We start from the raw sequence: 57,671 nt of genomic DNA on the forward strand, positions 1-57,671 counted from the left end.
GAATTATATCGATTTACGCCACCTACACTTGATATACGATCATTTATTACCCAGGTATCAGATATGGATGGTGATGGGAATATGGATGTATTTTTTGGGTATCGGTTAACAGATAATTCTAATTTGATTAGCTACGTTGGTGATGTTAATGGTGACAGGAACAGTAAATTAATAGAAGGCTTGTCATTTTTCACCTCAGAATCATTACATTTTTATGACTGGGATAATGATGGACTTCCAGAAGTTTGGAAAATGAGCACTAGTGGTAAGGTGTCACTATATGAAGTGACAGAAACTTCTGAAAGTTATCAATACACTCTATCAGAAGATGAATTTAAAGGAATGGGGCTGGATGCCTTAAAAGGACAACGGGTATTTTCCTTTGCACAATGGGATAATATAGTTGGATTAGACCTTTTGATTGCAGATAGAAATGGCAATTTTAATTTTTATAGCGATGTTACCCGCGATAATGCTCAAAGCGAAGAGTTGACCGGCACTGTTAAAGGTATATATTCAATATCTCAGGTAGGAGCTGATAAAACTGTCCTTGTAATTGGAACTAAAGAAGGTGGATTGATATTCCAAAAAGTAGATTTACCATTCCTGGGAGGAGGAAATCAAGAAGATGGTCTATCCCTTAATATTTACCCAGTACCGACAAATGAATCTGTAACAGTGAGTTTTGCAGAGAATCATTCTATAAAAATCTTTAGTTTAAATGGAAAGCTTATATATGAGGATAAATCTTTTAAAAAAGAGCGAATATTAGATTTTAGTCTTTTATCAACAAGCGGAATCTTTCTTATCAGGGCATTTACAGAAGAGGGCAGGGAAGTGACAGGCAAAATGATAAACCTGAAGTAAATGCAAAATAATAATATTACGGTCAAATACGATATTCTGGACGATCCAATGGATATGATTGATAATATTGGCCAATCATCAAATTACGATTTGAATTTAGATAATTATTCTGGTAATGAACTTTCAGTCCATTTGGTGACCTTGTTGAATAAAGCAGAAATTGTAAGCGTAATTATTGAAAATAAAAAGGCATCAAAATCCGTTGAACAAGACCTGTTTAAATTTGTCAGGCTTCTGAAAAACCATCGGAATAAAATTGATAAGATAGAATATTCAAGGCTCTCAGAAAAGTCTGAAGCCTTGATAAAAAAGATTTGTCAGAAGATAATTAAAAAGGATTATTAATCATCTTCTATTTTTACATGCCCCCAGTTTTCTCCACTTCTTATTCTATTCAGTTGAGTATGAGTTATACCAAATTGTTTTGCAATCATTTTTAATCTGGTATTCCCTCTTTTAAGCATTTTTTTGATTCGCAAAACTTCAGTTTCAGAAAGTTTTGCATAAGGGCGATGATTTTTTATAACCTTTCTAAATGTTGGGTTTTCCCTTTGGTGCATACCAGTTTCTTCTCGGGTTGCCCATTTGAGATTACTTAAATAATTGTTTTCTTTATTATAATCCAGGTGAATAACATTTATGCGAGTCGGATCATCATTTGGAATGAAGTGTTCAGCTACAAGCTTATGGATATATTTGGATATAAGTTTACCTGAATCTCTCTTTACCGTAATCGTACGATAGCCTTTGATTCTGGAGCCTTTGATAATAGCTCCCTCTTTTTTGTTTTGTAAGATTTTACGCGGCCATAATTGGAAATTTCATAATGTTCATCCGGATGGATGTCATCAAAGGTTAGTTTTTTCCATTCCTCATTCCAATAATCCTTTTCAGCAGTTCCCATTTTTCTTATTAATTACACACACATAAATAATGATCACATAGTTATGCGAACAAAAATTGTTCCAACAATTAAGTAGCAAAATCAACTAAGGGCTAAAACTTCAGGCTTAAAAAATGAAATTAACTATCTGTTTCAGACTCCTTATTTACTTCAACTCTATCATTAATAACTTCGCAGGGATAATCAAAAAGGCAGTTATCTTTAATAGCTCTTTCAACTTTACCCGGAACCATTTTTTCCCATCCGGGTTCTCCTTTTTTGATCATCTCTAAAACGTGATCATTTTCTGAATACTCTTGTAAATCCTCTCTTATAGAATTTATGGCTTCTAATTTATTGTTTTCTACCAAATAATTAAATAGGCCAGTAAGGTTTTTGGGCACTTTAAAGTTTTCTAAAGTGTAAATCTCCTCATTATCCTTTTTTATCGCGGGATAAACATATAATTTGACATTGTTCCCAAACAATCTACCAAACGATTCCAGAATTCCACCATCCAGATCTTCGTAGTAACTTTCATCGAATACACGTTCAAGGTTATAGATTCCGAGGGTAATTCCAATTTTTCTTTTTTTGTTAAGTTTGGACAACCTTGAAACCAGCCTGAAATACTTTTGATAATTTGATATCAATACTGTTGTTCCGAGGCTACATAATATATCTACCCGGTCTAGAAAATCTTTATCATCTATTGTTCCGTCAGAAGTAAGGTCATTCAGAGTCAGTTCGGCAACAGTTATCAATTTGTCCTGATCAACATCGGGCTCTTTGACAAATTGAGTTCTTCCCTTTATGAACATATCAATATTTACATATGTAACTGGTCTGAACCGGCCTCTCAGAACGTGAATATTCTTTTTGTAAAGCGTTTCAGATGGCTGCATTGTTTTACCATCAGGGCCGAACATAGCAAGTTCTGACAATCCGATTTTTACAAGCTTTAAACTCATTAACCTGTTGTCGACATTCCTAAAATCCGGCCCTGTGATTTTAAACATGTCAATTTCAACCCTCTCTCTGGAAAGCCCCTCTACCAGTGATTCGAGAAATTTTTCAGGATCGTGTTCGACAGCAACATAGAGGCAAGAATAAATCAGGTTTACACCTATAGTTCCAAGTGCTTGTTGCTGACGTTGAAGATCATGGTCATTAAGTCTTACATGGATAATACAATCATTAGGCTCACTTTCTGGAGAAAGCTGGAACCTAAAACCTATCCAACCATGTCCTTCGTTTGTTTTTTTATAATTAAGTGTTTCTACTGTATTTGCAAAAGCGAAAAATTTGGTGTTCGGTACTCTTTGAGTAAGTCTTTTTGCAAGAAGTCCGTACTCTTTATTGAGCATTTGCATCAATCTGGCTTCACAAACATACCTCTTACATTTACCATAAATAGCGTCACTAAATTGCATATCGTAAGCCGACATGGTTTTAGCTACCGTTCCACTAGACCCACCGGCTTTAAAAAATTGCGCTGCAACTTCCTGACCTGCTCCTATTTCAGCAAATGAACCGTAAACATAGGGGTCCAGGTTTATTTTTAAAGCTTTTTCTTTAGTAGTTAATTTTCTATACTCACTCATCGGTTAGCTCTATATGGGTCAATTAATGTTTATTTCAAAATTATCAGCGTCCAGTTGTGCAGGAAATTTTTCTCTGAATTTCATTAGGTCATTTCCTGAAAGTGTGGTTTCATGAATCATTTCCTCACCATCGTTATACCAGGTAGTTCTTCCTTTGGGATCTAACACCATTGAACTTCCTGAATAAGGGATATTATTTCCATCGTCTCCTACTCGATTAACGCCAATACAATAAGACAAGTTTTCAATTGCACGGGCTTTTAATAGGGATTCCCATGCATTTACTCTCACCTGAGGCCAGTTAGCAACATAGATCAAAAGATCATAGACCAGTTCGTTTTGGTTATTAAGGTTTCTACTCCAGACAGGAAATCGAAGATCATAACATATCATCGGGCAAATTCTCCAGCCTTTATATTCAACTATTAAACGTTCGCTTCCTGCCGAAAAACGGTCATTTTCTTTTGCCATTGTAAAAAGATGTCGCTTATCATAATATTCAGTTTTACCATCAGGGTAAACCCATAATAAGCGATTAAAAATATCCTTACCTTCTTTACATATAATACTACCTGTTATACAAGCTTTTGTTTGAGAAGCAATTTGTTTCATCCATTTATGAGTCGGACCGTTTAAAGTTTCAGCAAGGTGAATAGCTTCCATACTGAATCCTGTTGTAAACATCTCCGGAAGAATGATGACATCGGTCCCGTTTTTGATTTGCCAGACTTTTTCCTCGAACATAGCCCTGTTTGCATCAGGCTGATGCCAATAAAGTTTGGATTGTATGACCGTTATTCGAAGGTCGTGCATGCCTTCAGTGAGTTTTTTCTCTCTGGATTTTTATATTATGCAAACCTACAATATTCTTTATGAATTTAGGGCAGGGAGGTAATAAATTTGTGTGTATTATATTTCATTTTCCTGAATCTCCTTTTTTCTTTCCTCATCCTGAAGAATATCTTTTATTTCATGGATTGCATCATCTAGGTTATTCGCTGATTTTTTTAAGTTAAAAACCAATTCGCTTTCTTTCTCAGAGAGATTTGTTCTGAGAATAAGATCTATTAATCCTAAAATGCTTGCCACCGGAGCACGTAATTTATGCGCATTATAAAAAGCATACTTAGCCAGAGTGTGGTTTTTTTCTCTAATTTCCTGAATTCTTTCGTTGATCTTCTGTTCGAGATCAGAATTCACCATGGTTTGCATTTCATTGAGAGAACGCAATTCTTCAGCCTGAACTTCGATTTCTTCATTCTGAATTTGAATCTCCTGATTCTTTTGGTTGAGCTGCTTATTGTATTTTTTGATTTTATTGTGATTGAGGAACAGTTTTATTAGAGCAAGCAATAGAATCAATCCAATGCCTCCTATTATCCAAATTAGAGTGGTTTGAGTTTTGTTTGTTTCTTGAGCTAGTTGATTTTGCTTTTTTAACATTTCATTTTCCTGCTCCCTTTTCTCACTTTCGTATTTTGTAGTTAATTCATTGATCTGATTGGCTTTTTGCAGATTAAAAAGCTTGTTATTTACTTCTGCTAATTTTTTTTGATACAACAATGCTGAGTCAAACTGATCGTAAGACTCATAAAATTGAGACAGTTTATTATAAACATCTCTTTGAAGGTCTAATGCATTTATTTTTATTGCCGGCTCCAGTGATTCATAATAAGAATCTATTGCCTGAGGTTTAAAAAGAGACAGATATATATCGCCTTGAAGTAAATAAGAGGAGCTTAGGCCTCTTGTATCATCGATCTTGCTTCTAAGTTCAATTGCTTTATTTACATTTTTAAGGCCTTCTTCAAGATCTTCCTGATGAAAGTTTGCCCTTGCCAGATTATGATACCCGTATGCTAATTTTCTGAGTGATTCATTATCTGTTTTATCAATGCTAATTAATTTTTTAAAGTAGTGTTTAGCAGAATCATATTTTCCTAATTCAATAAGTGTTTCTCCAAGATTGTTTAGTAAAATTAGTGGTGGATTAGCATTATCAATTTTACTATATGAATTATATGCTTTGTCAAGAAATTTAGCAGCATTGTCGGGGTTATCTTGTTTCCTGAAAATTTCACCTATGTTATTATAATTAGTTGCTATCCCTCTAAGATCATTTATTGATTCATAAATGTCGATCGCATTGTAATAATTTTTAAGTGCAACATCATAAATTCCAACAGACCAGTATGAACTACCGATAATACTATAGCTTCTGGCAAGTCCTTTTTTATAATTTGAAGCTTTTGCAATCGCATTAGCTGACAGAGCCATTTCTCTCCCTAGTTCCGGATTAGAAATAACAGTTGAAAAGGCAACATTGTTGATACTGTCAACCTGATCAGCGATATCCTCGTTATTTTCTTTTTTGCATTTAATAGAAAATCTTCCTGGGAGAAAACTGATTGGTTGAAGACTATTAAAATTAAAATTATTCTCAAAAATGCAGGCATAGGCCAAATTATGTTCAAAAAATAGAATAAAATCTACAAATAATTTAAAGGACGAGCAAATAAATGACAAGAATTGTCATTTAACCCGGGTACATAGAATATAGGATTTGGAGTTCTTATGATCTCTATATGCAATCAACCACTGAGTTCCTCCTGCTTTCAATTTCATTTTTTTCAACACTTCTTCCGGACTCACAGGAATATTTTTCGTAATGACATTAACTTTTTTACCCTCGATAAGCTTTGATATTTCTTTCAGGCCGCTGAAATTCCCGGATTCTATTTTAAATATTCTCCCTGAAAAATCTTTAATTAATTCGCTTGAAGTATAAAAATTAGTATTCTGAGCGACCTTTTTTAAATCATAACCCTTTGATAATTTATTTTCTACACCGGCTTTTAAAAAAACCGGATGAGGTTCGTAAAGAAAATTTGATGCAGGGCCGATATTATCAATTTTCTCTTTGAGGTCAGACAGGTTATACCGTTTTATCAGTTTACCTGAAGTACCAAGTATAGAACAAACAATAGCCGGATCATTCATAGAACTTTCAAAGTCTACCAAAACGATCACCTCTTTAACTTCTCGTTCTACCGAAACGACATGGATTTCTGTCGTATCAGGAAATGCATTTATACAACTGGTAATATCAATCATAGGTGAACCTTTGATCAATAACTTCCTGGTAATATTTTTTAAAGTAGGATAGAGGTCAATAAGGTTTGGTAAAAGGTCCTCCCATAGAACAACTTTTTTATTTTTTTCAGATCTCCTACTCGGATCAACAAATATTAGATCAAAAGTTTCAGAATTTCCAGACAAAAACTCTTCTGCTTTCTCACACAAATAGGTTCTGTTTTTATTGTCAATAGATGAAATATTTGATCTGACCAACTCTAAAAGGTCACAATTGGGATCAATGTAGATTGCAGAATCAAAATTATTACCGAGGTAATAAAAATCAATTCCAAAACCACCGGTTAAATCTACCATATTATTTCCTTTACTAACAAGGCTGGCCTTATACTTTGCAGTTAGTTCAGAACTACATTGTTCAAGAGATAACTTAGGAGGGTATTTTACATTATAACTAGTGAAAAATTCCGGAAGCTTTGATTTGGCCACTTGAAGTCCTTTAAGCTGAGTGCTTAATTCTGCTGATGATAATCCTTGAAAAGGAGAAGACTTCAATGCAAAAAGTGCAGGATCTGTATTAAGGTTATCCCTTAAATAATCCTGCACTTTCTTATCTGTAATTTTGTTCATATTACTTAACAAGACCTGAAGAAACCAGGTATTCTGCTATTTGAACTGCATTAGTAGCAGCACCTTTTCTAAGATTATCAGCAACTACCCATAGGTTAAGCGATTTTTCCTGAGTTTCATCTCTTCTCAACCTGCCTACTAAAACATCATCTTTTTTATGTGCATCAATCGGCATAGGGTAAACATTATTGGACGGATCATCTTTAATTACAACTCCCTGAGTTTCCGAAAGTATAGTTTTTACTTCTTCCAGATCGAACTCATTTGCAAATTCAATATTTACAGATTCAGAGTGACCACCCATTACAGGAAGTCTTACTGCTGTAGCTGTAACTTTAACTGACTCGTCTCCAAGAATTTTTTGGTTTCATTAACCATCTTCATTTCTTCTTTGGTATATCCATTGTCCATGAAGACGTCTATGTGAGGTAAAGCATTCATGTCAATTCTATGTGGATATACTTTTTCGACATCCTTGCCTTCTCTTTCTCCCATTAATTGGTCAACAGCAGCCTTACCTGTACCGGTAACACTTTGATAAGTTGATACCACAACACGTTTGATGTTATATTTTTTGTGTAGGGGAGCTAGTACCAGTACCATCTGTATTGTGGAGCAATTTGGATTAGCAATTATCCTGGTTTCACTAGTTAATTCATTAGCGTTAATTTCAGGTACTACTAGCTTTTTGTCAGGGTCCATTCTCCAAGCTGATGAATTGTCGATTACAAAAGTACCAACTTCAGCAAATTTTGGAGCATACTCTAATGATGGTCCACTGCCGGCTGAAAAAATCGCAATATCAGGTTTCTTTTCAATAGCATCTTCGATGGTCATAACCTTGATCGGTTTACCAGCATATTCAATTTCTTTACCTGCAGACCTGGCAGATGCTGCTAGTATCATTTCATCAAATTTGAAGTTTCTTTCTTCGAGAACAGCTAGCATTTCTGTTCCGACAAGACCGGTTGCGCCAACGATTGCTATTTTCATTGTATTAATTTTTATTTTTGAACTGCAAAATTACACTTCGTAATTAAATTTTGTCTAATAATTACCTATATTTCGGATAGGATATCAACTTTTGAAATAGTATTAATTTATAGTAGCTGATTTACGAAATCGGTAAATTTTTATCAACCAAAACACCTTTTACAAAATAATGAAACGGATAATTCTTATTGTCTGCTTTCTGCCAAATATTGTTTTTTGTCAGATAGTGGATGAATTTAACGCTATTAAATTTAATGAAGATCAACAATGGCATGGGGACACCAATTTTTTTAAAACAGAAGAAGGGCATCTGATTTCCAATTTTTCTACAGAAAAAAATTCCAGTTTTCTTTACCACAAATTGAATGATCTAAAAAACCCTTTATTGTACGATTTTCATTTGGAAATGGCCTTTTCGCCCTCTTCATCAAATGCATTGCAAATACTTTTAGCAGGTGAGCTTGAAAAGCAAAATATAATTAATGGAATAGCTCTTCAGATTGGAGAAACAGGTTCTAATGATGGATTGAATGTAATTAAGTATAAAGACGGTATAAAATCTAAAGTCACGACTTTCTCTGAAGGTCAATTTTCAAATTCACCTTCTAAAAGGCTTTTAATTACATACAATGGAGTTTCATCATGGCAGATAAAAGAAAAAACTGATCAGGGTGAAATCGTGATTGGAAGTTTTGATTATTTACCCGAATTCGTTTCAGGAATTTCAGGTTTGTTTTTCAATTATACTTCTACCCGAGTTGATAAATTTAGATTTGATTATTGGAGAGTCAAAAAGATTTCAGAAGAAGAAAGTGGCCCGGTAATGATCGATCATATTGCTACCAAAGATGGAATAACTTTATACTTTTCGAAAAAAATCAAATGCGATGATATCGAAACTGAACTTTTGATTAATGGAGTATCTGCAGAGAGTAATTATTCATGTAATGATAGTATTCTTGAAGTAACATCTTTGGCCTGGGAGCAGAAATTCAAGAATTATGAATTAAAAATTAGCAATATCTCTGATTTTAACGGAAATAGTACCGGGCTAATTAGAATTTCCGGTTCACATGTAAGTGATAATCGTAATACTTTATTAATCACTGAGGTTTTACCGGACCCGGATAGAAATTCTAATTACACAGAAGAGTTTATTGAAATTTATAATTCAGGGGATCAGAATATTTCTCTTGGAGAGTTTTCGATATGTGATCTTTCTAAATGTATCAACTTGCCGGATATAGTAATAGGCACCAATGAGGTGATTGTTTTTACAGGTAAAGAAGGGGTGTATCCCGAATCTATAATTATTACCGGATTACCATCCTTAAACAACACTGGTGACCAGGTTTTTCTCAAGTATGGAGAAAATACTGTTGATTCATTTAGTTATTCGGATAATACTTTTCGTTCACTGGATTTAACTAGTTCCGGTACTTCACTTAAGAGAAGGTTTCAAAATTTCATATGTGACGGCGATCTAAATATCTCCGGCGGAGATCCGGGTCCGGGAAATGTAAAACTTGAATCCGGACCCGAAAAATTAGCAGATCTAAAAATAACATTCTCCGATTATAATAAAATACTCAAGGTAAAATCGGATGCATTAACTGATATTTCTAATCTCAAGATATCTATTGAAAACCAGAATACACAGTTCCAAATTACAGATGAAATCAGACTGGGGAATTATAAAATAAATCATTTTAAGATAGAGGATCATTTAAATCATAATCAGCAATATAAAATTAAATTATCAGGTCAGAAAAACTGTATAACAGGTAAAATTGATTCTGTTTTATTTGAAAGTATTAACACCATGGATGATCCGGAAAAGGAATGCCTTAAAGTTTCCGAATTTATGTTTGATCCAGAAACCGGGAAAGGAGATTTCATCGAGATATATAATGAATGTGGAGGTATAATAGAAATCTCAAAGTATAAATTCATTTTCATGGACCACAATCAAATAGTCGATGATACTATCAATATTGAAGAAAAGTTTGATGAATATCATTTAGCAGGTAAAAGTGTTGGTTTGATTTATTCAGAGGATAGTGATTTTGAAGAAAATTACTTTGTAGAAGGAAGTCCATTGTTAATAGAGCTCAAAAATTTTATTAATCTAAGAAATTCAGGAGGGTATTTTGAGATTTTCAGGGAAATACCTGGAGAAGAATTTAAAAAAGAAATTGAGCGATCGGGTTATTTTGAAGGTTGGCATTCATACTGGATGGATGATACTGAAGGAGTTTCTCTGGAACGATTCAATTTTGAAGGAGATCCTGCATTTGAATCAGTATGGAAAAGTGCTTCAGAATTAAATAATTATTCGACTCCTGGCATTATATCAGGATCAGGTGAAATGGCGTATAATGAAGAAATTAGCTTTCAACCGAAGGTAATAATTCCTGGCGACCCGTATTATGGTGAACAAATGATTCACCTTAAAACTGATAATTCGGGAAGGATAGTAACTGTTGAATTATTTAGTTTATCAGGAAAGCTTATAAAGACCTTTTGCCTGGATTGCTATGTTTCTGATTCTCTCACGTTGAGGTGGGAAGGGATTCAAGATTCAGGGCAGGTTATTAAACCTGGGCATTATATTTTAAGAGTTACTTACATTGATAGCAATGGAAACGATGATTTGATTATTAGACCATTAGCTGTGGGCCTATAGCAACACTTTATGTTTAAACTTCGTTTAAATTAATAGGAGGATGCTTGTAATGGAAGATATTTTAACAAAGTCAATTGCACATCTGAGGCAAAAAGGCAAGCGTGTAGAAGAAATAAGAAAATATTTAAGAGAGCGATATAAAATTAACATCGATCTTGAGAGTATACGATTACGAATTAAACAATTGTCACAGCTAAACGCATAATATACCAAAAAGGAGGGTTGCGACCCTCCTTTTTAATTACTCCGTTTCTTCATCTTCGTAGATATAAACGTGTGGTTCATCTTTTTTATTGATGTATCCTCTAAACATAGATTTAGAATTAAACGGCATAGCTATGTTTCCTTTTCGGTCAAGAGCAATTATCCCCCTGAACCATTCATCTCAACAAGCTTTTCCATTATTACTTCATCAGCAGCATCAGCAAGAGGCTGGTCGAGATATTTCATTCTTACGGCAATATCATAGGCAACCACATTCCTGATGAAGTACTCTCCATGCCCTGTAGAACTAACACCACAGGTAGAATTATCGGCATATGTTCCTGCTCCGATGATGGGGCTATCGCCAATACGGCCATATTTTTTATTGGTCATCCCTCCGGTTGATGTGCCTGCAGAAATATTTCCATATTTATCAAGGGCTACTGCACCAACTGTTCCAAATTTTCGATTTAAAAAATCAGAATAGTTTATTGAAAGTTTGTCTTTCATGTTCCCCATTTCTTTTTTTCTGGCATTTTCCAGACTTTTCATTCTTCTTTCAGTGATGAAATATCCTGGATCGACCATTTCAAGTCCCTGGTTGCGGATAAAATTTTCAGCACCTTCTCCAGCCATCATTACATGTTCGCTCATTTCCATTACTGCATAAGCAGCAGCTATAGGAGATTTAATTCTGGATACTCCAGCTACCGCTCCAGCGTTTAGATCTCTTCCTCTCATTATTGATGCATCAAGTTCAGGTTTCCCTTTTGCGTTTAACACAGCACCTATTCCTGCATTAAACAATGGAGATTGTTCCAAAATCTGAATTGCTGCTATTATTGCTTCTTCACTTGTACCGTCATTCATGAGAACAGAATATCCGGTATTAAGTGCTTCCCGGAGTTTTTTGTTGTAGTTTTTTCTTATGTCACCTTTCAGGTAATTCGGGTCTACAAAACCTGCTCCACCATGTATGATAATTGTAATAGGCCCAGGTAATGTATCCTTTTCAATCTCAATGGGTTGCATGGATGCAGAAGAAGTGTCAGAAGTCTCTTCCTGGTAGCTTTCAGTCTTGTTATTGCAGGAAATAATAAAAAAGACTGATAATAGAAAAATAAAATATCGCTTCATTATTAAAACTTTAGTTTTTTAATTAACGTTTTGAAGTGTAAAAGATAGTGAATTACTAAACAGGCAAAAAATATTGTTATTAATATTAAATAAATCAAATTTTTATTTTAGCAATTACTAAGTATTTTTGCCACTTTTAAAACCATAACCGCCACGAAAATGAGTACTGAAGAAAGAACGCGTTACTCAACGGAGGAATTAAATGAATTCGAAGAGTTGATCCAGGAGAAGCTGGACAAAGCAAAAAAAGAACTGGAAATGTTAAAGGGATCCTTGAGTAGAAAGGATGATCAGGGCACGGATAATACTTCCGGAAATGTAAAGGTTCTTGAAGATGGGGCTGATACAATTGAAAAAGAACAGTTAAGTCAGCTGGCTGCAAGACAGCAAAAGTTCATCAACAACCTTGAAAATGCAATGATCAGGATTAAAAATGGTACCTATGGTATTTGTTCCGTTACTGGTAAGCTTATCAGCAAGGACAGACTAAGAGCGGTTCCGCATACTACCCTTTCGATAGAAGCCAAATTGCAGCAAAACAAATAAGATTTGGATGTTTTAGCGAAACATATTGAAGCATTAATATTTTGTTCTCCTCAGCCAATTAAGGTTGAGGAGATTTTAAAATGTCTTACAGAGATGTTTGATGCTGATGTTCCTGAAGAACATATAACTGAAGCTATTGATAAGCTGAGTCAGAAATATCAGGATGATGAATATGCTTTCGAGATTATTAAATCTGGTGGAGGGTACCAGTTTTTAACCAAACCTGCTTACCAGGCAAGCATCGGAATTTTATTAAAACAAAAATCAAAAAGGCGACTTTCAACTTCTGCTTTGGAAACATTAAGTATAATAGCTTATAAACAACCAATTACTAAATCAGAAGTTGAACAAATAAGAGGTGTAAACTGTGATTATGCAGTTAATAAGCTTCTGGAAAAAGAACTTGTTATTATAAAAGGTAAAGCTGATACAATAGGGAAACCACTGCTTTACGGCACTTCTGAAAATTTCATGGATTATTTTGGCATTAATAGTTTAAGTGAACTACCGACGCCAAAAGATTTTGCAGAGGAGGATAACACAATTGGTAAAGAAAATGATCCTGATTTTAACCCATCCGCATTAAAGGATCATTCCTCAGAAAATGACAACCCTGAGGAGGAAGATGATAAGAACGATTAGTTCGAAATAAATAAATAACACTTATGAAAGGCAAGAAACGAGGTTTCCGCGTGAATAAGCGCAAGCCGGAGGCGCCAAAATACGATTTTGACCATATAAAGAAGGTTGAAAAAGATAAAGGTAAGGCGCCCGGGCCAATGAGATTGAATAAATATCTGGCACATGCCGGTATATGTTCAAGGCGTGAAGCTGATACTCTGATCGAACAGGGATTGGTAAAGGTAAATGGGAAAAAGCTCACCGAAATGGGCTATAAAGTTCAAATCGGTGATACGGTAGAATATAAAGGCAAAATAGTAAAGCCAGAAAAGCTGATCTATATACTTTTAAATAAACCAAAATCATTTATTACCACCACCAAAGATCCTGAAGACCGCAAAACTGTGATGGATCTCGTGTCTAATGCATGTGAAGAAAGGATTTTTCCAGTAGGGAGACTTGATAGAAATACTACCGGCCTTCTGCTTCTTACAAATGATGGTGACCTCGCTGATAAACTAATGCACCCATCTAATAACATTAAAAAAGTTTACCAGGTCACATTAGATAAGCCTATTTCAGAAGATGATTTTAATTCAATAAAATCTGGCGTAGAACTCGAGGATGGTTCAGCACATGTAGATGGTCTTTCTGTGTTAAGTCCGGATGCGATGACATTAGGCATTGAAATTCACATTGGCCGTAACAGAATTGTCAGAAGAATTTTTGAGCACCTGGGTTATGAAGTAGTGAAATTAGACAGGACTTTATATGCTGGATTAACTAAAAAAGATCTTCCACGAGGGAAGTGGAGGTTTTTAAATCAAAAAGAAGTTGCCAGATTAAAGATTATGAAACTTAAATAATGAGTGAAAGGAATAATCTTTTTCCGGTTTTTTTAAAAGCAGAAGAGTTAAAAATTCTTCTTGTAGGGGGAGGGAATGTAGGACTCGAAAAGCTCGAAGCTATTCTTAAAAACTCACCCAACGCAAAAATTAAAATTGTAGCAGAAGAATTCCGAAGAAAGGAGATTGGTGATTTGGCTCGGGACAATGGTAATCTTCAACTATATGAAAGAGCATTTACAGAGGAGGATCTTGATAGTGTTGATTTGGTTATGTTAGCCACTGACAGTAGAGATCTTCATATTCAAATCAGGGCTTTAGCGAAAAAGCGTTCTTTGTTAGTTAATGTGGCAGACACTCCGGATCTGTGTGATTTTTATTTAGGTTCTACAGTTACCAAAGGCAGCCTTAAAATCGGTATATCTACGAATGGAAAATCACCAACACTTAGTAAGAGGATGAGGCAGTATCTGGAAGAAACTATACCAGATGATATAGATAATTTGATTGTAAAGCTTGTTGAAATCAGAAAGCAATTAAAAGGAGATTTTGACTTTAAAGTAAATCAATTGAATGAAATAACCGCTTCATGGTTAAAAAAGAATAAAGAGGATCAATAGACAGGGAATTTGGGGATAAGGATTTTAAAAGTGCTACCATGTTTGGTTGTTGAATCCACTTTAACCTCGCCTCTTAATTTTTTAACAGCAACATTAACGATAAAAAGACCCAGACCGGTACCAGTTGATTCGTTAGTTCCTCTGAAGAACATATCAAAAATGTTATCTCTGATGGCCTTATCTATTCCTGTTCCATTATCTTCAATAGACAATATCCAATGGTATTTATTATCATCCAGCAAAATGTTAATATACATTTCTTCTCTGGAAGGTTTATGGTAGGTTATTGCATTTGAAAGCAGGTTTTTTAATATAATTTTAAGGAATAAAGGATCTGTATTGATTTCCTGATTAGTCGTATTTGCTTTTATTCTTACCGTTATTTCACGGTCGTTCTTGCTGAATTCTAACTCATTAAGAATTCCTTCAGAAAGAAACTTTGGAAACTTGAAACGTTTAGGTACCGGTTTGTATTTCTTGATTTGGCTAAAGGCTGAAATATCATCAATTATGAATTGTAATCTGTCAGCACTCAGATCAATCTTGTCAAAATATAACCTGACTTCATCAATATTTTTTTCTTGTTTAGCAAGGTAAATCAGACCTTTTAGGGTAGTAATTGGAGAACGAATATCATGAGAAGTACGATAAAGAAACTGATCGAGCTCTTGTCCGGTCTGCATGTATTTAACAGATTCCCTTTCCAGTAACCAAAGAAAAAACCCAGTTCCCATGAGAGAAATTGTAACGGAATCAAAATAACCATATGTTGAGTAAAAGATATCGTAGGTTTGATATCCTGAAAAGTCTAATAAAAGAAGAATGAAATAGAAAAATTGTAAAATCCCGTGTCCTCCCAACCCAAATACAATTATATATGAGCTTATTTTTTTATCTCTTTTTCTAACCGGCCTGATGTATTGCGCATAATAAACGAAGATGATAGCTATCAGGATGGATTGGATCATGAAATGAAAGAAATATGAATGCTCAATATCATATTTAAATAGAAGAGTAAAATATATTACCGTCATTGAATACATTGCTCCGATTACTCCCCAAATGATCAGCTTTATGTTGCTGAGATTTTTTTGGTAAACAGGATATACATGCCTGCAGAGAAAAGGAAAATAAATGCAAATGTTGAGAACTGAAACAGGAATGTAAGGATATTAAAGCCAATTACTACCGTACCGGATTTTACCATTAAACTTATTGCCAATCCAAAAACAATGTGGATAGCATAAATTAGCCAGGCCAAAGAATGATAAGTCAAAAATGTCCTGTTAAACCTCAAGCTAAATCCGATCATGACGAAAGGAAAGAGCAAGGAGAGAAATATTTGAGGTAAATGGGAAAAAAATGTGTCTATCAAAATCTGCTTTTTCTTTAATATAGAAATTAATTTTCTAATAGATAAATGTCTTCAAGCAGAAATAGGAGATTATTGGGAAAAGTTATTTATACTGATTCCGAATTACTGAAATATAGTATGCTTGCATACTAAATTCAATGATTTTTTTTAATTTAGCTTACTAATAGAAAAAACAATTTGATTAGATTGAGTGATATTTATGAAGATGGTGGCTCAAATAACTGAAAATCACAACGTAAACAAAAAAAGAAACCCCTCGCAAAGCGAGAGGTTTGTTAGACGTGGTGATGAGTGGGCTCGAACCACCGACTCACGGATTTTCAGTCCGATGCTCTACCAACTGAGCTACATCACCGTCTCAATTGTGGCACAAAAGTATGCAAAATTGTTAACCTCGCAAATAGTTTTGAAGAAAAAAAACAACTTATTTTTAACCTTAACTTAAAACACCCTGGAAATGAATTATTTGTCTCAAATCGCTTTTGTATTGGTCCTGGCTATAGCCGGATACTTTTTGGCGAAACGGATTAAGGAAATCCGTGGGAACATATTGCTGGGCAAGGATGTTGATCGGAGTGATAGAAAAAGCGAAAGGATGAAGAGTATGTTACTCGTAGCTTTTGGACAGAAAAAAATGTTCAAGAAGATGATTCCGGCTTTTTTACACTTATTGATCTATGTGGGCTTTCTGGTAATTAATCTTGAAGTTCTTGAATTTATTATCGATGGTCTCGTCGGTACTCACCGAATTTTTGCAGGACCGTTGGGAGATGCTTACACAGTAGCGCTAAATATTTTTGAATTTCTGGCTATAGCGGTAATCTTCTCTTGCGTAGTTTTTCTTATCAGAAGAAATATACTCAAAGTAGACAGGTTTAGCGGAATAGAAATGAAAAGCTGGCCTAAGCTTGATGCAAATTTAATATTGGTCATAGAGATCATTTTGATGTTTGCTATTCTAACAATGAATGCTACTGATCAGATATTGCAAACACGACCTGATGCAAACTATACTCAAACCGGGACAATGGTATTCTCTGCGACATTAATACCAATGTTTGATGGGTTGTCAACCACTGGTTTGATTATCACTGAGAGAATTGCCTGGTGGTTTCATATAATCGGAATTTTTGCTTTTGCGATATATGTCACTTATTCGAAGCACTTACATATTTTTATGGCTTTCCCAAATACGTATTATGCAAATCTGAACCTAAAAGGTGAGATGAATAACATGGATGAGGTAACAAACGAGGTTAAGGCCATGCTCGGAGTAGGAGGAGCTTCTACAGAGCCTCCGGCTGAAATAAGTAGGTTTGGCGCAAAGGACGCTACAGACTTGAATTGGGTTAACCTCATGAACAGTTATGCCTGTACGGAATGTGGTAGGTGTACTCAGCAATGCCCTGCTAATATGACGGGTAAAAAGCTTTCTCCTCGTAAGATCATGATGGATACCAGAGACCGTATTGATGAAATCGGGAAAACAGGTGGTGATGATGGTAAATCTTTACTTGGCGATTACATTACCAAAGAAGAAATCAATGCCTGTACAAGTTGTAACGCATGTGTAGAAGCCTGTCCTGTAAATATTGATCCTCTTTCTATTATTCTGCAGTTAAGACGATACGTGGTAATGGAAGAATCAAGTGCTCCTCAATCATGGAATTCAATGTTCAGTAACATCGAAACAAATTTTGCTCCATGGAAATTTCCTCCAACAGACCGATTTAAATGGGCAAATGATCTGAAAACAGAAGAAAAGGAATAAGAATTTTAACGATAGGAAAACATGAATACCGAAAATATACAAGTACCAACAATGGCTGAAATGGCCTCGAAAGGAGAGCAACCGGAAGTACTTTTCTGGGTAGGTTGTGCAGGTTCATTTGACGACAGATATAAGAAAGTAACTAAAGCATTTGTTAAAATACTTAATAAAGTAGGCGTCAAATTCGCTGTATTAGGAGAGGAAGAAACTTGTACTGGTGACCCGGCAAGAAGGGCAGGAAACGAGTTTTTATTCCAGATGCAGGCAATGTCTAATATCCAGGTATTAGATGGATATGGTGTCAAACGTATCGTGACAGCATGCCCGCATTGCTTTAATACTCTAAAAAATGAATATCCTGCACTAGGTGGTAATTACGAAGTGGTTCACCATTCACAATTCCTCCAGGAATTAATTGATGAAGGAAAGGTTCGTGTGAAAGAAGGTGGTGGATTCAAAGGAAGAAAGATTACTTTCCATGACTCATGCTTTCTTGGCCGTGCTAATAATGTATATGAAGCACCACGTAAAGTTCTTGAGTCTTTGGATGCTGAATTAGTAGAAATGAAACGATGCAGAACCAAAGGGTTATGCTGTGGTGCAGGTGGAGCTCAGATGTTTAAAGATGCCGAGCCAGGAAATAAAGAAGTCAATATAGAAAGAACTGAGGAGGCACTGGATACTGGTGCAAGCGTAATTGCTTCTGGATGCCCTTTTTGCATGACTATGCTTTCTGATGGTGTTAAAAATAAGGAAAAAGAATCTTCAGTAGAAGTAAAGGATATTGCTGAACTGATTGCGGAAGCAGAAGATTTAGTTTAATCTTACAATTCATAAATTCCCCGAGACAGAAAGTCGGGTGTCTGTTAAATGACACCTGACTTTTTTTATACTTTCAATACTGAATCTTCGGTTACAACATATACCTTATCACCTTTTTTATTTTCATTTTATAAATCCCGGTAAAATCTCCATATGAAGGAAGAATGGCTCCTTTTTCACTAAAATAAAAGCATTTTAATCTTGCTGACTGCCTTCCGGTTCCTCTTAAAACAACTCCCGGATGGATATGACCTGCCAGATTATAAAATTCTGTCTTTTCTTTGAGTGGGTGGTGAGAAAAAATAAATGGCCCAACACACAGAGTTTCTTTGTAAACTTTTATCTTAAATTTTTGGTAATGAAATTCGGGAAGGATATCGTGATTTCCCGCTATAAGATGAAAGGTGGTATTCTGAAATTCAGCTGAAAGTTCTTCAAAAATAATCCATTCATTATTATAATCACTGTGAAATAAATCACCTAAGAAATAAACATCAGCAGGAGAAAACTCTTCGATTAAATTGCCTAGTCTTTCCCAGTTATTCATCACTCCATTAGCAGGGAGCGCGACTCCCTGATTTCTAAAGTGTGTAATTTTCCCAAGGTGAAGATCTGCGATAATCAATGCAGATTTCTTTTCCCAGTAAATTGCTTTTTGAGGTAATAACGTTAGTTTTTCGTCTCGTATTAAAATTTCCTGCCTTTTCACAAATATCCGATTTTCAGCAAAACTAATCTTTTTCCAGCTCTATTTTCATTTTATTAATACGGTCTTCAAGTTTTTCAGAGCTAACCTTTTCCCTGGTTCGATCGACCATGATTGGAAATGAGAATGGGGTTACTTTTACTGTATGTTTTACAACGATCTCCTGCTTTTCAATTCGTTGAAGTGCTTTTCTTAACCGATACTCTTCAAGCTGAAACTCCAGTACTTCATCATATGCCTGTCTAAGCAATAAGTTGTCCGGATCATACTCTTTGAATACATCAAAAACAAGTTGTGTAGATGACTGCATATGTTTACCTGTGATATTCTGCCCAGGATATCCTTTGAAAACCAAGCCCGCAATACTGGCTATATCTCTAAATTTTCTTCTAGCCATTTCGTTTGCATTTACCCCGGCTTGAATATCTTCAATAAGTCTGAGTGTTGAAAGAAATTCATTGTCGAGAGCCTCTTGTATTGGAATGGGTTTGTCTGAAAGTAATTCAAATCCATAATCATTCATTGCAATGCTAAAAGATATGGGTTCCAGTAAACTCATCCTGTAAGCAAGTAATCCTGAGATTCCTTCATGAACAAGCCGACCTTCAAAAGGATACACAAACATATGATAGCCCTCTTTGCTCTTGAAATATTCGATCAGTAGCTGATCTTCCCTGGGTACCAATGACCTTTCTTCCTGAATTTTAAGAAGCGGACTTATTGTAGTAGTTTCTTCAAAACCCTCCGAAAACACAGGATATTGGCTGATTTTTTCCCTGAGAAGTCTGGAAACTTGTGAGGATAGTGGCAATCTGCCTCCTTGCCAACTCGGAACCTTACCGCTCTTTTTATTTGATTTTCGTACATATGCGGTCATATATTTTACACGGATAAGTTCCAGTGATCGCCCGGCAAACCAAAATGTGTCTCCGGGATTTAACCCCGCAATAAACCACTCTTCGATTGTTCCTATTCTTTTGCCGCTATTGTATTTTACATTCATTGCCGTGTCACCGACGATCGTACCTATTGAAAGCCGATGGCGCATAGCTATTCGTCTGCTGTTTACAATGTATTTTCCATCTTCAAGCTCTACTTTCTTAAATTCATCATAAGCGGTTAAAGAACTTCCTCCTGTGGTAATAAATGCAAGAGCCCAAAGCCATTCTTCCCTGGAAAGATCAGTAAAAGAGTAGGTTGAACTGACTTCTTTAAAAATGGTTTTGGGTTCAAACCCACCGCCCACGGCTAGTGTCACCAGGTATTGAACTAGCACATCAAATGATCTGATGTATGGTAGCCGATCTTCAACAATACCCTTATTTATTGCTGTCCTGAGTGCTGCAGCCTCAAGTAATTCGAGACTATGAGTAGGTACAAAATAAATCCGGGCTGTTTCTCCAGGCCTGTGACCACTTCTTCCCGCCCGTTGAACGAATCTTGCTACCCCTTTAGGTCCACCAATTTGGATAACAGTTTCTACAGGTCTGAAGTCTACTCCGAGGTCAAGACTTGATGTACAAACAACAGCTTTGAGTTTTTCACTGTGAATAGCTTCTTCTACCCAGGTTCTCAGATCCCTGTCGATAGATCCGTGATGCATGGCTATAAGACCCATTAATTCAGGAGCTGCAGAAATAATTTTCTGGTACCAGATCTCTGCCTGGGATCGGGTATTGGTGAAAATGAGAGTACTTCGGCTTTCTTTAATAATTGGTAAAACTTTCTTAAGCATTTTAATGCCCAGATGCCCTGACCAGGGTAGCTCTTTGACATCTTCAGGTAATATTGTTTCTACCTGGATATTTTTCTCGATATCAGATCTAATTAGTCTCTTTTTTTCTTTTGGAAACACCGGGCCGAGCAGGACATCTAAAGCCTGATCCATATTGCCTATTGTTGCAGAAATACCCCAGATACTAAGTTGCTGTTTGCTAAGACTTTTAAATCGTGATAAAGCCAGTTCGGTTAAAACTGCTCTCTTTGAACCAAGTAGCTCATGCCATTCATCTGCGATGAAGACACGTAAATTTGAAAAGAATTTATCATTATCTTTTTGAGAAAGAAGAAGGTGAAGGCTTTCCGGCGTAGTTATCAATAACTGCGGGGGCTTTCTTTTAATAGCTTGTCGCTGAGCTGTAGTAGTATCTCCGGATCTGATCGCAACATTAAAATCATCGATTCCCATACCAGAAGCCAGTCTTTCTACCGCTTGTTTTATTTCTACTGTTAAGGCCCTTATTGGTGTAATCCAAATGGCAAAAACACCTTTTGATTTGTTTTGCTGCTTTGAAAGCTCAGACCATAAAGAGATGATGGGTACTGCCGCTGAATATGTTTTGCCTGATCCTGTGGGAGCATTAATTATTCCGGAGTCTCCAGCATATACCGCTTGCCAGGCTTCTTTTTGAAAATTAAAAACCTGCCATTCATTTTCATTGAACCATTTTTCTGCTTTTTCAAATGGTGAAATCATTAAACAATAATAATGTTTTATTTTTACTTAACTGATGTCGTAAGGATATGTTAATATGACTTTAAAATGAAAAAATATTATTATTTACAAGTCTTTTGATTAGTATTCAGGTAATGTCTTGGAAACGAGCAACAACCAATTAATTTTGTTAGTATTGGTTAGTTACATGGTTATTAAAACAGTGAAAACTTAAAAATATGCTGTTGGGAGAAGGTTTATCAAAGTACTTGTTTGGTTTCTTCATCATTATTTGTTTGGTGAACATAGATTTGTATGCCCAGAACTCTATTGAAAATGCATTAAGTGATGCTGAAAGATATATGGAGGGAGGAAGTTATGATCTGGCAACCGATTTATTGAGTTATGTAGATTCCGTTGCTGAACCAAATACAGAAGTTAAGTTTTTTCTTGGTAAAAGTTATTTTCTTGATGATAAACGACAAAAAGCTGAAAAATCATTCAAAGAACTTCACGAAATGGGAGTGCCTGATGAATATAAAGCAGATGTTAGTTTTTACCTTGGAAGAATAAATCATTTTAATTACAATTTTGACACTGCTATATATTTTTATAATAAATACTTATCATTTGCTTCATCTCCAAGTGATCCGGGATATAATGAAGTTCTGGTTAATGGGGGAATTGAAAAGTTTATAAGGGAGAGTTTACGGGCGAAAGAACTAATGGAGAATGTTCTTAGTCTTCAAATTGAAAATTCTGGTCCGGTTGTTAATTCCCAGTATGCAGAATATGTTCCAACACCTACAGCTGATGAACGGACCATGTATTTTACTTCTCGCAGAGAAAGTACTACAGGGGGCAATAGAGATTTTGATGGAAGATTTTTTGAAGATATTTATGTTGTAACCAGACCAACGGTAAATGACCAATGGAACTTTCCGAAGAGATTACCATCTCCTGTGAATACAAAAGGGCATGATGCTAATGTTGGATTGAGTTTTGATGGGAAAAAGCTGATTATATATAAGCCAGAAAATGGTGGGGATCTATTTTTTAGTGAAAAAACAGGTGAAAATGAATGGAGTATCGCCACACCTTTTGAAGGAATAAACTCTCCTCATTGGGAAGCCAGTGCTTGTTTTACAAAAAATGGTGAATATCTATATTTTAGTTCTGACCGTCCCGGGGGATTCGGTGGTAGCGATATTTACAGAGCTCGCAGATTAAGTAATGGGAAATGGGGAGAAATAGAAAACCTGGGACCGATGATCAACTCCAGTCTCGATGAGGATGCGCCATATATTTATGTGGATAATGAGACCTTGTTTTTCAGTTCAAAAGGTCATTTGGGCATGGGAGGTTTTGATATTTATAGCACGACCTATAATCCTGAAACCGACACTTGGTCTCCTCCAAGAAATATTGGTTACCCGGTGAATACACCTGATGATGATATTTATTTTAATCTGGCCGCCGGTGGCGCGAGAGCTTATTTTTCAAGTTTCAGAAAGGATGGATATGGAGAGAAAGACATCTATGTACTTAGCCGGCCTAACCAGGAAGAAGATAAGTTTATGATGAAGCTGAAGTTCAGTGATAAAGTTGCTGAAAATGATGTACCGGGAAGTATTCTAATTACTGATCCGGGAGAAGAGGTTGTTGCAGCATATAAATCTCAGGATGTATTCGGCCAGACTTATGAGGTGCCATTAACTTTTAATGATAGATATGCCCTCACCGTTCAGGCAGAAGGATATTATACTTTATACGAGAAGTTTGAGGTAGAACAAAGGCCGGACCTTTTTCAGATAGTAATGGGTGTTCCTATGCTTGAAGATCTGAGCATCTTTTACGATGAATCGGGTGATGAAGTACTTAAAGATTCTTTGATCATTAATGATGGCAAAGTAGTTTCTTTGGCAGCTTTGACAGCTACGGACAGCAGAGTTAAAAAGAAGCGTGAAAGTATCGGGTTTGTTTATTTTGATTTTAATAGTATTCAACCAACAGATACTTCCATGTCAGAAATTAAAAAGGCCAGTTATTTCCTTGAGGAGAATCCGAATGCTTCTGTTAAAGTAATTGGATATACTGATGATGTGGGGTCTGAATCGTTCAATAGAAAATTATCTGAACAAAGAGCTTCGCAAGTAGCAAAGATACTCGAGGCTTATGGAATATCAGAAGAAAGAATATCTGTAGAGGGTAGAGGTGAAGCTAACCCTATTGGAAACAATGAGACGGAAGAAGGAAAAGCAAAGAATAGAAGAGCGTTATTTGTGTTTGATATCAATAATAACTCCGATAGTGATTAATTGTCAGTTTTATTATTAGTTGTGTCTTCAGGGAAATCAAAGTATTCATCTGATAGGTCTACTGTTTTATCCTGATCAACGCCTTTGTATTTGAATGCGTCAATTAATTCTTTTTTCTCATCTTTAATATCAGTAATGATTTTTTTACTGACTGCCCTTGTGTCATAAACAATCTCGTATTCATCAGTTGTCCCTATTATTCTTAAGTATAAATTTGGACTCCCTGTGCCGTCATCTTCCACTGCACCGAATACCTCATCCTTATCCTGCTTTGCTTTTGATAGAGGTACAATAACCTGGTAATTAATTTCCTGGTTGAAGGTATGGGTGCCGGATACATCAAGTGTGGTAACATTAGTTCCGACAGTCATTTTAGGAAGGGTTATTTGCCTGTTTTTAATTACCAATTCATTTTGGAGGTCATCAAATTTAAGGTTTGCTAATGATTCTTCTTTGACAAATTTAGAAAGGCCCTGAAGAGGTTCAAAGTTGTTTAATTCACCATTTTTAATCTGAATATCTGCCCTGCAGGTAAAATAATCAGATAAAAACTTTAAGGAAGGGTCTAATACGATGTGGCTGCTGACGTAAGCAGTAACCTGACCTTTGAGGTTTTTATCCTGTAACCATGACTGACCAAAGTTCTCAAAAACATAAAATACTTCATTGATATTAATTTTATTGACACGTCCTCTGTTGTCAATTATAATTCCCGACTTATATCGATCATCAATTTGAGCGTTAAGTTCTAAATACCCTCCAAAGCTATTAAGGCGGAGGTCTTTGATATTCGCTACTTTATTTTTAATAATTAGATTTCCGGTAAGGTTAGAGGCATTAAATCTTCTGAAATTTATTTTTTCAACTTTACAATCAAAATCGAGGTTGATCTTTTCCGGTAAACGCAGACTATATTCCTGACCTTTAACTGTGTTGAGATTACCAGAAAGTAATTCATCCAGGTTTAAATTTTCAGAAAACAGATCTGATTCGATAAAAATCTGTTGCTTATTGTTAGAAGAAAAAATGGAAAAAATGTAATCTGCAAAACCATTTAAGCGAATATCACTACTTCCTATTTCACCTTTAAGATCTGAGATGGCCAGTTGATTATCTTTCAACCGAAAGTTTCCTTCAAAATTCCGGAAGTCGTATTGGAAGCCTTTGACGTTGAAATTAGTATTTTGAATTTGAATCTCACCATTGGCTTTGGCATTTTCAAACTTTTGAGATTTCATATCGTCAAGCCGACCATTTAAAGAAAAATCAAAATGGACTTTTCCATTTTTAGCAGTTATATCTTCTCCTGGTAAAAAAGCAGTTAGTAATTTTAGATTAGCAGACCCTTTTAAAGAGCAATCTATAATCGGGCTTACAAAATTTAATAGATTTACATATCCTGTCACCTTATCTGATCCAAATTGTCCTGAAAGAGGGGATATTTTCAAGGAATATGTACTTTTTAGATCAATATTAGACGATGTGAAATTGCCTTCCATTGAAGCATTTTTGAATTTAGACCCAGTTTCCGGATAGGTGATATTAAAATTGTCACCTTTAAAATTTATTTCTGTAGAATACAGATCAGCATTCCCGATAACTTTGGCTTCAAAAGATAAATTTCCCGAAGATTGATATTTCAACCAGGGTTCAGCCTGTTCACCGGGGATGAATTGAAGTATATGTTTTACATTAGTTTTTTTAGAGCTTACAAAGACTTTTGTTTGTGGTTCATTTTCCCAAATGTATGATCCAGAAGTCAGGTATCTAAAACCATCCATTTCTAAAAGACCATTTCTCCAGTTGACAGTTTTTGCGTTGGCAAAATAGTTTATTTCCGTTTCAATGTTTACTGGAATTGATTTTTCAAGTTTGTACTTTGGCTCTATAATTTTTTCCCAAATAAAATTTCCATCGATTATAAATTTTTGATCTGGGTTTAAAACAATATCAACTTCAGCAAATAAAGTATTTGCCTGATACATAGCCGAACGGGCATTGTCATAAAATGAAATTAATACGTGATCGATAAATATTTTATCAATATCAAAAGTAGTTTGAGATTTTTCTCTTGTGGTATCTTCTTTCCAGATTTGGTAATTATATGAGTTGTCTGGATTTCGCTCAATATTTATCTCACCCTCTTGAATTATAATACTTTTGACAGATACTTCTCCACTAAACATCTCGAATAGCCCGATATTTACCAATATTCTATCTGCACTGATGAGATTTTTAGAATAGTTTGGTTTTCCTTCACAAAATACATTTGAAAGAGAGATGGAGATGTTTGGAAAGTCTCCAAAAAGAGTAACGTCAATTTCATCAGTATTTACAGGTACTTCCAGACGTTCATTGACAGTAGAGACAAATTCATTTATAATATCAACTTTGAAGACCTGAATAATAATTATAAGAATTAGTATCAATCCTGCTATTAGCGAAATGAACCAAAAAAAAATTTTCTTAAGTGTACCGCTGGTCAAATTTATATTCAAGTTTCTGATTTTCTTATTAATAACGATTACTAAAAATATATACGTAAAATTGGGTAATAATATTTTTTAAAAAAATTTAAATCAGGGTTTGCAAATATAAAAAAGTGGACTACATTTGCACTCCTGTTACACGAAACAGGGACAGAAATAAAGGTGCTTAGGCCAGTTGTTTTAGAGCATCCCGATTACATCGGGAGGGTCACTAGGGCAACAAACTAAGAAAGTTAATAAATGGGCTCTTAGCTCAGTTGGTTCAGAGCACCTGCCTTACAAGCAGGGGGTCACTGGTTCGAATCCAGTAGGGCCCACAAAGACAGTCAGAGAAATTTGGCTGTCTTTTTTTATTTCAACCAAACTCAATTATGAAATTTTACTGCTACATCCTGTATTCAGCCAAGCTGGATAAATATTACGTTGGCCATACAGGCGATAAGTTAGAAGAAAGATTACGTCGTCATAATACAAATCACAAGGGATTTACAGGTAAAACAAATGACTGGCAGATTGTTTACCAAGAGAAATATCCTACAAAGGTTGAGGCATATGCCAGAGAACGAGAAATAAAAAACTGGAAGAGCCGCAAGAAGATCGAGGCTCTTAGCACAGTTGGCCAATGACGAAGCCTTGCTTGTCATGATGCCGACCAAAAGCGTCAGTGTTGATAGCATCCCGACCTTCAGTCGGGAGGGTCACTGGTTCGAATCCAGTAGGGCCCACAAAGACAGTCAGAGAAATTTGGCTGTCTTTTTTTATTTCAACCAAACTCAATTATGAAATTTTACTGCTACATCCTGTATTCAGCCAAGCTGGATAAATATTACGTTGGCCATACAGGCGATAAGTTAGAAGAAAGATTACGTCGTCATAATACAAATCACAAGGGATTTACAGGTAAAACAAATGACTGGCAGATTGTTTACCAAGAGAAATATCCTACAAAGGTTGAGGCATATGCCAGAGAACGAGAAATAAAAAACTGGAAGAGCCGCAAGAAGATCGAGGCTCTTAGCACAGTTGGCCAATGACGAAGCCTTGCTTGTCATGATGCCGACCAAAAGCGTCAGTGTTGATAGCATCCCGACCTTCAGTCGGGAGGGTCACTGGTTCGAATCCAGTAGGGCCCACAAAGACAGTCAGAGAAATTTGGCTGTCTTTTTTTATTTCAACCAAACTCAATTATGAAATTTTACTGCTACATCCTGTATTCAGCCAAGCTGGATAAATATTACGTTGGCCATACAGGCGATAAGTTAGAAGAAAGATTACGTCGTCATAATACAAATCACAAGGGATTTACAGGTAAAACAAATGACTGGCAGATTGTTTACCAAGAGAAATATCCTACAAAGGTTGAGGCATATGCCAGAGAACGAGAAATAAAAAACTGGAAGAGCCGCAAGAAGATCGAGGCTCTTAGCACAGTTGGCCAATGACGAAGCCTTGCTTGTCATGATGCCGACCAAAAGCGTCAGTGTTGATAGCATCCCGACCTTCAGTCGGGAGGGTCACTGGTTCGAATCCAGTAGGGCCCACATGAAATAGAAATCCAGATCCCTAGGGTCTGGATTTTTTTGTTTTTGGACAGTATTGAATTTTATTCATTTACTGGAAATAAATAAAAAAGGAAAGCCGACTTTGGAGGCTTTGGGATTTATTTGCAGGAGTGGGTTCATTCTGGATCACTATAAGTAATCCAGTAGGGCCCGTGACGATAAATGTCAGGATAATAATGCCCACACCTGGATAGATATGGGGTTTAGGACATTTAATTGGAATTATTTTCCTTCACTCCATGGAGGAGCTATGCCATTTGTTCGTGCATAAGCGATCATTTGTCCCATATGTTCTTCACAATGACCAAAGGCTATTAATAATACTGACCTCATTGTCATTTGACTTCCAAAAACATCAACCATTTCATCTAGCTTATCATCAGGGACGCTCATTATTGCTGTGATCATATGGTCATATGATTTAGTTAGCGCTTCTATACTAGCATCTTTGCCGACTATATTCATATTCCTCGGGTCTATACCATCGGGCATTTCCACTCCAACAAATGTGGGAAAAAAGTAATTAGCACCTGTAATATGTAATACAACATCATTTATAGAACGGACACCTTCATTAGGAGTCCATCCATATTTTTCTGCAGGTATTACTTTTGCTAAAGAAATAACCTTATCAGAATTTGCCCTGACCATGCCGGCAAGGTCTTTTTGTAATGATCCCTGGGAGAAAACGGAGATAGGCGCCAGGATAATTAGTAGGGTGAGTAATTTTTTCATGATTGGTTTTTTATATAAGTTAACTGAAAAATTGGTAAATAGCCATATAACTTATTTCATTTGGATTGAACTCTTTTTAAGAAGCAGTTAATTAAGATTCATGCATAGAGCAATTAGGAAATTAATATTTGCGTCCCTTTTATTCCTTCTTAGTTTAATGGTAGGAACCATCGGGTATGTTTATATAGAAGAATACAACGTTGTCGACAGTGTATATATGTCTATCTTAACATTTTCTACCGTAGGGTTTAAAGAGGTGAAGCCTTTGAGCGATCAGGGTAAAATTTTTACTTCGATCTATATTGCTTTTAATCTGGGTATATTTGCTTACAGTGTATCCGTTCTTTCTACTTTTATCTTTGAAGGAGAGTTTAGAAAAGTATTTCAAAAATATAAATATGACCGTGCTTTAAAAATGTTAAGTAATCATGTAATTGTTTGTGGATTTGGTAAAAATGGTGAAATGGCTGCCAGGGAACTTTCAGGTTCTGGTCAAAAGTTTGTCGTAATCGAAAAAGATCAGCATGTTATAGAATTAGCTGAAGGGCATTATGATTATAAATTTCTTAATGAAGATGCCACAATGGATGATACATTAGTTGAAGCCGGAATTAAAGATGCTTCAGCGATTATATGTGCACTTCCGGGTGATTCTGACAATGTATTTATCACGCTGACTGCCAGAGAGCTCAATCCAGCAATAAATATTATTGCCAAGGCAACTGAGCTTAATACTGAAAAAAAACTAATGAGAGCTGGCGCTTCCCACGTAGTTATGCCTGACATGGTAGGAGGGTCATATATGGCTGCACTGGTTACTAAACCATTTGTCATAGAATTTCTTACGATTTTAAATGGATCTAATGAAAGTAAATATATCCTTGAAGAAATTAACCATGCTCAATTAAGGCCTGAATATCAAAATAAATCACTCAGAGAACTTGATATTAGAAATAAGAGTGGAACAACTATTCTTGCCTTTAAGGATGAAGAAGAAGGGTTTATTTTCAATCCTCATTCGGAAAAAATAGTTGGTGAAGGTGATGTCCTTATACTTCTAGGTGAAGGAGATACTATCGCTAATTTTAAAGATACTTTTCTGCAGTAGAAAATATATTATGAAAGATTCTAAGCTCTCATTTGAAACATTAGCATTAAAATCTACCGAGCCATTCGCAGGGGAAGTTAGCCCGGTAAGTACACCATTGTATTTTTCAACAACCTACCATAGGAATAAAGATGGTTCTTATGATTCAGGTTTTGTTTACAGTCGAACATCTAATCCTAATCGATTAGTTCTTGAAAAAGCATGTGCTAAACTTGAGGGTGGCCACCGGGGGTTTGCTTTTGCTTCCGGGATGGCAGGCATTGAAGCAGTTTTAAAGACTTTGCAGACCGGAGAACATATAATAATTCCTGATGATGCGTATTTCGCGGTTTTCAAGCTGATTAAAGAAGTATTTAATAGGTGGGGATTAAGCTATACTCAGGTTGATATGACTGAATTAGAGCAAGTTGAGAATGCCATTAATGAAAAAACTAAAATGATATGGCTGGAATCGCCTTCTAATCCGATGCTAAAAATAACAGATATTAATGCTGTAACAAAGATTGCTCGTGACAACAATATACTTGTAGCTGTCGATAATACATGGCCGACTCCTGTGGTTCAAAACCCGATTAAAATGGGAGCGGATATAGTTGTTCATTCAACTACCAAATATTTTGGAGGGCATTCAGATGTTTTGGGAGGTGTGGTAGTCATTAACAAAAATGACAAACTAGAAAAGCACCTGGAAGATATTCAAAACCTTGGAGGCGGTGTTTTATCACCATTCGATTCCTGGTTAACGGCAAGAGGACTTCAAACATTGTTTTTAAGAGTAAAAGCCCAAAGTGAAAATGCGTTTAAGCTGGCTGAGTTTCTCAATGAAAATTCTAATATTGAAAAGGTGTTTTATCCGGGGCTTCCATCTCATAAAGGGCATGAGGTTGTTAAAAAACAAATGCACAATGGGTTTGGGGCAATGCTTTCGGTAACTGTGAAGGGAGGAGAGCAAAAAGCAATTGAAATTTCAAATAAATTGCAATTATTCACTACAGCTACTAGTCTTGGAGGTGTTGAAAGCCTAATTGAGCATAGAAAATCAGTTGAAGGGCCTGAAAGCAACACTCCGGATAACCTCTTACGTATATCTGTTGGATTAGAAAATATTGATGATCTTATTTTTGACTGGCAAAAGGCTCTTGAATAATATTTCGGATGTCAGTTATACGGCGATATTAATTTTTTTAACTAATCTGTTCTTTTCATTTTGCATTCAGAAAATATAATTCAGCAGAAATGAAAAGATTTTTTATACTTGTTACCTTAGTGATATTTTTTAGTTCTTGTGGAGACAAATCAGTGGAAACAGACGATAATTTTGAAGCGGTGACTCTACCCGATAGTTCTACTGTTTACCTTAATCACAACTCAAAAATCAGTTTCGATGAAGATTTCGAAGAAAGAAAGGTTCATTTAGATGGTGAAGCTTTTTTTGATGTGGTTCCTGGAGAAAATACATTCACAGTAATAACAGAAAATGGAGAGGTAGAAGTTGAAGGAACCTCCTTTAATGTTGTTTCAGTTGATTTAGATTTTAATGTAGAGGTAGTATCTGGTATTGTTCACCTGCATAGCCATGGGCATCAGCACAAACTAGGTCGTGGTCAACGTGGATTTTACCATCCTGGAAATAATGGTATCAAGGTGGCAAGAGCGAATCATGCCCACAATCATTGGTTGGATTTGCTCGTAGTAGATTTAAAGCTTGGAGGCTTTCACCCTGGTCGCGGACATCGCAAATTTTTTAAAGGTAATAATGGCCGGGGTAACCAGAAATTCAAATTCAAGCCAGGTCGTGGCAACAGAAAGTTTAAATCCGGTAAAGGAAACCGAGGCAAAGGCAAAAAAAGGAAAGTAAAAATTAAGTTTTAACAACACAAAAGGTGGTTTAATCATAAGCCACCTTTTTTTATGAAAATTAAGTCCGGATTCCGGAATTCATACTATGTAGTTAATGGCTTTGTTTATATTTATAATAAAGTGTTTATCTATACCTATGAAAATCAATTACTCAATTTTAATTCTCTTCATTCTTCTCATCGTAAGTTGTCAATCCAAAAACAGTTATGATCCGGAGAGGAATTATTCAGACATTCAAAAAGATCTCACAGCCAAATTTATTTTAGCAGAGGATAGTTCGGTGATAGAATTGCCTGAAGGCCATTTTTTATTTGACAAAAGTCTCAGCCTTGAAGGGAAATCGCACTTGACAATAAGGGGCAAAGGCATTGATAAAACTGTTCTAAGTTTCAAGGGTCAGACAGATGGAGCTGAAGGATTGAGAATTACTAATTGCAATAATATTACTCTTGAGGACTTTACTGTTGAAGATGCTGCCGGGGATAATATTAAGGTGATGGATACGAAAGGTATTACATTTCGTAGAATGAAAGTGGCATGGACAGGAAAGATCAATGAAGATAATGGAGCTTATGGATTTTATCCTGTGATGTGTGATGGAGTCGTGATTGAAGAATGTGAGTCTATGGGGTCAAGTGATGCGGGTGTGTATGTCGGACAATCAGAAAATGTGGTGATCAGAAATAATATCGTATATCAAAATGTCGCCGGTATAGAAAGTGAGAATTCGGATAATGTCGAAATTTATGGCAACGAAGTGTATGATAATACAGGCGGGATTTTAGTTTTTAATCTTCCTGGTCTCAGCCGTTATGGTCGGAATATTAAAGTCTATGAAAATAATGTTTACAATAACAACCGAAAGAATTTCAGTGTGCCAGGGGCTATCGTAGGTTACGTTCCGGCTGGTGCAGGCATGATAATTCTAGCAACCAGCAATGTTGAAGTTTATAAAAATGTAATCAAGGGCCATAAAACAGGTGGAATTGCCATTGTAAGTTATGAGCTGATCAAAGCCATGGATGAAATGAATGATGATAAGCCTGAAGATGCAGACCTTCCTGATGGAATTGCTGCTTTTAATGCTGATTATGAGAGTGATCCGAATTACGATCCATACCCAGGTAAAATCTATTTACATAACAATGTATATGATAACGATAAATGGATACCAGATCTAAATTCAGACATGGGAAAAATGTTATTGGTTAAGAATGGATTTAAAACTCCGGATATAATTATCGATGGCATCTTACCGGATAATTATCTTGTTGAAAATGGAAGTGTTAATGATACATATAAAATATGCATCGATGAAGAGAACATTAAATTCCTGTATTTAGACGCAGAGAATGATTTCGAGGGTATGAATGAAAATGACAAAAATTACAAGTGCGAACAGACTATTTTATAATATTTTTTTCAATTATTTTTATTGTTAGTTGCGGTAAAAACACTGATAACTCAATAGAAAAGAACATCTCTGAAAGTGAGCTGGTGGAGGTGGAAACTTATGGGTTGGGAAAAGCATGGTTATCTGAATATGGTTTCTATGAAGGTGATCTAAAGCAGCTAAAGCCAGTGGAGAATGTTCATCCTTATGAAATTAATTCCCCTCTTTTTTCAGATTATGCTTCTAAAAAAAGGTTTATTTATTTACCTGAAGGGAAATCTGTTTCCTATGTTAATAATGGAGTTTTAGATTTTCCGGTTGGAACGATATTAATCAAAAACTTCTATTATGAAAAGATTAAGGGTTCTTCAACTCCAAAAGTTATTGAAACGCGCCTTTTAATAAGGTATGAGAATGAATGGAAGCCGTTGACATATATTTGGAAGGAAGACCAGTCCGATGCTTTTTTAGAAATTGTTGGTTCCCGAAAACCGGTTCAATTCATTTCTGAAGACGGTAGTTTGCTGGATATAAAGTATAGCATACCAGACCTTAATCAGTGTCAAAATTGCCATAATAAAAATGAGGTTTTAACTCCCATAGGCCCTACGGCAGGCCAATTGAATAAATATGTTATTAATGATGGAAAAAAGGTGAATCAATTAGCATTGCTAGCCAGAAAAGGAGTTGTTTCAGGAATGCCTGGTATGGATAACATCCCTAGGGTAGCACAATGGGATAATCCCGGACATTATTCGATAGATCAAAGAGCAAGAGCTTATCTGGATATGAATTGTGGGCATTGTCACAATCCTCAAGGATCTGCTAAAACTTCAGGATTATACCTCACGCTTGATGAATTGGACGATCATAAAATTGGGATCAATAAAAAGCCCGTCGCTGCAGGAAAGGCCTCTGGAAACTTATTGTATGATATAGTTAAAGGTAAACCGGAAGAATCAATCATTGTTTTCAGAATGGACTCAGAGAAACCTGAAATCATGATGCCAGAGCTTGGAAGGAGCCTGATTCATAAAGAAGGTGTAGAACTGATAAGAGAATGGATTAAAAAAATGGATGAATAACGATTTATAATTTCATTTTAGCTTCAGAATATTATCTTTAAATAAAAAGGATAATATTCAGTGTATTTTAATCTATTCAACCTTTTAATTTTTTTTGGTGCTCTTCAGGGCATAATCATTGGAATAGTGCTGTTGTTCTTCAAGAAAAAAGAAGATCAAAGCACGCTGTTTCTTTCCTGGCTTATTTTTAGTTTATCGTTGACAATCGGTAAACACTTTTTAATCGATTTTTCAAAAGCTAATCAATGGGACATCATAGTTAAACCACCTGTTTCATGTTTTTTATTGATGGGACCATTTTTGTTTTTTTATGTCCGGGCAACCCTGGGAAAAAAAATAAAAACTAATATTAAATTTTTCATTCATTTGATTCCAGGACTGATATTTTTAGTTATTCAATTGATAATTTTTATCGAATCAGGCTTTGGAGAAGAACTAATGGATCAATCCATAATCTCCATTTTTCAACTTATTGAACAAGTCTTAGGACTCCTTTCTTTGATGATATATGGATATTTAAGCTTAAAATTGGTAATCAAATATCAAAAGAAGATCACCGAATTTTATTCTAACATAGAGTATATAACCCTACAATGGCTTATCAATCTGTTAATTGGGTTATTTATTGGGTGGTTATTTTTGTTGTTTTTAACAATGGTGGATTTATTCGTGTTTGACTTCACTCTTCCTCAATCGGCGTATTATTTGTTGTTCATTTATGTAGGAGTTATTATCCATTATTTTGGTCTAAGGAAGCTTACTATGATTCATTTTCCTACTTTGAGACCGCTGGAAGTATTGGAAAAAAAGCCGGATATACAAAAAAATGATATCGAATCTGATAAAGATGAAGATACCAAAGAGATTCAAAAATTAGAGAAAATCATGGTTGAGAATAAGCCTTTTCTAGACCCCAATCTGACTCTCGATAGTTTATCTGATCTTCTAGGGGTACACAGTAAAAAATTATCCATGATCCTAAATCAAAAAATGGGAACTAGCTTTTATGATTTTATAAATAAAGCCAGGGTTGAAGAGGTAAAAGTAAAGATTGCTGATCCCGGCAATGATCATCTTACAATCCTTGGTATTGCTCTTGATTCGGGATTCAACTCAAAGTCGAGTTTTAATGCTATATTTAAAAAATACACAGGAATGACACCGAGACAATATAAGAACACGTTGTGAGGTGATGAAAAAAATGCTGCATGCAAAAGCTCTTTATAATTTTATATTTAATAATTGTTGTTTCGTTAAATCTATATTCTCAGGGTTATCAACCAGTTGAACTAGCAAAAGAAATATTCTCCGAGGAGCGGTTCTATGGGATTGATCGATATACTTATGGGGAATACCAGGGTAAACCAAATGGCACACACCTGGCTAAAGGGATCAAAAAAGAGTTTGAATTACTGGAAGAGAATGAGATGACAGCGGTCGTTGCTATGACTTTATATGATTCTACCGGAAGATTTTTGATCGATACTTACCTTCATTTCAGGAATGATGAGCATTGGAAAATGGAAGCATTCAGAACCCTTACAAATACCGATGTGTATGCAGAATTTGTTGAGCGAATTGAAAGTATGAATAAATTTCAAATAGACAGTCTGATAAATGCTGTTAATTCTAAACCTGATACTAAAAAAAGGATATCAACTGAGGATATTGAATTCGACCTGGAGAATAGTAAATTAATGCTGTCATCTGATAAAGAATTAAAAAACTATTTCAAAGGTAATCAGGAGAAATTCGAAGCATTAAAACAATTAGTCATATCAAAGTTTGGCAAGGAAAAGTATTCGCTGGATAACACTAAGGATATCACTAATTTTTATAATGTAGAACTATCCAGCTTGAAATTAACTTCATTAACCATTGGTGGTTATTTGTGTGAATCATGCATATTTTTCATTATTGGTGGTGTATCAGATAATACGGTTGGTTATTTATATGTAGATAATGTTTCTGATATACCAATTATGAGTCCGGATGATTTTATCGTGTTAAAAGATCTCGGAGGAGGATGGTTTTTATTTAAAACAACTTAAAATGAGCAAACTTACGCCCTTTCATTTAGCGATCCCGGTTGATGATATTAAAAAGAATCGCAAATTCTACAAAGAAGTCATTGGTTGTTCTGAAGGTAGAAGTGATAAAAACTGGGTAGATTTTGACTTTTACGGTCACCAGTTGGTTATTCATTATAAACCCGGAACTGGTGATTCCTCTTTACATACCAACCCGGTAGATGGACATGATGTTCCTGTACCTCATTTTGGTGTTGTATTGGAGTGGAATGATTGGCATACACTTTCGGAGAGGTTACAAAAGGAGGGAATAAATTTTGAAATAGAACCTCATATCCGCTTTCAGGGTCAGCCCGGGGAGCAGGCAACAATGTTTTTTTATGATCCGGCAGGAAATGCTTTGGAGTTTAAGTCTTTTAAAGATCCAAAAAACCTTTTTGCAAAGTAGTGCTGATTATATAGGTCGCTAAAATTTTATAATCTTATTTCATTAACCTTTTTTATTTGAAATAACAGTTTCTATGCTGGAATGGATTAAAAAGTCTGGTCCTGGAGCAATGATTGCAGCAGCTTTCATCGGTCCGGGCACTGTCACAACAGCTTCTGTAGCCGGAGCTTCTTTTGGTTATACACTTATCTGGGCATTGGTGTTTTCAATTTTTGCCACTGTGGTTGTTCAGGAAATGTCCCTTCGATTGGGTGTGATCGGAAAGATCGGAGTAGGTGAAGCAGTTAGAGGGAGTGCCAAAAATAAATTTTTAAGGACATTATTTCTTGTTCTTATATTTTCGGCAATTATTATCGGCAACACAGCTTATGAGGGAGGCAATTTAAGAGGTGCTTCTTTGGGGTTTCCTGATCAGGATTTTCAATATTTAGGATTCAACTTAAATTGGGCTTTTATCCTCGCTTTTATTGCCGGTTTCACCTTCCTTTATTTTGGTAGAGTCGAATTTATCGAGCGTATCATGGTGCTTTTTGTCGTATTGATGGGTTTAATTTTTATTTCAACAGCAATTTTCATTAATCCTGATTGGTCAAAGGTTCTAAAAAGTCTGTTTGTCCCCCAGTTGAAAGAAGGCGCTGCTCCATTGATAGTTAGTTTAATAGGTACCACTGTAGTTCCATATAACATATTTCTACATGCTTCTTCCAGTAAAAAGAAATGGCAAAATGAAAAAGATCTTTCTACTGCCAGAAAAGATTCCATAACTTCAATAGTGTTCGGAGGACTAATCACTTTAGCTATAATTATTACTTCTGCAGCTGCATATCAAGGATCTATAAATGTAATTACAGATAGATCTTCAATTAATTTAGGTTTACAACTCGAGCCTGTAATGGGATCTTTTGCATCGATGTTTATTGGGCTTGGGTTATTTTTTGCCGGGATAACTTCAGCTGTAACAGCTCCCTTAGCAGCAGCATATACAGGAAGCGAAATATTTAATTTCCGAAATGATAAAAATTCTCTTAAATTCAGAATTGTATGGATGGTCGTATTCTTTGTTGGTGGGTTACTGGCAATATTAAATATCGATTCAATAGGGCTGATATTATTTGCCCAGGCAGCTAACGGAATTTTATTACCCCTCATTGTTGCCTTCCTGATATGGATAATGAATAATAAAACTATATTAGGAAAACATAGAAATGGATATGTTGCTAATATTCTTGGACTAATAGTTTTAATAATTTCCTTACTTCTCGGAGTTAATTCTATTTCGGGAGTAATTCAACAAATTACCTGATGCATAGAATAGATATTAATTGTGATATGGGAGAAAGTTACGGCCAGTTTCATGTTGGCAATGATGATATTTTATTTCCATACATCTCTTCAAGCAATATTGCATGTGGATATCATGGAGGTGACCCGTTATTTATTGAAAACACAATTATAAAAGCTTTAAATCTTAATTTGAATGTCGGGGCACATCCTTCTTACCCGGATCTTGCTGGATTTGGAAGAAGGAAAATGGAAATGTCATTCGATGAATTAAGGACGATCATAAAGTATCAGGTGTCTGCGGTGAAAGGGATATGCGAAAGCCTGGGAGGGAAGCTTTCTCACGTAAAACCTCATGGAGCTCTATATAATACTGCTGCTAATGATGAAAAAGTATCCTTAGCAATAGTGACAGCAATTAAAGAAATTGATAGCTCCCTAATACTTTTAGGGAAGTCTTTTAGCCAAATGGAAAAGGTAGCCAAAGAAAAAGAGGTGAAGTTTGCATCTGAGGCTTTTATGGATAGAAGATATGACAAAAGCGGGAATCTGGTACACCGTAGTATTTCTGAGGCCATAATTTCAAATCCCGATGATGCAGTAGCGCAGGCACTTGATATAATACTGAAAAAAAAGGTATTAACTATAGATAATGAGTATATTAATATAGAGTGCGATTCTTTATGTATTCATGGTGATAATCCCATCGCAGGAAAAATACTTAAAAAATTAAAAAATTCTTTTGAGGAAAAAAATATTGAAATATCCCCACTATTAAATGTTAAAAATTAAGCATTTAGGAAGTAAAGCATTATTAGTAGAATTCAGACAAAACATTGATTTAAAAATCAACAAGAAAGTCTATCAACTAGACTATTTAATTAAATCTAAAAATCTGGAAGGGGTTAATTACACTATTCCGGCATTCTGTTCTTTAACTGTTGGGTTTGACCCGGGTAAGATTTCTTATTTTGTTTTATCGGAATTTATTAAAGCATTGGCGAGTGAAAACCTGGATGAAGGAAAAGACTTTAATAATAAAGGGAATAAGCATACTATTCCAGTTTGTTATGATAAAAGACTGGCAATCGATATTGAAGAGGTAAAACAACAAACAGGACTCAATCGAAAACAAATAATTGAGCAACATACTTCAAAGGAATATACTGTACTTATGACAGGCTTTTTACCCGGATTTGTTTACCTGGGAAAGGTTTCGACTCAATTGCAATGTCGACGTAAACGCTCACCGGAGTTAAATATAGCAGCTGGTTCCGTCGGTCTTGCTGGTTCTCAAACTGGTATATATCCTTTTGAATCTCCGGGAGGCTGGCAAATTATAGGTAGGACACCGGTGAAGACGCTAGACCTTTTTGAAGAAGACACTTTTTTATTCAAAGGTGGCGATAAAGTGAAGTTTGAATCTATTACATATGAAAAATTCGAACAAATGATAACAGGAAACAGGTAGTTTTAATATATGACAACCGGAATACTTAGGTTTATTAATGGAGGAATGTATACTGTCATCCAGGATTCTGGACGGGAAGGATATCGACATTTTGGTATACCTAGTGGAGGTTTTTTGGATCGTAAAACTGCCGGATTTGCAAACCGGTTAGTGGGAAAGTCACCTGATAGTCCATTAATTGAAATCACCCTTTTAGGACCTGAATTTGTCATTTCTGGTTCTGTGCATATTGCATTATGTGGCCCGCCTTCCGAAATCTATGTAAATGGAACCGAAGCTAAAATGAACAAAACACTGTCTTTAAATGAGGGTGATACAGTTAAAATTAGCAGGGTAAGGTCCGGCTGTAGAGTTTATTTAGCATTTTCAGGTGAACCAGAACTACCTGAATGGTTAGGAAGCTGTTCTTCTGCCTCCTTAATATCTTCAATAGTTACTCCCTGGGCAATAATCAAAAAAGGGTATGTCCTTAACATTAAAAACACTGATTTACAGAAACTGGATAAAGATTCACCAAATAAAATTACTGAAATCACATTTCCTGCTGTAATCAGAGTGATGCCAGGTCCTGAATTTCATTGTTTCTTAAAAAAAGACATTAGTAATTTTTTTAAAATGGAGCATGAAGTATTACAGGATTCTAATAGGATGGGCATAAGGCTGAAATCCAGGATTGTTCCCAATAACAAAAAAAACATGATCTCGTCAGGAGTGGTTCCTGGCACAATTCAAATTACTGAGGAAGGATTGCCAATTTTACTGTTAGCAGACGCTCAAACGACTGGTGGATACCTAAGAATAGCTAATGTGATTGAAGAAGATCTGGATAGATGTGCACAATTAAGACCGGGAGAACAGTTTCTGTTAAAATTAATTGATTTCGATGATTAAGTAAAAAGGCATAATTTTTGAGATATGAGTTAATAAAAAATTATTGACCAATGCACCGACTCATTCCTATTTTAGTCTTAATAGTTATAACCGGAATATCATGTTCAGTAAATAAAGATTTGGTTTTCACAGATTACGAACCTGTTAGAGAAGAAAAATGTGTGATTAAACCTAATTTGATCTATGTTTTTAATGAACTGGATTATTTACCCTTTTCCATTGACACTGTTGGTTATATTTATGTAGAAACATTTGATGAAAAAGCAATTAACACTCTGCATAGAATTCAATACGAGGCATGGAATAATTGCGCTAATGCTATTGGTTCAGTGCCTGAATATCTTACAGACCAAACTAATTCATCAAGCAAGCAATCTGTACAATTAACTATCCCCGCATTGCGTATAAAGAGCACCAGGAAATTTGCTGAAGTTGAAGAAAACTATCACAGTTACGATACAGCTTTTGTGTATAATGCCAGAAGGCATATTAAAGATCAAAAAAACCGTATACAGGCAGCAAAAGTAGGGAATACCATCGGTGGAGGAATTTTGCTTATAATGAGTTTATCTACATATTCAGAATAATTGCAACAATTATTCTGTTATAGCTGTTATTGAAGTATGAAGCGGATGTACAATGTTATAGGAGTTGTAACAGGGATGGTCCTTATTTATTTAGGAATGATTGCTTTCGATATTCCTTTCCCATTCGTTTTTACTTTATTCCTGGCAATCCATGTAGGCACTATTTATATGGTTTATACCATTCTCAAAGCTCCTTACAAGTCTAAGAAAACATTTGACCAGCAATGGTACGACCATTAACTAAATCGATTTTTGTGCTCTTTTGGCTCTTTCCCATACTACAGACTGAGATCCTTTAAAATGCCTGAATATTCCTTGTATCACTGAAATATTCATCATACAGAAATAATAAGGGATAAAAAATGCTTTGATTCTAATCTCTTTACTTTCAAATAATAAACCAATAATAGCAAGCAGATAAAATAAGATCTGGCCATACGCCAAAAATTCGTAGATGGATGATTGGGTTGTCTGCCAAAGGTAAATATTTGTAAATAATAAAATGATTAATGCAAAAGGAGTAATAGTCCATCTTAAAACTCTATGAGAGATGAATGCAAAGCTCAACCAGAAGTTATTAAAGAAATTGAAAGCGCTTTTCAATCTTGTAATCGCCTGAATACCACCGGCAGCAATGCGAACCTTTCTTTTTCGTTCTTCTTTGGAATTTGCAGAACTTCTTTCAGTAGCGTAGGCTTCAGGCTCATATGCTACTCTATATCCGGCAAGACTTATGCCGACTGTCATTACAAAGTCTTCGATAATAGTATCAGAAGAAACCGGTTTATATAATTCGGTTCTAATCGCAAAAAGTTCCCCTGCAGCCCCAACAACAGATACTAACTCATCATCCCATTTTTTTAATTTAGATTCATATTTCCAATAGAATCCTTCACCTGCTCCGGCAGCGTGATCTGAAGTGTTTTGTTCAATTCTTTTCTCTCCTGCTACTGCACCCACTTTTTCATCATCAAAATGCCTGACAATATTTTTTAAAGCACTTTTATTAAGAAAAGTATTTGCATCAGTATAAATGATAATAGGTGACTTTACCAGAGGCATTACACGATCAACAGCTGCAATTTTACCTTTTCGCTCATCACTATGTTCTACAATAATATTTTCACCGGCTTTTTCGCGTAATAATTTTGTGGTGCGATCAGTCGAGCCATCTGTTACGAAAAGAATATTGAGCTTTTCTTTTGGGTAATCTAATTGAATAGAATTTTCCAGCTTATCCAGAATATCATCCTCTTCATTATAAGCAGCTATTAAAAGAGTGATCTCCGGCCAGTCTTTCTTTTTGTGGATATCAGTGATTTTTCTTTTCCCCCTGAATATTCGTTTGATCCTGGTAATCAGGAATAGTACAATTCCATATCCTATAAAGGTATAAATAACTATAAAAAGTGATATCCAAAAGATTAGTTTTACTAAAAAAATCATCCTGAAATAATGTAAGATTGCCTGGAATGTCTAATCGGTTAAGGGATTAAAACTAGCAACATAATAAGAATAAAGCAATATAAAATTATAATATAATTAGAATAAGTATTATCTTTGAAATTCTAACGGGCCTAATCAACTTATACTTTTGAATTGTATTCATGTAAGTATCATGAACTATGAAAAGATTTTTTTTAACGGGTAGCTTATGTTTCCTGGCAATAGTGATTTTTGGGAATTCAAATGGGTTTAGTCCTGAAAATTTGACCTTTGAAGCCAGTGTTTTTGCCGCAGCTCAAATCGAGCCTGTAGGTGATCAGTTTGTAGATGAAGGAGTTGAGTTTTCATACAGTTTTAATATTTCTGATGACGAAGACGATGTTCAGGATCTATCGATTTCCTTAAACGGACTACCATCCGGAGCAGTATTTGATAAATCTACACTTACTTTAACATGGACACCTGATGAGACTGAGGGAGGAAATCAATATAGCATTGAATTAAACGTCGTTGATACAGATTTAAATTCAACAGTTGAAAGCTTTAGTATTACTGTAAACGAAACCAATATAGAGCCACAACTATCAATTACTGAGACTAATCAAATTTCACCGGAGTTAAACTTGGTAAATTTTGTTGCCGAGGCTATTGATCAGGATGTCCCGGAAAACCAGGTTAGTTTTTCACTGTCAGGTGATGCACCCTCCGGTGCTTCAATTGATCCTGTAACAGGCGAGTTTAATTGGACGCCAACTGAAGAACAAGGGCCCTCAACCTATGTTTTTGATATTTTGGCAACAGATGAACATGGTGGAGTAGGGCAGCATTCAATTAGTATTACTGTTGAGGAAGTTAATTCTGATCCGGTTATAGATCCGGTATCCAATAGTGAATTAGCGGAGTTAACCACCTTAAATATCAATTTAACATCGACGGATAGTGATTTGCCTCAGCAGGGATTAACTTATAGCTATACGGGAATTAGTTCTCCAAATGCAAGTATAGATGCAAGTACCGGTCAATTTACCTGGACCCCGTCTGAAGCTGAAGGGCCTGGCCAATATGAGCTATTTTTCACTGTGACAGATGAGTATGGAGGCACCTCTACTACTTCATCTTTAATTTCGATATTAGAAGACAATGAAGATCCGGAAATAGAAAACATAGATAATCAGACTATAAACGAAGGAGAAGCATGGACCTATCAGGTTATAGCTACTGACGAGGATATTGAAGATGGAGAAAACCAGGTGTTATCTTATGATTTTAAGAATGGTTTTCCTGAGGGAATTTCTATAAATGGATCAACTGGATTAATATCCTGGACTCCAAATGAATTACAAGGACCAGGTACTTATGAAGTTACTGTTCGTGTGAGAGATGACGGATCACCAAGAGGAATGGCTGAAGAGAAATTTAAAATTGATGTTCTCGAAACTAATACTGCACCTATATTAAATGATCCCGGGGATAAAATAGTTGATGAGCAAACAAAACTGGAGTTCACATTATTTTCAACAGACACGGATCGGCCCGAAAATGATATTGAATATTCAATAGTAAGTGGAGCTGCTTCCGGAATGTCATTGGATTCGAATACAGGGTTATTTTCATGGACCCCTTCTGAAAATCAGGGGCCCTCTACTTATTTGGTTACATTTAGTGCATCTGATGGTGAATTATCTGACACGAAAGATGTTGAAATAACTGTTAATGAAGTAAACACATTGCCAGTCATCGGCACGATTAATGACCGAACTATTGATGAACAAACAATCCTATCGTTTACAGTAAATGCAAACGACTCTGATATCCCGCAAAATACTATTAGCTATTCGTTGATATCCCCACCACAAGGGGCAGCAATAGATCCTTCAACGGGACAGTTTAGCTGGACTCCGACTGAATTACAAGGACCTGGAAATTATACTATCACTGTTGCAGTTAGCGACGGAATTGGTGAATCCACAAGGTCTTTTACTGTGGTAGTAAATGAGGTAAATAAGCCACCTGTTTTTACATCAGGTGCAATTACTGAGGCTCAGGAGAATGTAGAATATATATATAACGTCGTTGCTGAAGATCCTGATAATAACGATTATGTTACCTTAACCGTGCCTACACTTCCATCCTGGTTGACTTTTAATCAAACTGGTAATGGTACCGGAACTTTATCCGGAATACCTGGCAATAGTGATGTGACTGATAATGATGTTGTTATAAGAGCAACAGATAATTCCGGAGCTACAGCTACTCAGTCTTATTTTATTACATTTGAGATCGTTAATGACCCTCCTGAGATAATAAGTAGTCCGGTAACTCAGGTTCAGGAGGGAGCAGAATATTTATATAATATTATAGCTACCGACCCTGATCCCAACGAACAATTAACTTTTACTGGACTTAACATACCTGAATGGCTGACACTTACAGATAACGGAGATGGAAAGGCTACATTGACCGGTGTACCAACTCAGGCAAATGTTGGTAGTAATTCTGTTTCAATAAGAGTTTCTGATAGGGATGGACTGACAGATTCACAATCATTTAATATAAATGTGCAGGATAGTCCTGATCGACCAGTATTGAACAATGCGATATTACAGGTTAATGAAGATGATACTTTACGATTGAATTCTCAGCTCTTTGAACAATATTATAGTGATCCTGACAATGATCCATTATCCACAGTAAGAGTAATTGCAATCCCTTCTAATGGAGCATTGTATTTAAATCAAATGAATGTTGTTGCAGATCAAATAATTGCGGCAGACCAATTAGACGATTTCTATTATGTACCAGACGAGGACTACATTGGAGCAGATTCTATTCGATTAAGGGTGTCTGACGGGGTAGAAACCGCAGTTAATGCTACCTGGTGGAGAATTAACGTGGTTGGAGTTAATGATAAACCTGAAATCCTAAACTTTAATGATTTTGATTTTTTCTATAATGGCTTTTTAGATCTTCAACCAATTGTTGAGTTCGGTGAGATAATAGACAATGATAGCGAAACGATTGCTTTTATGGAAGCTTATTTTACTACCAGCTATCAAGAAGAAGATTTTCTTTGGTTTGACCTGGCCGGTACTGATTTAACAGGCTCATATGATCCTTCATCTGGAGTATTTCGAGTTGAAGGAATTTCTTCAAAAGCTGAATACGAACAGGTCTTAAATACTTTGTCTTACGGGTTTGATGGTGAAGCTGAACCACGGCCTTTCCCTCGTGGCATAGGAGTGGTAATTAGTGATGGGTCGAATTTAAGTGATGTCTATGAGCGTATAATGACTTTTGAAAACGCTACAATAAGATTGGATATCGTAGATGCTTTTACTCCAAATAGTGATGGAGTAAATGACACTTGGAGTATTCTTAATTTGGAATTTTTTGATACTGTAATAATCAGGGTGTTTGATATTGAAGGAAGACAGGTTTTTATTTCTGATGGATATCAGGAAGAGTGGGATGGTACCTCAGGTGGTGAAGCACTTCCTTCAGGGACCTATTATTATGTGATAGATTTAGACAGGGGCCGAATGCAAAAAGGTTCCGTAACGATATTAAAATGATGAGACCAATTTTCATTATAATATTTATATACCTGGGAGTGCATTCCTTGAATGCGCAAAACATCCCTTTTTATAGCCAGGATCAAAGAGCTATGTTGCTTTATAATCCTGCTTTGGTTGGTTTAGAGGATTTCACACAGGTGCAGGTTGGATATAAAATGTTTTATCCAAAGATCCCTAATGCACCTCAACTTATAACAGCCTCAATTGAATTTAATCTAGGTAATGATCTTAAACAGTCAACCGACCAAATAAGAGTAAGTGATAAAGAAGCGCTATTGGAAATGGCTGATAAAGGAGGTGTCGGTGTAAAGCATGGATTGGGTTTTTCATTCCAGGGTTTTGATGAATTTGGAATATTTTTTAATCGTGCTATTGCTAGTTATAATCTTAAGCTACCTTTGAATGAAAATCTGAAATTATCCGGTGGAGCTCAAATAGAGTACCTGGGTATTTCTGTAAATCCTGATAAGTACACTCTACGGGATGAACAAAATGATCAGTTTTATCAGAGCTTACTTCAATCAGGATCTAATGCATCATATTTGAATTTAGGGTTGGGCGCTGCCCTTTTAGGTAATAAATTTTATGCAGGTGTTTCGGTAAACAATGTAGTTAGTTCTCCTATTTCAGATGAGCCTGTAGATAATATAGACCCTGATTTAATGGTGACTGCACATGCGGCATATTATTTCGATAATTTTGCAAATATTGTTATATCTCCGATGGTTTCATTTTATAACCATCCGAATCTGGGAGATATATATAGTGGACAGGTCAGAATGTTTTACAAGGATCTTGGCTATTTTGGAATTGGAGGAGGAAATAGAACCTCATTCTATGTGCCATTGGGAGTAAATGTGACTGATTTTATAACAATTAACTATACCTATTCAATTCTTGATCAGGATAAAACCGGACTCGGAACTTCCAATCATGAATTATTTTTGTTATTTGCAATAGGAAATAGAAAAGAAGCAAAAAGATTCAATAAGTGATTAAAGAGATACTTTTTTATTTATAGGGATAAATATTTTTTTCCTTAATTCATTTGGTCAGAATTATGTTTTTGGACCCGCAGATTCTCTGTCTGATAAAATAAACTCTGAGGCGGAAGAACTTGCACCATACTTTGTATCTGATCAGAACACATTATATTTCTCCAGAATATTTCATAAAGAAAATACCGGTGGGTTATATTCTGGTGCTGATATATGGATGACAACTTTGGATAAAGACGGAAACTGGAGTAAGCCTACAAACAATTTTTCAAAATGGAATAATAAGGAAAATAATGTATTGGCAGGAATAAAGGATGATCAAAAAATTGTTTATTTAAATGATTCATATAGAAGTTCAGGAGGAATAGCATTTTCCAAATTCAATGGGAAAAATTGGAGTAATCCCGAATCAATTAAAATCCCAGGCATATCTGAGTCTTCTTATACAGGATATTATATGACACCCGATTATCAGGTTTTAATAATATCAATGAAGGGAAGTGACTCCTATGGAGAGGAAGATATTTATATTTCTCTTAAAGATAGTGCGACAGGACAATGGTCAGTTCCAAAAAATTTGGGTCCTACTATCAATACAAAAGGATTTGAAATATCACCATTTTTATCTGATGATATGGAAACATTGTACTTTGCTTCCAACGGACACGGAGGGTATGGTGATTCAGACATATTTATGTCTAAGAGATTATTTGGAAGCTGGACTGTTTGGACGAAACCTGTTAACCTGGGACCAAATATTAACAGTGAAAAATTTGACGGATACCTGAATATTAGCAAACAATCTAAAAAAGCTTTTTTACCAGCAATCGAAATGGTGGTTTGGCTGACATTTATTGGTGTTCTTTTCTCGAAAAGCCATTTAATATTGATTTAACTTTTTTTCAGAAAAAAGTTTTATCCGATTCTAGTCTACAATCGTTATTTGAAGTAGATATCCCTAGTAAATTTCAGATGAATAATGAAATGGCTGTTTCTGCCGGGGACTCTGAAATCATCTATTATATAATTAATACAATAAATGATAACGATAATATTTTTGTTGAATTAAAAGCTACAACACCTTTTTACGAAGGGATCAGTCAGCAAGAATTCAATAAAGTAATGGAGTTTGCGAAACAAGTTCGATTGGAGTTTATAAAACAGGGACTACCCTCAGAAAGGATAATAATGAATGCAGAGTTAATTGAACCAGGCATTCCGGAGGCGGAAGCTTCAATCGGTAAAAGTGGGCACGTGAAAATATTATTAAGAAAATAATTAGTAGATTGTATTGCTGGTTTTTTTTCAAATTTGAAATATGGATTTCATTCTTATATATAAAGCATTAAAGCGTAAGTGGTGGTTATTGGTAACAGTGCCTATATTGGCTGCTACCATTGCTTATTTTGTAGCTAGTTCTGCAGAAAAGGTGTACAAATCTACTACTCAATTATCGACTGGAATTACTACGGACGAAGGTGTTACATTTAGTGAAGATGGAAATTTCAACCCATTTGAAATTGAGTCCAAATTCACTAACCTAATTGAAAACATTAAGTCAGAAACCATAATTAATATGGTTTCATTAAAGCTTTTGTTACATGACCTGGATCAACCAGAAGCCTTCAGGTATATCGAAAACTATGATGATGGGAAACCCATTTATTCAAAAGAAGAATTTAAGACAGCTAAGGAAATTGCAAAAAACAAGTATGATTCACTAAAAGGAATCTCAACTTTTAATAGTGATGAGCGAATGGTAGCCAAGCTCTTGAAGGACTTAGGGTATGATTATAAAAGCTTGATGGAGGAAATGGAAATCCGCCGGGTAAGCAATTCAGATTATATAAGTATCAGTTTTATTTCTGAAGATCCCTATTTATCAGCTTTTGTCGTAAATACTCTGGCTAAGGAATTTATTCGACATCAAAATAAAAATGTCGTTAGTCAAAGTGGTCAGTCAATTCAGTTTTTTGAAGAACTTTCAAAGCAAAAAAAAGAACAGCTTGATGAAAAGATTTCTGAATTAGAAAGTTTTAAAGCAGCTAACAATGTGATTGACACAGAAGTTCAAAGCGAGAGTAATGTTTCGAAAATATCAGATCTCGAAAGCCAGCGCTCAGAAGTTAGAAGGGAGATTTACAGTTTAAATCTCCAACTTGAAAATATTAATCAGAAAATAAGAAATCATGGGTCAGGGGGGAATCAATCCGGATCGTATGGCAGGATATTACAGTTACGAAACCTGATAAATGAAGTAAATAAAGAATATATCCGAACCGGTGAAAAAGAATTGCTGGATTCTCTTCAGAATCTCAGAGCTGAACGTGATCGATTACAAAGCCAGGCATCAACCGGATCAACTATTGGTGGAGAGAAGGTAAGCCTGGCCGAATTAAAAGATACTAAGGATGATATTGAGCTACAGTTAAGAGTAGCCAGAGAGACTCTTCTAGAAATTAATAGAGATATTGCCAGCCTGCAGTATAATGTAAAGGATTATGCCTCAGTTGAAGGCCGATTGGGTGCATTACAACAGGAAGTGGATCTTGCTCAGCAGGAATACCTTGCAGCACAGGAAAAATTAAATGACGCTAGAAACAAATCAAAAATATCTGAAAGCTCGATAAAGCAAAATATGATAGGCCAACCGGCTACGGATCCTGAATCAACAAAGACTATCATAATAACTGGATTTGCCGGACTATTAAGCTTCATCTTATGTGTGTTTGGGATAGTATTTGTTGAATACCTCGACTTTTCTATTAAAACGCCTACCCAGTTTATCAGGCAGACAGGACTTCCTTTTGCAGGAGCGATCAATCATATAAAAGAAAATGACAAACTTAACCTTCAGGATCTTTTTGGTAGCGATTCGGATAATGAAGAACTAAACATATTTAAGCAGGAGCTACGTAAAATTCGATTTGAAATAGAACAACTAAAGCCAAAGTCAATTCTTTTTACGAGTACAAGGCAGGGATCTGGAAAGACGTTTTCTTTGTTATGTTTAGCTTATTCCTTAAGCCTGATCAATAAGAGAATATTAATTGTAGACACCAACTTTAAGCATAACTCATTAACTGATATTTTGATTGTTAGTCCATATAATAATCAGATCGAACAGAAAAGCCGGGTAAGAAGGTCCTTAAAGTTACTGGATGGGGGGCAGGTAAAGCCAGCTTTACTGAAGAGCCGGAAAATGGAGAGGAATATAATGAGGACAACGAATCAATAATAAGAACAACGAGTCATAAGCTTATTGATGTGATCGGCTGTAAGACCGGAACGGATTCCCCATCTGAAATTTTTAGTGGAAGAAATTTCGATAAAATGCTCGAGGAGTTTAAGCACCAATATGACTATGTTTTACTCGAAGGTGCTGCTCTTAATGATTTTCCGGATTCAAAAGAATTAATTTCATATGTAGATGCAGTAATTCCTGTTTTTTCAGCAGATACTGTTCTAAAAGTGATAGATAAAGAATCTATTAAATACCTTAAGACTTTAAAAGGTAAATTGATCGGTTCGATACTAAATAAAGTCAAAACTGAGAATCTGAAAATCTAGTCAGCATTTAGCAATATTATTGTAGGCGTTTCATTTGCCATCAATGTAATTTTATTGTTTTGCTTATTTTTTGTAGAAATCATTCCTGCTTCTTTTTCATTTCTTAATTCGATGATAGTTGCATTGGAATATTTTTTGTCTAAGCGTAGGTCAATTTCAGAGGTTTTACCTTTTGAAGTGCCATACCAAATGATATAGGCTTCCTTACCATTTTCAGGATGAGTTAATTTGGCCTTGTATAAATTGCTTAATGAATCTACTTCTAAGTCATCAATAATGAACTTGCTCAAATGGTGATCAATAGTTGAGTAATAAAACCAGGAAGGCTTCTTTTTGTAACCAGTATGTTTAGATGAGGTCAAACCGCTATTCATATAAGTTTGATAACTCTCTTCATTGCCATCTCTTAACATAAACTGGGTCATGCGGTCTGCACCTGCAGCCTTACCGATGATAATTGATCTGATTAACCATGCTGCCTGTACCTCTTTTGAAGTTAAATCACCCATCGCAGGAGCTATTTGACTTCCTTTTGTCTGAGTATCATATCCAAACTCAGTTATCCATAATTCCTTTCCCGGCAAATGCTTATCTCTGAATTCACTTAATCTTTTGATTTTATGAAATAATGAATCAGCTTCAGGAGATATTCCTTTGGTAGCCTTTCCATGTTGAATACCTCCGTTATTCGAATAATGGTGAAAGTTAATGACATCCCACACAAATTTTTTATCAGTACGGTTATGATCGCACCAGAATTTCATGGCTTTGACATATTCAAGATTAAAGGTGGCCAGGCCTGCCATTACTAGTTTTGAGTTTGGATCAGCATTTATAATTCCAAATGACTTTCCCAATTCTCCCTCGTGCCCATCATAATCGGCACTCGAAAGAGCTGCATATTCAAAAGGAGTAAAATACTGTATTCTGGACATCCACCATTTGTCGGGCTCATTCCAATTTTCGTAATACTGTAAAACCCCCATTCCTGAGATTTTATCTTGAGATGAATGGAGCTTCAGCAATTCCTTACTTACTTCATTTGAACCATATCTGGCTGCAAATTGAAACATGTGGTCAGCGTGTTCTTTGTAATCTAAAGGGTTCGCAGGATTTCCTTTGGTTGGTTTATTCTCGAGTGATTTATCTCCTTCTCCTGTCATCCACAGAGTTGTGCCAACCATTACCGGCACGACAATTTTTCCTTTTTCATTTAATGTCTTATAATAGCTGTCAAAATTCCAACCATTCCCAGCGATGGTAGGATTAAATCTGTTTAAATTATTCGGATAACCTTGATAATCCTTATCTCTGGCTCCTTCCATCCAGTCCCATTGATGATATTCGCGGACTATATGGATGGGATCTAATGCACTGTGCGGAACATCAATAAAACTATTTGTACCCAAGCCGTTTTTTAATTGCTTTAATGATTCATTCAAAGGGTTTGAATCTCGTTTTTCTGGTGAGGTAATCTTCTTGTGAAGTACACCACTAATTACTATTTCATTGATGTTGACATCAGGTCCTGAAAGGATAATTTGCAGGTATCTAGACTTCCAGGATACGGGCTTTGTTTGCCACTGATTATACCTATTGGTTGGGACATTAATTCCTTCAGACCACTCAAAAGGTTCTCCATAATTAATAATCAGATCACCAGTTGCCGACCCATCATAAAAGCCGATGCTATCAATATTATATTCATCTTTCAAATCAATAATAAGTTCTGCGGGATAGTGCCATTTTGGTGAATATGGAGGCTTCCAGGTTGTTTCAGGTTTGCTCTTATTTTGTTCATCAAATAACAAAAATGCATTTCCCTGGGTGGTTAAATTTATGATCTGTTCAGGTTTTACCTCTATTTTCTTAACAGGTGGTTGAGAAGATTGATTTGTACAGCCTGTTGTTTTAGTGTAAATTATTATTATTAAAATACAAAAAATAGTCTTACATTTGAACTTTGTCATAAATAGTATTTTTTGATATCACTATGCATGCAGTAATAACGATATTTCTCGGAATAATCTATCTATATTTTGGCTTTTATATAGTTTATTTTTTGCTTTTTTCGATAGCAGGACACTTTTACAAGGTAAAAATAAATATTCCAAAAAGAGAAAACTCAAGGTTTTTGGTGATGATACCAGCTTATCGTGAGGATGAAATAATCCTCCATACCGCTGAGGAAGCATTAGCACACAATTTTCAAAATGGAGTTTTTGACGTTGTGGTTATTGCTGACAAGTTAAAAATTGAAACTGTAGATCAACTCAGAGAAAAAGGTGCTGAAGTAGCAGAAGTATTTTTTGAGAGAAGTACAAAAACTAAATCTATTAATAAAGCTCTTGATACCATAAAAAAGGATTATGACAGGATTGTTATTCTGGATGCAGATAATATAATGAGAAAGGGATGCCTGGATGAGATAAGTAAATATTTAGACGCAGGATATTATGCAGTTCAAGGACACCGAACAGCTAAAAACAGGGATTCATCCTTTGCATTGCTGGATTCAATAAGTGAAGAAATAAATAACCATGTTTTTAGAAAGGGACATAGAGCATTAGGTTTTTCTTCTGCTCTTATTGGATCTGGGATGGCTTTTAAGTACGATTTTTTTAAGGAAATCATGCATGGGAATGAGGAAATGGGAGGCGAAGATAAAGAAGCAGAATTTCGTATAATAGGCAGAAGAAAGAAAATTGCATATGCTGATGAGGCAATAATTTACGATGAAAAAGTTTCGAGCGCTGATGTCTTTGCCAAACAGCGAACGAGATGGATAGCCGGCCAGTTTTACTTTTTCCGCGATCACTTTGTACCTGCTTTTGGACATCTTTTGAAAGGTAATATTGATTATTTTGAAAAGTTTCTTCAATCATTTATTCCTCCAAGGGTAATTCTTTTAGGTGTTTTGCCTGTTTTTGCTTTATTAAGTTTATTTATCGATTCCCCAATAGAATGGTATCACTGGGCTTCCTTGCTTATTATTTTTTTAATAGCTAATATGATAGCGATACCAAAGAGGTTTTATAATAAAGATTTTTTGGTTGCTGCAATGCAATTACCCAAAGCTATATATGCGATGGCAGTAGGTATTTTTGGAGTTACTAGAGCTCACAAAACCAATTTTCATACTCCAAAAACAAAAAAATCTGTCGAAAAAGAATAGTTCACGAGTAAAATAATTCAATTCTTGTCACTTTTTTTACATCGCAAACGTTTTCGGAGGGGTGTGGCTTGCATGTGGAAGATTTCCACACCTTAAAATCTAACTTCCACAAAAGTAGCTATAGTGCCACTATGACTAGCAATATTTCAATTTAAACACCACAGAATGACTCTGTGGTTTCTTTTTATATTACAATTATTCAATTTCTTACATTCATTCGAATATGCCCGAAACCGGGTGTTTAGTTAATAGTAGGAGCCATACATTTGCAATCGATATACTTGACAATCAGCTATTCGTGGCTGATTAATTAAAACTCAAAACCAGCAAATTAGATGGAGAGAACTAAAATTCTATTCCGCGGGCTTCTTTTAATAATCTTATTGGGTACTGCGTTTCAGGCAGTAGCTCAGACATCGCCTGCCGATCGACAAACACAACAATCATTCACATCACAAACAGTAGCTCCGGGAGAAACCTTTGGCTATTGGGAGTATTTACCATCAGATTATAATACATCAGGAACTAAAAAACCTTTAGTAATATTCCTTCACGGTATGGGTGAAAAGGGTTCTGACTTAAATAGGGTTCTAGCTACAGGACCTCCAAGACAGGTTAAGTATGGAAAGGATTTTCCATTTGTTATGATTTCGCCACAAACAAGGTATCCCTGGGATTGGTCTCCGGACTTCGTGGATGAAATTGTCACTGAAATGATTAATAAATATAATATTGATCCTGATAGAGTTTACCTTACTGGTTTGAGTATGGGAGGAAACGGTGTTTGGGATTATGCTGCAACCAGCAATTATGCTGACAAATTAGCAGCTATAGTACCAATCGCAGGATGGATGACCAAAGATGGTTGTAATCTTAAAGATCTTCCAATATGGGGATTCACTGGAGAGTATGATGGTCCAGGATCACCAAATACTGGTACTGAAAAAGCAGTTGCTGCATATAAAAATTGTGTTTCGAATCCAACGCCTGCTCCTAAGCTTACAGTTTATGCAGGTGTAGGCCACAATGCCTGGGATAGGGCTTATGGTGATGATAATACCTGGAATTGGATGTTATCTCAACGAAGAGGAAGTACATCGGGTGGTGGTTCTGAACCAACGACAGGAACTCCGACTGTTCAGGCCCCATATGATCAATCAATTACTTTGCCCACTAATAGTATTTCTTTAAAAGCTACAACTGGTCACACAGCCGGTAAATCTGTTTCTGTCAAGTGGTCAAAGATATCAGGTGGCTCAGCTAATTTAAGCGGAATTAATACGAAGACATTATATGTTTCCGGAATGGCTGCAGGGTCTTATACATTTCAGGTTGTAGCTACAGATGGTGCAGGTCAAACTGCTAAGGATCAGGTAATAGTAACAGTAAAAGAAGATGTGACTAATCAACCTCCTAGCGTCAACCTTGGAGCAGATAGAGTAATTACTCTTCCTGCAAACTCAGTAACTTTAAATCCTACAGTTTCTGATCCTGAAGGTGGAGCGATGACTTACCAATGGCAAAAACTGATGGGGCCTTCGGTAACCATGAGCGATCTGAAAAAATCATCATTGAATCTGACCAATATGGTTGAAGGAACTTATAAGTTCAGATTCATTGCTTATGATGATAAAGGTAACATGGGATACGATGATACTTATGTATATGTGAAAAAAGGAGATGATTCAGGAGATACAGGACCAGTGCAAGACGGATCTTTTACTTATAATTATTATGAAGGTACTTATAGCAATCTTCCGGATTTTTCAAGGTTAACTCCTAAGAAATCAGGTACAGCAACTGATATAAGTCTATCTTATGCTGATGCCAGCAATACTTTCTTACTAGAATTTCTAGGAAGCATAACCGTTCCAACATCAGGTGAATATACTTTTTATCTGACTTCAGATGACGGTTCGAAATTAAAGATCAACGGAAGTACTGTAATCAATAACGATGGATTGCATGGTGCAGTAACAAAACAAGCTAAGGTTAACTTAAATAATACTGCAACTCCATTCGTATTAGAATATATGGAAAACTGGGGTGGCGAGACATTAAAGCTTGAAGTTTCAGGACCTGGTATCACAAGACAAGTTGTTCCTTCTTCATGGTTAACAGGAGATAATACTTCACCTGATGATGGTAACAGCAGTAATGATGGTACAGTAAGTGGAACAATGAATGTTAACTTCACTCATCTCACTACTGATGTTGCGGATTGGAACTCTACTAAATCTTATCCTGATGCAGGATTTGTAACTTCAATATTGGAAAATACTTCCGGATCTAAAACAAATGCTAAAATCAAAATCGGTAATGGATTCAGATCTGCATCTGCTAATGGAATGACAACTAATAATACTGACGAGATTCTTCCTGATAATGTAATGAAAACATTCTATTATGTTATGCCAGGAGATGTTGGTAGAATTATAATAACTGGTCTAAATTCTTCTCTTACTTATAACTTAAACCTTTTCGGTAGTCGAGATGGTGGAGGAGACAGAACCACAGTATTTACTTCTGGTGGCAAGTCTGGAAAAGTTCAAACAGGCTTCAATACAGACAAATGGGTGTCATTAAAAGAAATATCACCTAATTCGAATGGTGAGATTCATATAAATGTTCAGGCTGCTTCTGGTGCTATGTATGGATATATCAATGCCTTGATTATAGAAGAAATAGGGGGCACAAGCACTAACTCAGCTGCAATGACTACTTCAAGTACTTCTGGTATAAAGCCTTATCCAAATCCTTTTAGTGATTATATTAATGTAGGATTTGAAGCAGGTAAGTCTGGAACTGCTGATGTTGAGATCATGGATGCAAATGGCGTGAATTACTACCAGAATTCATATCAGGTAACTGAGACAATGACAGAATTCACTGTCGAACTTGGTTCTGCAAATTTCCCAACAGGAACTTATTACATAAAAGTAAGTGGGGCAGGCTTCGATGGAATGCCAGTAAGAATATTAAAAGAATAAAAGGGGAATAGATAGTTGTATGTGGTAAAAAGCCGGGATTATTCCCCGGCTTTTTTTATTTGTGTTGGTTGATCATCTCTATCATGTCTTTTGTAAAAAGCTCAACACCATATTTATTTAAATGGTCCTCATCAACAAAGAGATCGAATTCTTTATTGTACTTATCACCAAAATTATAGAATTCGACACCTCTCTTTTGTAGATATATTTCAAACTCATTGATGCCTGCATAGTATTCCTCATCAGTTTCGGCATTGGCAAATGGGCAAACGAATACTACCAGTTCGATATCATTTTCATTACACATAGAAATGATCCTGTTGAGATATTTCATTTGTCCTGTGGTATCAAAATCATATTCAAATAATTCCCTGGTGCCATGGTAATCTGTACTTTCGTATATTTTGGTGCCATAGCTGTCGTATGCAGGTCGTTTAAAGTTTAGCAGACTGTTAGCCAGTTGATGCAATCCCCAGGTGGTATTTTGTTCAGCATATCTGACAAATGGCAAATAGCGGTATAACTTCCATTTTAATCCAAATTCTTTATAATGGTCGTATACAGCTTCTTCTTTATAATATGGAAAAAAACGAGGGTAGGAAAACTTTCCAATAACCTCTGTATTTGCTTCCCAGTTATCTACATTCAGGTAGAGGGTCTTTATTTTATTTCCCCGATTCAAGAACATTTCCAGCATTAAGGCATGAGTAGGTGTAGTACTACCATCCAATGATATATTAATCCCATCCATTTTGGTTTCCTCAACTATCTCCTCAGTATCAATGCAAGTATATGGCCTGCTACTTCCATGAATCGCAAAAT

General features: G+C 35.7%; 49 protein-coding genes, 5 tRNA genes and 3 pseudogenes (2 of these 57 only partly in view). 39 read left to right on the top strand and 18 right to left on the bottom strand.

The genetic code is table 11. The features are described 5' to 3' along the window. Together DCC35_RS03145 and DCC35_RS03150 are read left to right on the top strand one after the other, a co-directional pair. Positions 1 to 867 carry the end of an FG-GAP-like repeat-containing protein gene (locus DCC35_RS03145; protein WP_175402694.1) on the top strand. Its footprint begins 1,161 nt before the window's first position, so only the last 867 of its 2,028 coding nucleotides appear in the window; its start codon lies off the left edge, out of view; its stop codon occupies positions 865 to 867. Beyond that, complete coding sequence (locus DCC35_RS03150) at positions 868 to 1,212, top strand: hypothetical protein (protein ID WP_137089428.1); 345 nt, start codon at positions 868 to 870, stop codon at positions 1,210 to 1,212. It begins immediately after the preceding gene. Here DCC35_RS03150 and DCC35_RS21685 read toward each other — a convergent pair. The 8 genes and pseudogenes from DCC35_RS21685 to DCC35_RS03180 form a co-directional block, all read right to left on the bottom strand. Then, positions 1,209 to 1,427, bottom strand: a complete 219-nt coding sequence (locus tag DCC35_RS21685; RefSeq protein WP_317128976.1) for a hypothetical protein — start codon at positions 1,425 to 1,427, stop codon at positions 1,209 to 1,211. The genes DCC35_RS03150 and DCC35_RS21685 overlap by 4 nt on opposite strands. A gap of 60 nt (positions 1,428 to 1,487) precedes the next feature. Beyond that, a pseudogene (locus tag DCC35_RS21690) lies at positions 1,488 to 1,664 on the bottom strand (hypothetical protein); the annotation flags it as partial. Beyond that, positions 1,592 to 1,771 carry an NUMOD4 domain-containing protein gene (locus tag DCC35_RS21695; protein WP_317128977.1) on the bottom strand — a complete coding sequence of 60 codons (180 nt, stop codon included), beginning with the start codon at positions 1,769 to 1,771 and terminating at the stop codon, positions 1,592 to 1,594. The gene DCC35_RS21695 and the pseudogene DCC35_RS21690, both read right to left, overlap by 73 nt. 119 nt (positions 1,772 to 1,890) lie before the next feature. Then, the gene (locus DCC35_RS03160; RefSeq protein WP_137089429.1) at positions 1,891 to 3,354 is read right to left on the bottom strand and encodes a TonB-dependent receptor; all 1,464 of its coding nucleotides are present in this window, start codon (positions 3,352 to 3,354) and stop codon (positions 1,891 to 1,893) included. An 18-nt stretch (positions 3,355 to 3,372) separates the two neighbouring features. Continuing rightward, positions 3,373 to 4,167, bottom strand: coding sequence for an amidohydrolase (locus DCC35_RS03165; protein WP_137089430.1), 795 nt, complete (start codon positions 4,165 to 4,167; stop codon positions 3,373 to 3,375). Positions 4,168 to 4,263: 96 nt separating this feature from the next. Continuing rightward, positions 4,264 to 5,817, bottom strand: coding sequence for a tetratricopeptide repeat protein (locus tag DCC35_RS03170; protein ID WP_137089431.1), 1,554 nt, complete (start codon positions 5,815 to 5,817; stop codon positions 4,264 to 4,266). A gap of 69 nt (positions 5,818 to 5,886) precedes the next feature. Continuing rightward, positions 5,887 to 7,077: a THUMP-like domain-containing protein gene (locus DCC35_RS03175; protein ID WP_137089432.1), complete on the bottom strand. Its 1,191-nt coding sequence runs from the start codon at positions 7,075 to 7,077 to the stop codon at positions 5,887 to 5,889. A gap of 1 nt (position 7,078) precedes the next feature. Further along, positions 7,079 to 8,070 (bottom strand): annotated as a pseudogene (locus tag DCC35_RS03180) (aspartate-semialdehyde dehydrogenase). A 169-nt stretch (positions 8,071 to 8,239) separates the two neighbouring features. Here DCC35_RS03180 and DCC35_RS03185 point away from each other — a divergent pair. Next, the gene (locus DCC35_RS03185; RefSeq protein WP_137089433.1) at positions 8,240 to 10,756 is read left to right on the top strand and encodes a lamin tail domain-containing protein; all 2,517 of its coding nucleotides are present in this window, start codon (positions 8,240 to 8,242) and stop codon (positions 10,754 to 10,756) included. 241 nt (positions 10,757 to 10,997) lie between these two features. On the opposite strand, the pseudogene DCC35_RS03190 reads toward DCC35_RS03185, so the two are convergent. Continuing rightward, a pseudogene (locus DCC35_RS03190) lies at positions 10,998 to 12,097 on the bottom strand (isoaspartyl peptidase/L-asparaginase family protein). Positions 12,098 to 12,256: 159 nt separating this feature from the next. Here DCC35_RS03190 and DCC35_RS03195 point away from each other — a divergent pair. From DCC35_RS03195 to DCC35_RS03210, 4 genes are read left to right on the top strand one after another with little or no spacing between them, the layout of a single operon-like run. Then, entirely contained in the window at positions 12,257 to 12,643 is a 387-nt protein-coding gene (locus DCC35_RS03195; RefSeq protein ID WP_137089434.1) for a TraR/DksA family transcriptional regulator, read from the top strand. 3 nt (positions 12,644 to 12,646) lie between these two features. Then, positions 12,647 to 13,285 carry an SMC-Scp complex subunit ScpB gene (gene scpB / locus DCC35_RS03200; RefSeq protein ID WP_137089435.1) on the top strand — a complete coding sequence of 213 codons (639 nt, stop codon included), beginning with the start codon at positions 12,647 to 12,649 and terminating at the stop codon, positions 13,283 to 13,285. Between the two features lie 23 nt (positions 13,286 to 13,308). Continuing rightward, the gene (locus DCC35_RS03205) at positions 13,309 to 14,130 is read left to right on the top strand and encodes a pseudouridine synthase (RefSeq protein WP_137089436.1); all 822 of its coding nucleotides are present in this window, start codon (positions 13,309 to 13,311) and stop codon (positions 14,128 to 14,130) included. After that, positions 14,130 to 14,729, top strand: coding sequence for a precorrin-2 dehydrogenase/sirohydrochlorin ferrochelatase family protein (locus DCC35_RS03210; RefSeq protein WP_137089437.1), 600 nt, complete (start codon positions 14,130 to 14,132; stop codon positions 14,727 to 14,729). The genes DCC35_RS03205 and DCC35_RS03210 overlap by 1 nt, the downstream gene beginning before the upstream one ends. On the opposite strand, the gene DCC35_RS03215 is transcribed toward DCC35_RS03210, so the two are convergent. Both DCC35_RS03215 and DCC35_RS03220 read right to left on the bottom strand, forming a co-directional pair. Then, positions 14,723 to 15,763 carry a sensor histidine kinase gene (locus DCC35_RS03215; protein WP_175402695.1) on the bottom strand — a complete coding sequence of 347 codons (1,041 nt, stop codon included), beginning with the start codon at positions 15,761 to 15,763 and terminating at the stop codon, positions 14,723 to 14,725. The two genes, DCC35_RS03210 and DCC35_RS03215, sit on opposite strands and share 7 nt — an antisense overlap. A gap of 623 nt (positions 15,764 to 16,386) precedes the next feature. After that, positions 16,387 to 16,459, bottom strand: a tRNA-Phe gene (locus DCC35_RS03220). Positions 16,460 to 16,561: 102 nt separating this feature from the next. Here DCC35_RS03220 and DCC35_RS03225 point away from each other — a divergent pair. Both DCC35_RS03225 and DCC35_RS03230 read left to right on the top strand, forming a co-directional pair. Continuing rightward, a complete protein-coding gene (locus tag DCC35_RS03225) occupies positions 16,562 to 17,875 on the top strand; it encodes a 4Fe-4S dicluster domain-containing protein (protein WP_137089439.1) in 1,314 nt (437 codons plus the stop codon). A 21-nt stretch (positions 17,876 to 17,896) separates the two neighbouring features. After that, entirely contained in the window at positions 17,897 to 18,697 is an 801-nt protein-coding gene (locus DCC35_RS03230; RefSeq protein WP_137089440.1) for a (Fe-S)-binding protein, read from the top strand. Positions 18,698 to 18,788: 91 nt separating this feature from the next. Here the strand turns inward: DCC35_RS03230 and pdeM are convergent, their stop codons facing one another. After that, positions 18,789 to 19,406, bottom strand: coding sequence for a ligase-associated DNA damage response endonuclease PdeM (gene pdeM, locus DCC35_RS03235; protein ID WP_175402696.1), 618 nt, complete (start codon positions 19,404 to 19,406; stop codon positions 18,789 to 18,791). A gap of 22 nt (positions 19,407 to 19,428) precedes the next feature. Then, on the bottom strand, positions 19,429 to 21,879 hold the full coding sequence (locus DCC35_RS03240) for a ligase-associated DNA damage response DEXH box helicase (protein ID WP_137089442.1): 2,451 nt from the start codon (positions 21,877 to 21,879) through the stop codon (positions 19,429 to 19,431). 197 nt (positions 21,880 to 22,076) lie between these two features. Here DCC35_RS03240 and DCC35_RS03245 point away from each other — a divergent pair, with 197 nt between their 5' ends. Beyond that, the gene (locus DCC35_RS03245; RefSeq protein WP_137089443.1) at positions 22,077 to 24,155 is read left to right on the top strand and encodes an OmpA family protein; all 2,079 of its coding nucleotides are present in this window, start codon (positions 22,077 to 22,079) and stop codon (positions 24,153 to 24,155) included. Here the strand turns inward: DCC35_RS03245 and DCC35_RS03250 are convergent. After that, entirely contained in the window at positions 24,152 to 26,653 is a 2,502-nt protein-coding gene (locus DCC35_RS03250; RefSeq protein ID WP_217495909.1) for a YhdP family protein, read from the bottom strand. The genes DCC35_RS03245 and DCC35_RS03250 overlap by 4 nt on opposite strands. Positions 26,654 to 26,886: 233 nt before the next feature. On the opposite strand from DCC35_RS03250, the gene DCC35_RS03255 reads away from it, so the two are divergent. The 7 genes from DCC35_RS03255 to DCC35_RS20555 all read left to right on the top strand — a co-directional run bounded on the left by DCC35_RS03255 (position 26,887) and on the right by DCC35_RS20555 (position 28,185). Beyond that, positions 26,887 to 26,961 (top strand) — tRNA-Val (locus tag DCC35_RS03255). Between the two features lie 54 nt (positions 26,962 to 27,015). After that, complete coding sequence (locus DCC35_RS03260) at positions 27,016 to 27,270, top strand: GIY-YIG nuclease family protein (RefSeq protein WP_137089445.1); 255 nt, start codon at positions 27,016 to 27,018, stop codon at positions 27,268 to 27,270. Further along, positions 27,246 to 27,369: transfer RNA gene (locus DCC35_RS20545), tRNA-Glu, on the top strand. The genes DCC35_RS03260 and DCC35_RS20545 overlap by 25 nt, the downstream gene beginning before the upstream one ends. A gap of 54 nt (positions 27,370 to 27,423) precedes the next feature. Further along, positions 27,424 to 27,678: a GIY-YIG nuclease family protein gene (locus DCC35_RS03265; protein ID WP_137089445.1), complete on the top strand. Its 255-nt coding sequence runs from the start codon at positions 27,424 to 27,426 to the stop codon at positions 27,676 to 27,678. Continuing rightward, positions 27,654 to 27,777 (top strand) — tRNA-Glu (locus tag DCC35_RS20550). Before DCC35_RS03265 ends, DCC35_RS20550 begins: the two co-directional genes overlap by 25 nt. A 54-nt stretch (positions 27,778 to 27,831) precedes the next feature. Then, the gene (locus tag DCC35_RS03270) at positions 27,832 to 28,086 is read left to right on the top strand and encodes a GIY-YIG nuclease family protein (protein ID WP_137089445.1); all 255 of its coding nucleotides are present in this window, start codon (positions 27,832 to 27,834) and stop codon (positions 28,084 to 28,086) included. Next, positions 28,062 to 28,185 (top strand) — tRNA-Glu (locus DCC35_RS20555). The genes DCC35_RS03270 and DCC35_RS20555 overlap by 25 nt, the downstream gene beginning before the upstream one ends. 243 nt (positions 28,186 to 28,428) lie before the next feature. Here DCC35_RS20555 and DCC35_RS03275 read toward each other — a convergent pair. After that, the gene (locus DCC35_RS03275; protein ID WP_137089446.1) at positions 28,429 to 28,941 is read right to left on the bottom strand and encodes a DinB family protein; all 513 of its coding nucleotides are present in this window, start codon (positions 28,939 to 28,941) and stop codon (positions 28,429 to 28,431) included. Between the two features lie 100 nt (positions 28,942 to 29,041). Here DCC35_RS03275 and DCC35_RS03280 point away from each other — a divergent pair, with 100 nt between their 5' ends. The 14 genes from DCC35_RS03280 (at position 29,042) to DCC35_RS03345 (ending at position 41,335) form a co-directional block, all read left to right on the top strand. Further along, complete coding sequence (locus DCC35_RS03280; protein ID WP_137089447.1) at positions 29,042 to 30,049, top strand: potassium channel family protein; 1,008 nt, start codon at positions 29,042 to 29,044, stop codon at positions 30,047 to 30,049. Between the two features lie 10 nt (positions 30,050 to 30,059). Further along, positions 30,060 to 31,196 carry a trans-sulfuration enzyme family protein gene (locus DCC35_RS03285; protein ID WP_137089448.1) on the top strand — a complete coding sequence of 379 codons (1,137 nt, stop codon included), beginning with the start codon at positions 30,060 to 30,062 and terminating at the stop codon, positions 31,194 to 31,196. Positions 31,197 to 31,285: 89 nt separating this feature from the next. Beyond that, positions 31,286 to 31,921, top strand: coding sequence for a FecR family protein (locus tag DCC35_RS03290; protein WP_137089449.1), 636 nt, complete (start codon positions 31,286 to 31,288; stop codon positions 31,919 to 31,921). A 124-nt stretch (positions 31,922 to 32,045) separates the two neighbouring features. Beyond that, positions 32,046 to 33,323: a parallel beta-helix domain-containing protein gene (locus DCC35_RS03295; RefSeq protein WP_137089450.1), complete on the top strand. Its 1,278-nt coding sequence runs from the start codon at positions 32,046 to 32,048 to the stop codon at positions 33,321 to 33,323. Further along, a complete protein-coding gene (locus tag DCC35_RS03300) occupies positions 33,302 to 34,387 on the top strand; it encodes an SO2930 family diheme c-type cytochrome (RefSeq protein ID WP_137089451.1) in 1,086 nt (361 codons plus the stop codon). Before DCC35_RS03295 ends, DCC35_RS03300 begins: the two co-directional genes overlap by 22 nt. 60 nt (positions 34,388 to 34,447) lie before the next feature. Continuing rightward, the gene (locus DCC35_RS03305) at positions 34,448 to 35,575 is read left to right on the top strand and encodes a helix-turn-helix domain-containing protein (RefSeq protein ID WP_137089452.1); all 1,128 of its coding nucleotides are present in this window, start codon (positions 34,448 to 34,450) and stop codon (positions 35,573 to 35,575) included. A gap of 20 nt (positions 35,576 to 35,595) precedes the next feature. Further along, positions 35,596 to 36,438, top strand: a complete 843-nt coding sequence (locus tag DCC35_RS03310) for a hypothetical protein (protein WP_137089453.1) — start codon at positions 35,596 to 35,598, stop codon at positions 36,436 to 36,438. Position 36,439: 1 nt separating this feature from the next. After that, a complete protein-coding gene (locus tag DCC35_RS03315) occupies positions 36,440 to 36,865 on the top strand; it encodes a VOC family protein (protein WP_137089454.1) in 426 nt (141 codons plus the stop codon). Positions 36,866 to 36,938: 73 nt separating this feature from the next. Next, positions 36,939 to 38,168 carry an Nramp family divalent metal transporter gene (locus DCC35_RS03320; protein ID WP_137089455.1) on the top strand — a complete coding sequence of 410 codons (1,230 nt, stop codon included), beginning with the start codon at positions 36,939 to 36,941 and terminating at the stop codon, positions 38,166 to 38,168. Further along, on the top strand, positions 38,168 to 38,938 hold the full coding sequence (locus DCC35_RS03325) for a LamB/YcsF family protein (protein ID WP_137089456.1): 771 nt from the start codon (positions 38,168 to 38,170) through the stop codon (positions 38,936 to 38,938). The genes DCC35_RS03320 and DCC35_RS03325 overlap by 1 nt, the downstream gene beginning before the upstream one ends. Continuing rightward, entirely contained in the window at positions 38,925 to 39,617 is a 693-nt protein-coding gene (gene pxpB / locus DCC35_RS03330) for a 5-oxoprolinase subunit PxpB (RefSeq protein WP_137089457.1), read from the top strand. Before DCC35_RS03325 ends, pxpB begins: the two co-directional genes overlap by 14 nt. Before the next feature lie 9 nt (positions 39,618 to 39,626). Next, on the top strand, positions 39,627 to 40,508 hold the full coding sequence (locus tag DCC35_RS03335; protein ID WP_137089458.1) for a 5-oxoprolinase subunit C family protein: 882 nt from the start codon (positions 39,627 to 39,629) through the stop codon (positions 40,506 to 40,508). A gap of 50 nt (positions 40,509 to 40,558) precedes the next feature. Further along, positions 40,559 to 41,095, top strand: a complete 537-nt coding sequence (locus tag DCC35_RS03340) for a hypothetical protein (protein WP_137089459.1) — start codon at positions 40,559 to 40,561, stop codon at positions 41,093 to 41,095. A 36-nt stretch (positions 41,096 to 41,131) separates the two neighbouring features. Further along, a complete protein-coding gene (locus tag DCC35_RS03345; protein WP_137089460.1) occupies positions 41,132 to 41,335 on the top strand; it encodes a hypothetical protein in 204 nt (67 codons plus the stop codon). Here the strand turns inward: DCC35_RS03345 and DCC35_RS03350 are convergent, their stop codons facing one another. Continuing rightward, entirely contained in the window at positions 41,336 to 42,541 is a 1,206-nt protein-coding gene (locus tag DCC35_RS03350) for a glycosyltransferase family 2 protein (RefSeq protein ID WP_137089461.1), read from the bottom strand. A 179-nt stretch (positions 42,542 to 42,720) separates the two neighbouring features. On the opposite strand from DCC35_RS03350, the gene DCC35_RS03355 reads away from it, so the two are divergent. The 6 genes from DCC35_RS03355 to DCC35_RS03380 all read left to right on the top strand — a co-directional run bounded on the left by DCC35_RS03355 (position 42,721) and on the right by DCC35_RS03380 (position 50,684). Continuing rightward, positions 42,721 to 46,113, top strand: coding sequence for a putative Ig domain-containing protein (locus DCC35_RS03355; RefSeq protein WP_137089462.1), 3,393 nt, complete (start codon positions 42,721 to 42,723; stop codon positions 46,111 to 46,113). Further along, positions 46,113 to 47,111 carry a PorP/SprF family type IX secretion system membrane protein gene (locus tag DCC35_RS03360; protein ID WP_175402697.1) on the top strand — a complete coding sequence of 333 codons (999 nt, stop codon included), beginning with the start codon at positions 46,113 to 46,115 and terminating at the stop codon, positions 47,109 to 47,111. Before DCC35_RS03355 ends, DCC35_RS03360 begins: the two co-directional genes overlap by 1 nt. A 229-nt stretch (positions 47,112 to 47,340) precedes the next feature. Further along, on the top strand, positions 47,341 to 48,009 hold the full coding sequence (locus tag DCC35_RS03365; protein WP_217495910.1) for a hypothetical protein: 669 nt from the start codon (positions 47,341 to 47,343) through the stop codon (positions 48,007 to 48,009). 77 nt (positions 48,010 to 48,086) lie between these two features. Beyond that, positions 48,087 to 48,392 carry a hypothetical protein gene (locus tag DCC35_RS03370; protein WP_137089465.1) on the top strand — a complete coding sequence of 102 codons (306 nt, stop codon included), beginning with the start codon at positions 48,087 to 48,089 and terminating at the stop codon, positions 48,390 to 48,392. A gap of 40 nt (positions 48,393 to 48,432) precedes the next feature. Then, on the top strand, positions 48,433 to 50,352 hold the full coding sequence (locus tag DCC35_RS03375; RefSeq protein ID WP_137089466.1) for an exopolysaccharide transport family protein: 1,920 nt from the start codon (positions 48,433 to 48,435) through the stop codon (positions 50,350 to 50,352). Between the two features lie 29 nt (positions 50,353 to 50,381). Next, a complete protein-coding gene (locus DCC35_RS03380; protein ID WP_137089467.1) occupies positions 50,382 to 50,684 on the top strand; it encodes a tyrosine-protein kinase family protein in 303 nt (100 codons plus the stop codon). On the opposite strand, the gene DCC35_RS03385 is transcribed toward DCC35_RS03380, so the two are convergent. Beyond that, a complete protein-coding gene (locus tag DCC35_RS03385; protein ID WP_137089468.1) occupies positions 50,681 to 52,654 on the bottom strand; it encodes a hypothetical protein in 1,974 nt (657 codons plus the stop codon). The two genes, DCC35_RS03380 and DCC35_RS03385, sit on opposite strands and share 4 nt — an antisense overlap. A 23-nt stretch (positions 52,655 to 52,677) precedes the next feature. On the opposite strand from DCC35_RS03385, the gene DCC35_RS03390 reads away from it, so the two are divergent. Next, positions 52,678 to 53,859 carry a glycosyltransferase gene (locus DCC35_RS03390; RefSeq protein WP_137089469.1) on the top strand — a complete coding sequence of 394 codons (1,182 nt, stop codon included), beginning with the start codon at positions 52,678 to 52,680 and terminating at the stop codon, positions 53,857 to 53,859. A gap of 335 nt (positions 53,860 to 54,194) precedes the next feature. After that, positions 54,195 to 56,849 (top strand): PKD domain-containing protein, encoded by a 2,655-nt coding sequence (locus DCC35_RS03395; RefSeq protein ID WP_137089470.1) that lies wholly within the window; start codon positions 54,195 to 54,197, stop codon positions 56,847 to 56,849. A gap of 55 nt (positions 56,850 to 56,904) precedes the next feature. Here the strand turns inward: DCC35_RS03395 and DCC35_RS03400 are convergent, their stop codons facing one another. Further along, positions 56,905 to 57,671, bottom strand: the 3' portion of a protein-coding gene (locus DCC35_RS03400; protein WP_137089471.1) for a hypothetical protein. 148 nt of this gene lie beyond the right edge of the window; 767 of the gene's 915 nt are visible here — the last part of the coding sequence; its start codon lies off the right edge, out of view — the gene reads right to left on this strand; its stop codon occupies positions 56,905 to 56,907.

Source organism: Mangrovivirga cuniculi (genome assembly GCF_005166025.1).
In the GTDB taxonomy this organism is placed as follows: domain Bacteria; phylum Bacteroidota; class Bacteroidia; order Cytophagales; family Cyclobacteriaceae; genus Mangrovivirga; species Mangrovivirga cuniculi.

What these genes read in the sequence shown, in the direction of transcription:
- DCC35_RS03150 (WP_137089428.1), top strand. Translation starts at nt 868, where the DNA reads ATGCAAAATAATAATATTACGGTCAAATACGATATTCTGGACGATCCA.
- DCC35_RS21685 (WP_317128976.1), bottom strand. Translation starts at nt 1,427, where the DNA reads ATGCACCAAAGGGAAAACCCAACATTTAGAAAGGTTATAAAAAATCAT.
- DCC35_RS21695 (WP_317128977.1), bottom strand. Translation starts at nt 1,771, where the DNA reads ATGGGAACTGCTGAAAAGGATTATTGGAATGAGGAATGGAAAAAACTA.
- DCC35_RS03160 (WP_137089429.1), bottom strand. Translation starts at nt 3,354, where the DNA reads ATGAGTGAGTATAGAAAATTAACTACTAAAGAAAAAGCTTTAAAAATA.
- DCC35_RS03165 (WP_137089430.1), bottom strand. Translation starts at nt 4,167, where the DNA reads ATGCACGACCTTCGAATAACGGTCATACAATCCAAACTTTATTGGCAT.
- DCC35_RS03175 (WP_137089432.1), bottom strand. Translation starts at nt 7,077, where the DNA reads ATGAACAAAATTACAGATAAGAAAGTGCAGGATTATTTAAGGGATAAC.
- DCC35_RS03185 (WP_137089433.1), top strand. Translation starts at nt 8,240, where the DNA reads ATGAAACGGATAATTCTTATTGTCTGCTTTCTGCCAAATATTGTTTTT.
- DCC35_RS03195 (WP_137089434.1), top strand. Translation starts at nt 12,257, where the DNA reads ATGAGTACTGAAGAAAGAACGCGTTACTCAACGGAGGAATTAAATGAA.
- DCC35_RS03205 (WP_137089436.1), top strand. Translation starts at nt 13,309, where the DNA reads ATGAAAGGCAAGAAACGAGGTTTCCGCGTGAATAAGCGCAAGCCGGAG.
- DCC35_RS03210 (WP_137089437.1), top strand. Translation starts at nt 14,130, where the DNA reads ATGAGTGAAAGGAATAATCTTTTTCCGGTTTTTTTAAAAGCAGAAGAG.
- DCC35_RS03215 (WP_175402695.1), bottom strand. Translation starts at nt 15,763, where the DNA reads ATGACGGTAATATATTTTACTCTTCTATTTAAATATGATATTGAGCAT.
- DCC35_RS03225 (WP_137089439.1), top strand. Translation starts at nt 16,562, where the DNA reads ATGAATTATTTGTCTCAAATCGCTTTTGTATTGGTCCTGGCTATAGCC.
- DCC35_RS03230 (WP_137089440.1), top strand. Translation starts at nt 17,897, where the DNA reads ATGAATACCGAAAATATACAAGTACCAACAATGGCTGAAATGGCCTCG.
- DCC35_RS03240 (WP_137089442.1), bottom strand. Translation starts at nt 21,879, where the DNA reads ATGATTTCACCATTTGAAAAAGCAGAAAAATGGTTCAATGAAAATGAA.
- DCC35_RS03245 (WP_137089443.1), top strand. Translation starts at nt 22,077, where the DNA reads ATGCTGTTGGGAGAAGGTTTATCAAAGTACTTGTTTGGTTTCTTCATC.
- DCC35_RS03260 (WP_137089445.1), top strand. Translation starts at nt 27,016, where the DNA reads ATGAAATTTTACTGCTACATCCTGTATTCAGCCAAGCTGGATAAATAT.
- DCC35_RS03265 (WP_137089445.1), top strand. Translation starts at nt 27,424, where the DNA reads ATGAAATTTTACTGCTACATCCTGTATTCAGCCAAGCTGGATAAATAT.
- DCC35_RS03270 (WP_137089445.1), top strand. Translation starts at nt 27,832, where the DNA reads ATGAAATTTTACTGCTACATCCTGTATTCAGCCAAGCTGGATAAATAT.
- DCC35_RS03275 (WP_137089446.1), bottom strand. Translation starts at nt 28,941, where the DNA reads ATGAAAAAATTACTCACCCTACTAATTATCCTGGCGCCTATCTCCGTT.
- DCC35_RS03280 (WP_137089447.1), top strand. Translation starts at nt 29,042, where the DNA reads ATGCATAGAGCAATTAGGAAATTAATATTTGCGTCCCTTTTATTCCTT.
- DCC35_RS03285 (WP_137089448.1), top strand. Translation starts at nt 30,060, where the DNA reads ATGAAAGATTCTAAGCTCTCATTTGAAACATTAGCATTAAAATCTACC.
- DCC35_RS03290 (WP_137089449.1), top strand. Translation starts at nt 31,286, where the DNA reads ATGAAAAGATTTTTTATACTTGTTACCTTAGTGATATTTTTTAGTTCT.
- DCC35_RS03295 (WP_137089450.1), top strand. Translation starts at nt 32,046, where the DNA reads ATGAAAATCAATTACTCAATTTTAATTCTCTTCATTCTTCTCATCGTA.
- DCC35_RS03310 (WP_137089453.1), top strand. Translation starts at nt 35,596, where the DNA reads ATGCAAAAGCTCTTTATAATTTTATATTTAATAATTGTTGTTTCGTTA.
- DCC35_RS03315 (WP_137089454.1), top strand. Translation starts at nt 36,440, where the DNA reads ATGAGCAAACTTACGCCCTTTCATTTAGCGATCCCGGTTGATGATATT.
- DCC35_RS03320 (WP_137089455.1), top strand. Translation starts at nt 36,939, where the DNA reads ATGCTGGAATGGATTAAAAAGTCTGGTCCTGGAGCAATGATTGCAGCA.
- DCC35_RS03325 (WP_137089456.1), top strand. Translation starts at nt 38,168, where the DNA reads ATGCATAGAATAGATATTAATTGTGATATGGGAGAAAGTTACGGCCAG.
- pxpB (WP_137089457.1), top strand. Translation starts at nt 38,925, where the DNA reads ATGTTAAAAATTAAGCATTTAGGAAGTAAAGCATTATTAGTAGAATTC.
- DCC35_RS03335 (WP_137089458.1), top strand. Translation starts at nt 39,627, where the DNA reads ATGACAACCGGAATACTTAGGTTTATTAATGGAGGAATGTATACTGTC.
- DCC35_RS03340 (WP_137089459.1), top strand. Translation starts at nt 40,559, where the DNA reads ATGCACCGACTCATTCCTATTTTAGTCTTAATAGTTATAACCGGAATA.
- DCC35_RS03345 (WP_137089460.1), top strand. Translation starts at nt 41,132, where the DNA reads ATGAAGCGGATGTACAATGTTATAGGAGTTGTAACAGGGATGGTCCTT.
- DCC35_RS03350 (WP_137089461.1), bottom strand. Translation starts at nt 42,541, where the DNA reads ATGATTTTTTTAGTAAAACTAATCTTTTGGATATCACTTTTTATAGTT.
- DCC35_RS03355 (WP_137089462.1), top strand. Translation starts at nt 42,721, where the DNA reads ATGAAAAGATTTTTTTTAACGGGTAGCTTATGTTTCCTGGCAATAGTG.
- DCC35_RS03360 (WP_175402697.1), top strand. Translation starts at nt 46,113, where the DNA reads ATGAGACCAATTTTCATTATAATATTTATATACCTGGGAGTGCATTCC.
- DCC35_RS03370 (WP_137089465.1), top strand. Translation starts at nt 48,087, where the DNA reads ATGAATAATGAAATGGCTGTTTCTGCCGGGGACTCTGAAATCATCTAT.
- DCC35_RS03375 (WP_137089466.1), top strand. Translation starts at nt 48,433, where the DNA reads ATGGATTTCATTCTTATATATAAAGCATTAAAGCGTAAGTGGTGGTTA.
- DCC35_RS03385 (WP_137089468.1), bottom strand. Translation starts at nt 52,654, where the DNA reads ATGACAAAGTTCAAATGTAAGACTATTTTTTGTATTTTAATAATAATA.
- DCC35_RS03390 (WP_137089469.1), top strand. Translation starts at nt 52,678, where the DNA reads ATGCATGCAGTAATAACGATATTTCTCGGAATAATCTATCTATATTTT.
- DCC35_RS03395 (WP_137089470.1), top strand. Translation starts at nt 54,195, where the DNA reads ATGGAGAGAACTAAAATTCTATTCCGCGGGCTTCTTTTAATAATCTTA.